Source organism: Streptomyces sp. NPDC104096, assembly GCF_055584385.1.
Map to the genome: position 1 here is coordinate 1 of NZ_JBVJMD010000043.1, position 57671 is coordinate 57671.

Genomic DNA, 57671 nt, shown 5'->3' on the forward strand with positions numbered 1-57671 from the left:
GGGGCCGGGGGGACTCCGCGGGGCCGGGGGGCGGGGCGGCCCTCGGTCGTCCGGCCCCCGGGCCCAGGCGGACTCCGGCCGTCCGGCCCCCGGGCCCAGGCGGACTCCGGCCGTCCGGCCCCCGGGCCCAGGCGGACTCCGGCCGTCCGGCCTACCCTTGACCGGTGAACGAGATGCCCCGGGACCACCGTCCCGCGAAGTCCATCAGGGTTCTGCTCGCGGAGGACCAGGGAATGATGCGCGGGGCGCTGGCCCTGCTGCTGGGCATGGAGGCGGACATCGAGGTGGTGGCCCAGGTGTCCGCCGGGGACGCCATCGTGGACGCGGTGCTGACGCACCGTCCGGACGTCGCCCTCCTCGACATCGAGCTGCCGGGGCGGAGCGGTCTGGACGCCGCCGCCCAGCTGCGCGAGGAGGCGCCCGACTGCCGGGTGCTGATCCTGACCACCTTCGGGCGGCCCGGGTATCTGCGGCGGGCCATGGAGGCGGGAGCCGCCGGCTTCCTCGTCAAGGACGGGCCGGTGGAGGAACTGGCGGTCACCATCCGGCGGGTGCTGACCGGGGAGACGGTGATCGACCCGGCGCTCGCGGCGGCCGCGCTCAGCGCGGGGCCCAGCCCGCTGACCGCCCGCGAGTGCGACGCGCTCAAGGCGTCCGCGGACGGCGCGACCGTCGCCGACATCGCCGCCCGGCTGCACCTGTCCGAGTCCACCGTCCGCAACTACCTCTCCTCCGCCATCGGCAAGACCGGCACCCGCAACCGCATGGAGGCGATGCGGGAGGCCCGCCGCCAGGGCTGGCTCTGACCGCCGACCGGCACCGGCTCTCCTTCTCCCCCTCCCCCTCCCTCCGCTCCTCCGTGTCGCCCTGGCCCGAGTCGGCCTTCGGCTACCCGGTCACCTTCACCGAATCGAACGACGTGCCCTGGGGCGCCAGGCACACGAACCAGTCGTCCGGGGAGCCCTCCGCCGACCGGATCACGCCTTCGTCGGCCGCGATCCCTTCGCCGGAGGCGGAGCCGACGGCCGCCCTGTCGACCACCGTCGACGTCCCGTCCTTCCAGGTGCAGGTCACCTGCCGGGCGGTCCTGGCGACCCGGCCCACGACCAGCCGCTGCGGTCCCTCGGAACCGGGCTCCAGCGGCATCGCGGCGCTCTCCAGGTCGTCGCCCGCCTGGACGTCCTTCGCGTCGACCGTCTTGTGCATGCTCCAGGAGGTCCCCTCCCGGGAGTTCCGGTACACGAAGAAGGAGGTCTTGCCGACGAGGTCGGACGCCGTACGCGCGTCCACCGGCATCTCCCGGTGTTGGATCATCGTCGACAGTTGGGCCTGCGCCTGTGTCGCGTCGCGCGGTGCCGCCCAGATGTCGACGTAGACCTTCCACGGCTTGCCCCGGTCGGTGCCGTGCGCCAGCACGGTCCGGTGTCCGAAGAGGTCGGGCGGCGTCGGCGGCGACACCGTCACGGCGGGCGCCACCCGGTCGCCGCCACCCGGCGTCCCGGCCAGCGCCAGCGTCCCGGCCGTACCGGCGACGACCAGGGCGGTGGCCGTCGCGAGCGCCCAGCGGCGGGCCCGGCGGCGCCGGCCGCCCCGGACGACCGCCTCGGTGGGGGCTATACCGATCTCGACCTCGTCGGCCGCCTCGGCCAGCAGGAGGGCGATGTCGTGGTTCGTCATGTCGTGGTTCGTCTCCCGGTCCGCGCTCATCACATCCGCCCTTCGTAGGTCGGCGTCTCGGCCAGGTCCGGTATGGCGCGGAGTTTCGCGATCCCCTTGGCCGCGTTGCTCTTCACCGCGCCGACCGAACAGCCCATCGCCTCGGCCGTCTGGCTCTCGGTCAGGTCCTCCCAGTACCGCAGGACCACCGCCTGCCGCTGCCGCGGGGGCAACTGGACGAGCGCCTTCAGCAGGGCGTTGCGGTCGTCGGCCTGGGAGATGCGGTCACCGGTGTCCGCGATCTCGTGCGCGAGGCCCGAGTCGTCCCTCGGCGCCAGGAACTCCCGCAGCTTCCTGCGGTGCCTGCGCGCGTGTGCGTTGATCATCACGCGTCGCACATAGGCCTCGGGGTCGTCGGCCGAGCCGACCCTGCGCCAGGCCACGAAGGTCTTCTCCAGCGTCGACTGGACCAGATCCTCCGCCGCGTGCTGCTCCCCCGTGAGCAGGAATGCCGTACGCATCAGCCGTGGCCAGCGACCGGTGACGAAGGCCTGGAACTCCTCGTCTCGAACTGACTTGCGATCCCCCATGGGCACCTCCTAGATGTCAAAAGGAGTCCACGGGCCGCCCGAAGCGTTGCCTCGCCCGCAAAAAACACACCCCCGGCAAGTCCCGCCCCACGAAACCCGCCACTTGCCCAAGAGAAGGTCAAGGATTCGTTAGCGTCCCGAAGCATCGGAATAGTTGCCCAGGCGCACGGGTTCAAGCTGCACGTATCCGAATGGATCAACACCCGCCGATCCCCGTACGGATCCCACTCTCTACGTTCTTCCGGCCTGGAGGCCTTACTCAATGACGCACACGCCGACCGACCGGCCCGACCGGCGAGCGAGCGGGGCCGTCGTCCCGGTCCTCGCCTTCGCGGGCATCGTTGTCGCGGTGATGCAGACCCTGCTCGTCCCGGTCATCAAGGACCTGCCCCAACTGCTGGCCACCGAGCCGAGCAACGCCACCTGGGTCCTGACCTCGACGCTGCTCTCGGGAGCCGTGGCCACACCGATCATGGGACGCCTGGGCGACCTCTACGGCAAGCGGCGGATGCTCATCCTCAGCCTCGCCGTGATGGTGGCGGGCGCCCTCGTCAGCGCGCTCACCAGCGACCTGATCGTCATGATCGTCGGCCGTACGCTCCAGGGCTTCGCGATGGGCGCGATCCCGCTCGGCATCGGCCTCATGCGCGACATGCTGCCCCGCGAGAAGCTCGGCTCGGCGATGGCCCTGATGAGCTCCTCGATCGGCGTCGGCGGCGGCCTCGCGCTGCCCGCCGCGGCCCTCGTCGCCCAGCACGCGGACTGGCACGTCCTCTTCTACGGCGCCGCCGGTCTCGGTGTCGTCGCCATCGCGCTCGCCCTTCTCGTCGTGCCCGAGTCCCCGGCCCGCGCCGAGGGCTCCTTCGACCTGCCGGGCGCGCTCGGCCTGTCCACCGGTCTCGTCCTGCTCCTGCTGCCGATCACCAAGGGCAGCGACTGGGGCTGGTCCTCCGGTCTCACGCTCGGCCTGTTCGCCGCGGCGGTCGTGGTCCTGCTCCTGTGGGGCCTGATGGAGCTGCGCGTCGAGGCGCCCCTGGTGGACCTGCGCACCACCGCCCGCCGCGAGGTGCTCCTCACCAACCTCGCCTCGATCATGGTCGGCGTCAGCTTCTACGTCGTCTCGCTCGTCCTGCCCCAGCTGCTCCAGCTGCCCACCGCCACCGGTTACGGCCTCGGCCGGTCGATGGTCGAGGCCGGACTGTGCGTGGCCCCGCTGGGTCTGACGATGATGTTCACCGCACCGGTCTACGCCCGGCTCTCCGCCCGCTACGGCCCGAAGACCACCCTGATCCTCGGTCTGCTGATCATCGCGGCCGGCTACGGCGGCGGCCTCGGCCTGATGGACGCGGCCTGGCAGACCGTCGTCACCTCCGTGGTCCTCGGCGCCGGAATCGGCCTCGCCTACTCCTCGCTGCCCGCGCTGATCGTCGGCGCGGTGCCGGCCTCGGAGACGGGCGCGGCCAACGGCCTCAACACGCTGATGCGCTCCATCGGCACGTCCGTGTCCAGCGCCGTCATCGGCATGGTGCTGGCGAACACGGCGAACCACGTCGGGGGCACGGCGTTCCCGAGCCTGCACGGCTTCCACGTCTCCTTCCTGATCGCGACCGGCGCCGTCGCCGTCGGTCTGCTGCTGGCCCTGTTCCTGCCGGGTCAGCGCCCGTCGGGCACCCCTCAGCTGCGCGCGAGCAGCGAGGAGGACGCCAACCTGGAGCGCGCCGAGGAGGTGCTGCGCGGCTTCCGCGGCCGGGTCCTGGACGCCGGCGGCTCCCCGGTCGCCCGTGCGAAGGTCACGCTGATCGACCGCAGGGGCCGTCAGGCGGGCGCCACCGTCTCCGCGGAGGACGGCAGCTACGCGCTCGCGGTCCCCGCCGAGGGCGCCTACGTGCTGGCCGCCAAGGCCACGGGCCACGCCCCGCTCGCCTCGTCGGCGACGCATCCGGGTGCCGACCGCCCGGTGGACCTGGACCTGTCCCTGCCGGGCGAGTCCGTCCCGGCCTGACCACCGGGGTCCGCTCCCGCTCCCACCGCCCCCCGTCGCCACCGCGTCGGGGGGCGGTGGCAGCATGAGCGGCCGGCGACCCGAGCCGCGCAGACCTCGGGGCCGCCCGGTGCCCCGAGACGTCGAGCCCCGGGCCCCGCGCACCCGTACGACCGAAAAGGACCGCCATGCCCGCAGCACCCAAGCCCGAGATCCTGGCCGCGTTCGAGGCCGCGAAGGGGTTCATGCCCGTGCACGAGGGGCTGGCGCTGTACGCGGCGGCCGTCGAGGCGGGCGCGCTGGGGCTGCCCCTGCTGGAGGTCGGCACCTACTGCGGCCGCTCCACCGTCCTGCTCGCCGACGCGGCCCGCGCGTCCGGGGTCACCGCGATCACGGTCGACCACCACCGGGGCAGCGAGGAGCAGCAGCCGGGCTGGGACTACCACGACCCGCAGACGGTCGACCCGGAGATCGGCCTGATGGACACCCTGCCCACCTTCCGGCGCACCCTGCACCGGGCCGGTCTCGAGGACCACGTGGTGGCGGTGGTCGGGCGTTCCCCGCAGGTCGCGGCCTTCTGGAACACGCCCCTCGGTCTTGTCTTCATCGACGGCGGCCACACCGACGAGCACGCGACCGCCGACTACGAGGGCTGGGCGCCGCACGTCGCCGAGGGCGGCCTGCTGCTCATCCACGACGTCTTCCCCGAGCCGGCCGACGAGTTCACCGGCCAGGCGCCGTACCGCGTCTACCTGCGGGCGCTGGAGTCCGGCGCGTTCACCGAGGTGTCGGCGACGGACTCGCTGCGTGTGCTGCGGCGCACGGGCGCGGGGAGCTGAGGCCGCCGGACCCGGCGGTTAGGGTGGGCGTCGTGTCGTATTCAGGCCCGGAGTTCGAACCCGTCCCGCCCCGCCGCTCCCCGCTGCGCCGTCCGCTGGTCGTGGCGCTCGCCGCGCTGGCGCCGGGAGCGCTGCTCGGCTGGGGGGTGTACGCGGCGGTCGGCGGCCCCGCCGATCCGGGTGGTCCGGCGAGCGCGGCGGCAGGGACCCCGACGGCCGGATCCGGCTCCGCCGACCCCACCGCGGGCGGTGACGGGAAGCCGGCCGCCTCGTCGGGCTCCGTCGTACCGGGCAGCCTGAAGGGCAAGGTCGTCGTCATCGACCCGGGCCACAATCCGAACAACTTCCGGCACACCGCCGAGATCGCCCACAAGGTGGACATCGGCACGAACCGGAAGGAGTGCGACACGACGGGGACGTCCACCAACTCCGGTTACCCGGAGGCCCGGTTCACGCTGGACGTCGCCCATCGGCTGCGCGCGCTCCTCCAGGCGCAGGGCGCCACGGTGAAGCTGACCCAGGACGGCGAGCGCGCGTTCGGGCCGTGCGTGGACGAGCGGGCCCGGATCGGGAACGCCGCGCACGCGGACGCGGTGATCTCGATCCACGCGGACGGCTCGGCGGCCGGCGACCGCGGCTTCCACGTGATCCTTCCGGCGGCCGTGCACGCGGGGGCCGCCGACACCCGCCCCATCGCCGCCCGTTCGCACGATCTGGGGGTGCGCGTGGCGGACGGCTTCCGCCGGGTCACGGGCAGCTCGCCCTCCAACTACCTGGGCGAGGGCACCGGTCTCGTCACGCGTGAGGACCTCGGCGGTCTCAATCTGTCAACGGTTCCCAAGGTGTTCATCGAGTGCGGCAACATGCGCGACGGCAAGGACGCGGCGCTGCTGACCAGCGGCGCGTGGCGGCAGAAGGCGGCGCTGGGGATCTCTGAGGGAATCGTGAGTTTCCTGCGCGGGTGACGATCAGTGCGCCGGTCCCTGCGGACAGCCCGATCGTATGGACGATAATGTCGTTCTTACGATGAGGGGTCACCCCCGCGCTTCACACCAGGGCCCGACGACGGCATGGTGACAGCGACACCTCTACCGACGACGTGACGACTGACGAAGGACCTGAAGTGAATATCCGCTCCCTCACTCGAGGCGACGGCGTGGTGATCGGAGCAGCGGTACTGCTGTTCATCGCGTCGTTCTTCGATCTGTACTCGATCGACGGGATCCCCGACAGCTACGACCTGCCGAGCCTGTGGAGCAGCGGCGGGGTCGTGCTGGGGGTCGTGCTGGCGGGCATCATCGGCGCCGCGCTCGTCGTCGTCTCGCGCGCGCTTCCGCAGCCGCCCAAGGTCGTCGGCCTCGACCTCGCCCCGTTCGGTGTCGCCTTCACGGTGTTCGCCGCGTGGAGCGCGCTCGGCAACGTCTTCGACCCGGTCAGCGGCAGCGACAACGTCTCCGGCGCCGGTTCCGTCGGCGCCGGCGCGGGCCTGATCCTGGCCCTGCTGGCCACGCTGGTCATGGCCGGGGCGGCCGTGGCCACCCCGCTGGTCGCCGCGCTCCAGGCTCCGCTGATCCCGGCCGCCCGGCCGCCGGCCCCGCAGCCCTACGGCGCCCAGCCGTCCGGTGGTTACGGCTACCCGGGCGCGCAGCAGCCGCAGTACGGCGGCCAGCCCCCGTACGCCGGCCAGCCGCAGCAGCCGCAGGCCCAGGCCCCGGCGCCGCAGCCGGCGCAGCCCGCCGGGGACTTCTCCCCGTTCTGGTTCGCCGTGCCGGTGCCGCGTCCGCTGTTCGCCGAGGACGGCTCCCCGGCGCCGATCGCCGAACTCGCCCCGGGCACCTGGTACCTGGCGGTCGAGCAGAACGGTCCGGCCCTGGTCGCGCAGACCCAGGACGGCCGCCGTGGCGTGCTGCGGGACACCTCCGGGATCCAGCGCGGCTGACGTCAGCCGTCCGGCCGGCCCCTCGCCCTTCCGGGCGGGGGGCCGTTGTCGTACAGTCGCAACCCCTGGCTGACACACCGTCAGAAAGCGGGAGGCGCCATGCGACTCGGTCTCGCACTCGGCTACTGGGGGCGCGGCCCCGACCCGGACCACGTCGCGCTGGCCCGGGAGGCGGAGCGGCTCGGCTACGACTCCGTGTGGACGGCGGAGTCCTGGGGCTCGGACGCCTTCACCCCGCTGGCCTGGATCGCCGCGCAGACCTCGAGGATCAGACTGGGTACGGCGGTTGCGCAGATGGCGGCCCGGCCGCCGACGACGACCGCGATGCACGCGCTGACGCTGGATCATCTCAGCGGCGGGCGGCTGCTGCTGGGCCTGGGCCTGTCCGGTCCGCAGGTCGTCGAGGGCTGGTACGGGCGCCCGTTCCCGAAGTCGCCGCTGACCGCGACCCGGGAGTACGTCGACGTCGTACGGCAGGTGCTGCGGCGCGCGGGGCCGGTGGAGCTGGCCGGCCGCTTCCACTCCCATCCCTACCGCGGCCCGGACGGTACGGGCCTGGGCCGGGCCCTGAAGCCGATCACCCATCCCCTGCGCCCCGATCTGCCCGTCCTGCTCGGCGCCGAGGGGCCGAAGAACGTGGCGCAGACGCTCCGGATCGCGGACGGCTGGCTGCCGCTGTACTGGGCGCCGAACCGGCCCGAGGTGTACGGGTCCGGGGTCGTCGGCCTGTCCGCCGCCCAAGGGGCCCCGGGACGGGGCGAGTTCCTGGTCGCGCCGATGGCGCAGGTGCGGATCTGCGACGACGTCGCCGAGGGGCTGCTGCCCGTCAAGGCCATGCTCGGCTTCTACATCGGCGGGATGGGCCACGCGGCCCGCAACTTCCACGCCGACCTCATGGCACGCATGGGGTACGAGAAGGAGGCGCGGCGGATCCAGGAGCTGTTCCTGGCCGGGCGGCGGCAGGAGGCCGTGCTCGCCGTGCCGGACGCCTTCGCCGACGAGATCTCGCTGGTCGGGCCGCGCGAACGGGTCGCCGAGCGGCTTCAGGCCTGGCGCGCGGGCCCGGTCACCGACCTGCTGGCCCTGGTACGCGACCCGCACACCCTGCGCGTCCTCGCCGAACTCAACGCCTAGGGCGTGTCGGCTTCGGCTTTTCCGGTCGTTCGTCCGCCGGGGAGGACGCGAAGCGGCGGCCCCGGGAATTCCCGGGGCCGCTTCCGGCCGACCGTCCGCCGACGAGTCGGGCGGAATCACGCGATGGCGTGATGGCGCGGTGTTCCGAGCGGCTGAACGGCGAAGCTTCAGCCGCCGGACAGCTGGGCGGCCGTCGGCATCTGGTCCTGCACCTCGGCGCCCGCGCTCCGGCCGGCGTCCTTGACCTGGCCGACCAGGCTTTCGAAGGTGCCCGCGACCGCGTCGGTCGAGTCGCCGCTGCGCAGCTTGGCCGGCAGGTCCTTCAGGGCGCCGACACCCGCGGCGAGCGGGGCGACGGCCTTCGCCAGCAGCGGGTCGCCCTGGGCGTTGCGCAGCGCGGCCCTGAGCCGGTTGTACGCGAACACGCCCGCGACACCCGCCTTCACCAGGGCCAGCTTGCGGCCCGAGGCGCCCTTCTCGAACTTGCCCGCCCTCCAGGGGCCGACGATCCACTGGTAGGTCGCACCGGCCGCGAGGCCCGCGTTGGCCACGAACCGGGTCTTGGCGAACTTCTGCTGTTCGGCGGAGGTGCTGGGACTGGCCGTGGGGACGGTTGCGGTGTTCGTGTTCTGTGCGGAGTCCCCGGCGCCGCCGCAGGCGGTGCCGCCGACGAGCAGTGCACAGCAGAGGGTGAGCGCCACGGCGAGGTGGCGTATCGGCACACGCACGAAGTCCTCCCGACGTGAGGGGGTCTCCCAGCAGGTTCACCCCGCGCCGTCGGCTACGCCACTCGGGGGACACGGCCGCATACTCCCCCGGGCACGTCCGGGGCCCGCTGTTTCTCCGGGTTTCAGCCGGGAATCCGGGGCCAGACGGTAGTCATGTCTCGATATCGCACTGGTTCCAACTCCGCCGGGACGGTCATAGCGGTGGTCGCCGACATCATGGCCGTCATTCTCGGACTGTGGATCCTCATGTATCTGTTGGACGCCAACCGGGGCAACGACCTGGTGCAGTTCGTCCACCACGTCGCCAACTGGCTGGCCGGCTGGTCCCGTGACCTGTTCACGTTCGACGAGGCCTGGGCGCGGGTCGTCGCCGGCTACGGCCTGGCCGCCGTGGTGTACCTGTTCATCGGCCACGCCATCGCCAACCGCGCCCACCGTCACTGACCCGGCGGGCGCCGGTCCGCCGGGGCCCGTGCGGCAGGCCCTACCCGCAGCAGTCCGGATCCAGCCCCTTCGGCAGGAACTCGCCGCCGAAGACGGCACAGGTGGCCTCGTCGCCGCCCAGGGCCGCCACGGCCAGCAGCAGCGAGCCGGCCGTCCAGGTGGTCAGTTCCCGCGGCCAGACGGCCTCGTCGTCGAAGACGTAGCCCGTCCAGTACAGGCCGCTGTCCGCGTCCCGCAGGTGCTGGATGGACTGGAGTATCTCCAGCGCCCGGTCGGACTCGCCCATCGCCCAGAGCGCGAGGGCGAGTTCGGCCGACTCACCGCCGGTCACCCACGGGTTGGGGACCACACAGCGCACCCCGAGGCCGGGCACGACGAAGCGGTCCCAGGACTCCTCGATACGGGACTTGGCCTCGACTCCGGTCAGCGCGCCGCCGAGGACCGGGTAGTACCAGTCCATCGAGTAGCGGTTCTTGTCGAGGAACCGCTCCGGGTGGCACCGGATGGCGTGCCGCAGCGCGCCCGCCGCCAACTCCCAGTCCGGCTGCGGCTCTTCGCGCTGCTCGGCGATGGCGAGCGCGCAGCGCAGGGCGTGGTGGATCGACGAACTGCCGGTCAGCAGCGCGTCCGTGGTGTCCGTGCCGTCGTCGTCGCGCCGCCAGCCGATCTGCCCGCCGGACTGCTGGAGGGCGAGGACGAACTCGACCGCTGCGACGACCGTCGGCCACATGCGGTCCAGGAACGTGTCGTCGCCGGTGGCGAGATAGTGGTGCCAGACGCCGACGGCCACGTAGGCGACGAAGTTCGTCTCGCGGGAGCGGTCGGTGACGTCGTCGAACTCCCCGTCCGCGTACGCCGCGTACCAGGAGCCGTCCGGGTTCTGGTGCCGGGCCAGCCAGGCGTACGCCCGCTCGGCGGCCGCGTGCTCGCCGGCCGCGTCCAGCGCCATCGCGGCCTCGGTGTGGTCCCACGGGTCGAGGTGGTGGCCCCGGAACCACGGGATCGCACCGTCCTCCCGCTGCACGTCGAGGATGCCGCGTACGGTCGCGGCGGCCTGCTCGGCGGTGAGGACCCCGGGCAGGACGAGGTGTTCTGTCCGGGGGGTGGTCACGTGGCGTCCGCCTCGGACGTACCGGACGTGGCGGGCTCGGCGGACAGCCGGGGCAGGTGCGGCTTGGTCGCGTACGCCACGAAGCTCTTGCCGATGAGCGGGTTCAGCGCCTGCTCGGCGACCCGGGTGGCCAGCGGCTTCTTCATGATGTCCCAGACCAGGAGCTTGTGGTACGCCCGCACCGGCAGCGCCTTGTCGTTGTCGACGCCGAACGCGCACTTCAGCCACCAGTACGGCGAGTGCAGGGCGTGCGCGTGGTGGGTGCCGTACGGACGCAGTCCGGCCTGCCGGATCTTCGCGAGGAGTTCGTCCGCCTTGTAGATGCGGATGTGGCCGCCCTCGACCTCGTGGTAGGCGTCGGACAGGGCCCAGCAGACCTTCTCCGGGCCGTAGCGCGGGACGGTGATCGCGATGCGGCCGCCGGGCTTGAGCACCCGGACCATCTCAGCGAGGACGCCCTTGTCGTCCGGGATGTGCTCCATGACCTCGGAGATGATCACGACGTCGAAGGACTCGTCGGGGAACGGCAGCGCGAGCGCGTCGCCCTCCATGGCGGTGGCGGTGGCGCCGGCCGGGGCCTCGCCGGCCTCCTTCATCGCCGCGAACCACTTCGCGACCTCGCGGATCTCGTCGCCGTTCTGGTCCAGTGCCACGACCTGCGCGCCGCGCCGGTAGCACTCGAACGCGTGCCGGCCCGCCCCGCAGCCGAGGTCCAGGACTCGGTCGCCCGGCGCGAGCGGGAACCGGGAGAAGTCGACGGTCAGCACGTGGCCCTGCTTTCGGGATAGACGCCGGTAACGCTGGTCGAGGTCGAGGTCGTGGTCGTGGTTCCGGGGGCGGGGGCGGCCCCGGCGGGGGCCCCGCCGCGCGGGTGCGACCGGGTGCGGGCGATGGCCTCGCGGTAGTGGGCCACCGTGCCCTCGGCGGCCCGGGCCCAGGTGAAGCGGGCCAGGACCCGCTCGCGGCCCGCGCGGCCGAGCCGGGCCCGCAGCCCCGGGTCGCCGAACAGTCTGCTCAGCGCGGCGGCCAGCGCGCCCGCGTCGCCGGGCGGCACCGCCAGACAGGTCTCGCCGTCGGGGCCGGCGACCTCGGGGATGGCCCCGCCGGTCGTGGCGACCAGCGGGGTGCCCGTGGCCATGGCCTCGGCGGCCGGGAGGGAGAAGCCTTCGTAGAGGGAGGGCACACAGGCGACCTGGGCCGAGCGGACCAGGTCGACGAGTTCCGCGTCGGAGATGCCCTTGACGAACTCGACGCAGCCCTCGAGGCCGTACCGCTCGATGGCCTGGGCGACGGGCCCGTCCTCGGCGCGCTTGCCGACGACGACCAGATGGGCGTCCGGGTGCTCGGTGCGCACCTTCGCCAGCGCCTCGACGAGGAACACCAGCCCCTTCAGCGGCACGTCCGCGCTGGAGGTGGTCACGATGCGGCCCGGCACCTGCGCCACCGACGGGTCGGGGCGGAACAGGTCGGTGTCGGCGCCGATGTGGACGACGTGGACGCGGTCCCGGCGCACCCCGAGGTGGTCGACGATCTCCTGCTGGGAGGAGCCGGAGACGGTGAGCACGGACGGCAGGCGGCGCGCCACGCGCTTCTGCATCCGGGTGAAGCCGTACCAGCGGCGCACCGAGAAGCGGCGCTGACGGCTGTCCGCCGCGTCCAGCTCCAGCTGCCGGTCCACGGTGATCGGGTGGTGGATGGTGGTGACCAGGGGCGCGCCGATGTCGCCCAGCAGCCCGTAGCCGAGGGTCTGGTTGTCGTGGACGACGTCGAAGTCGCCGCGCCGGGCCCGCAGCAGGCGGCGGGCGCGCAGCGAGAACGTCAGCGGCTCCGGGAAGCCGCCGGTCCACATGGTGGCGACCTCCAGCGCGTCGACCCAGTCGCGGTACTCCCCGCGGCCGGGGGTGCGGAAGGGGTCGGGCTGGCGGTAGAGGTCGAGGCTGGGCAGCTCGGTCAGGCTCAGCCGGCCGTGCGTCTCGCCCTCGACCGCGTCGAGGACGGGGTACGGCTGCGCGCCGATGACCTCGACGCGGTGGCCGAGGCGGGCCAGCTCACGGGAGAGGTGGCGGACGTAGACGCCCTGACCGCCGCAGAACGGGTTTCCCTTGTACGTCAGGAGCGCGATGTCGAGCGGTCGCCCGCCGTCCGCGGCAACGCCCTGCCCAGGGCCCGCCTGACTGGCCTCAGCGGTCACTCCGGGCCCCCTTCTGCCTGCACTGTCCCGCGAGGTTACGCCGGGACGCTAATCTAGAACAAGTTTCAGACTTGATCGTTCGGGAGGCTCTGAATCTACCGGCAGGTAGGGGGGCTGTGAGCAGTGGATCAGGTGATTCACGCCACGGCGGACCGCCTCTGCCATGCTGTCCGATCACCAGCCCTCACCGACTGTCACGGAACGGGATCCATGCCTGCGGAAGCCAAGGTGGTCAAGGTGGAAGCCAGCACCGACAGACCGGCCCTCCCGCCCCTCACCGAACGGCAGGCGGCGCGCCGGCGCCGCATTCTGCACGCGAGCGCGCAGCTCGCCAGCCGGGGCGGTTTCGACGCGGTGCAGATGCGCGAGGTCGCGGAGTCCTCGCAGGTCGCGCTCGGCACCCTGTACCGGTATTTCCCGTCCAAGGTGCATCTGCTGGTCGCCACCATGCAGGACCAGCTGGAGCACATGCACGGCACGCTGCGCAAGAAACCGCCGACCGGTGACACCCCGGCCGAGCGGGTCGCGGAGACGCTGATGCGCGCCTTCCGCGCCCTGCAGCGCGAGCCGCACCTGGCCGACGCGATGGTGCGCGCCCTGACCTTCGCGGACCGCAGCGTCTCCCCCGAGGTCGACCAGGTCTCCCGCCAGACCACGCTGATCATCCTGGACGCGATGGGCCTGGCGGACCCCGGCCCCGCACAGCTGTCCGCGGTCCGCGTCATCGAGCACACCTGGCACTCGGCCCTCATCACCTGGCTCTCGGGCCGCGCCTCCATCGCGCAGGTGAAGATAGACATCGAGACGGTGTGCCGGCTGATCGACCTCACGTCGCAGGAGGAGCCGCGCGAGCCGCGCGCATGAGGGAACCCGCGCGCGGCGGAACAGGCGCATGCGGACATCCGCGCATGAAAAAACCTACGAGACGGGTTCCCTTCGCCGGCATGGTCCGGATCAGGTACTGGAGGTCGCCTTCCGGTGAAACCGCCACCTTCGGGCCTCTCAGCTACACCGTCGACGTCGGCCCCGGCGGATGCCTCTGCGTACTGCCTGGGCGTCTCGCGGAAGTCGGCTACTCCGGTGGAACTCCCTCACTCGCCTCGTAGGCCACTTACCAGAGTAGCCCCCCAGAGCGGGATGCAATAGCCCAAAAGGGACTTTTTTTGCCTCACTCGCAGAACCCCCGGGCGGAGCTCAGTCCTCCGGCGGGAACACGGGCTCCCCGCTCCCGAGCAGGGTGATCGTGATGGCCTCCACCGGGCAGCCCTCGGCCGCCGCCAGCACCCGCTCGTTGGCGGCCGTGTCCGGGTCGACCGGACAGGACTGGCGTCCGGCGTCGAGCCGGAAGCCGGCCGGGGCGTGGTGGAGGCACTGGGCCGAGCCGATGCACAGGGCGCGGTCGACCTCGACGTGCCAGCGGTCTCCCGTCCCCGCACCCGACTCCGCTCGCGCGGAAGGCACCCCCATCGCTCACCCCTCCCAGCCGGCCGGCAGGTGGATCATCTTGTGCTCGAGGAACTCGCCGTACCCCTCCGGGCCGAACTCCCGCCCCAGACCGGAGTTCTTGTAGCCGCCGAACGGGCCGAGCATGTCGAGGCTGAAGGTGTTGACGGAGTACGTGCCCGTACGGACCCGGCGCGCGACCTCGATGCCGTGCTCGACGTCGGCCGTCCACACGCTGCCGCTCAGCCCGTACTCGGAGTCGTTCGCGATCTTCACGGCCTCGGACTCGTCGCCGTAGGGCAGCAGACAGACCACCGGGCCGAAGATCTCCTCGCGGGCGATGCGCATGGTGTTGTCCACGTCGCCGAAGAGGGTCGGCTCGACGTACCAGCCGCGGTCCAGGCCCGGCGGGCGGCCGCCGCCGGTGAGGATCTTCGCGCCCTCCTCCTGGCCGATGCGGATGTAGTCGAGGTTGCGCTGCTGCTGACGGCGCGCCACCAGCGGGCCGACCTGGGTCGCCGGGTCCAGCGGGTCGCCGACCACCAGCGCGCCCGCCGCCGCCGCGAAGGCGTCCGCGAACTCGTCGTAGCGCGAGCGCGGCACCAGGATGCGGGTCTGGGCCACGCAGGCCTGCCCGTTGTTCATCCAGGCCGCCGAGACGATGCCGGGGACGGCCGTCGCGAGGTCCGCGTCGGGCAGGACCACCGCCGCCGACTTGCCGCCCAGTTCCAGCGTCACCCGGCTGAGGTTGCGCGCGGCCACCTCCATCACCCGCCGGCCGGCCGCGACCGACCCGGTGAAGGAGACCTTGTCCACGCCGGGGTGCCCGACCAGGTACTCGCTGGCCTCGCGGTCCGCGGGCAGGATCGACAGGACGCCCTCGGGCAGCCCGGCCTCCCGCGCGATCTCGCCGAGGATGTAGGCGTCCAGCGGCGACTCCGGCGACGGCTTGAGCACCACGGTGCAGCCGGTGAGCAGCGCGGGCGCGAGCTTGGCGGCGGCCACGAACTGCGGGACGTTCCAGGGGACGACGGCCGCGACGACGCCGACGGGCTCGCGGCGCACCAGGATCGGCCCGAGCACGCCGGCCCGCCGCTCCTCGTACGCGAAGTCCCGGGCGACGGTGATCGCCGCGTCCCAGACCATCATCGCGCCGAGCGCCTGCGCGAGGACGCTCCAGGAGTACGGCGACCCGTTCTCGGACGAGATGACGCGGGCGATCTCCTCGTGCCGCACGGCGATCGCGTCCTTGATCCTGGTGACCACCTCGATCCGCTCGTCGGTCGTCATCCGTGGCCAGGGCCCCTGGTCGAACGCCGTGCGGGCGGCGGCGACGGCCCGGTCCACGTCGGCCCTCGAGGCGTGCGGCACCCGTCCGATGACCTCCTCGGTGTGCGGGGAGATCACCTCGATGACCTCCTCGCCCAGCGGGTCGGTCAACTCCCCGCCGATGAACAGCTGTCCGTGTTCCACGAGTTCGGTCATGGCGACTGCCTCCCCGGCCCTGTTCTGACGACTCATCAGATACGGAACTGATAGCAGCTCCGTGCCGAGGAGTCCACGGCCCGGACGCCCACCGGGACGGTCGACTCGGGCTCCCATCGAAACCTGTTCTAGTTATAGTGACCGGGACGCGGCGATTGGGGAGCCCATGACGCAGGTGCACGACCACGGCGGCGGCGTACGGTCCATCGAGGTCCCCATCCCGGACAACCCCCTCGGCCACACCCTCGTGTACGTCGTCGACACCGACCGCGGCCCGGTCCTGGTCGACACCGGCTGGGACGACCCCGCGTCCTGGGACACGCTCGCCGAGGGGCTCGCGGCGTGCGGCGCCTCGGTCGCCGACGTCCACGGTGTGGTGATCACCCATCACCATCCCGACCACCACGGACTGTCCGGCCGGGTCCGCGAGGCCTCCGGCGCCTGGGTCGCGATGCACGCGGCGGACATCGCCATCGTCCGCCGCACCCGGGAGACCCGGCCCGGCCGCTGGTACGCGTACATGGCGGACAAGCTCACCGCCGCGGGCGCCCCCGAGGCGCACGTCGCCCCGCTGCGCGCCGACCGGCCCCGGCGCGCCCTGCCCGGCCTCGCCCCCGCCCTGCCCAACCGGGAGATCGTCCCCGGCGAGCTCCTCGACCTCCCGGGCCGCCGGCTGCGCGCCGTCTGGACCCCCGGCCACACCCCGGGGCACGTCTGCCTGCACCTGGAGGAGCGGCACCCCGCCGGGCTCACGGGCGGCGGACGGCTGTTCTCCGGCGACCATCTGCTGCCCGAGATCACCCCGCACATCGGCCTGTACGAGGATCCGGACGACGCCACGGTCACCGACCCGCTCGGCGACTACCTCGACTCCCTCGAACGCGTCGGCCGGCTCGACCCCGCCGAGGTGCTCCCGGCCCACCAGCACGCCTTCACCGACGCGCCCTCGCGCGTACGGGAGTTGCTGGCCCACCACGAGGAGCGCCTGGACGGCCTGCTGACCCTGCTGGCCGACCCGCTCACCCCCTGGCAGCTCGCCGAACGCATGGAGTGGAACCGCCCCTGGGACCAGATCCCCTACGGCTCCCGGAACATCGCGGTCTCGGAGGCCGAGGCCCATCTGCGGCGCCTGGTGAAGCTGGGCCGGGCGGAGGCGGTGACGGGGAGCGAGCCGGTGACGTACGTGGCGGTGTGAGCGGCGTGAACGGTGTGTCCCGTCGGCGGACGGCACCCGCGCACCGGGCCGCCGCACAGCCGCCCCTCGGCGCGTTTCCACGGGCCGGTAGAGTGGCGCCGTCGTCATCACACCCGTACGGGGGAAAGCCGGTGCAATTCCGGCGCTGACCCGCAGCCGTGAGCCACCGCCAGGTGGCGAGCCGGATCGCCCCGCACGGTACGTGACCGGCTCACGCGCACCGGCGGCCCGCCGGTGCACGGCACCGTCGAGGTCTACGGAGCCGAGCCGCCCGGGGGTGCCCCGTGCTGTCCGGCTCCCCGCAGGGAGAGGCATCCGCCGATCATGAACGTCCGCCGCAGCGCCGCGGTCCTGGCCGCCGCCGCCGTGATCGGCGGTGCCACGCCCGCCGTCGCCGCCGACTCGTCCCCGTCGCCCTCGGTGGCGATACCCTCCGGCCTCTACGGCCGTACCGACCCCACCTACGACGGTGTGTGGCGGCAGTCCCTCGCCCTGCTCGCGCAGAACACCGTGGGCGTACGACCCGCCTCCTCGGCCATCGGCTGGCTGACCGGGCAGCAGTGCGCGAACGGCGCCTTCGCCGCCTTCCGCGCCGACACCGCCAAGCCCTGCGACGCCAAGCTGATGGTCGACACCAACAGCACGGCCGCCGCCGTCCAGGCCCTCGCCGCGCTCGGCAACCACACCCCCGTCACCGCCAAGTCCGTCGCGTGGCTGAAGTCCGTGCAGAACGCCGACGGCGGCTGGGGCTACTCCCCGGGCGGTGCCAGCGACGCCAACTCCACCGCCGTCGTGGTCGGCGCGCTGACCGCGACGGGCGAACAGCCCCAGAACGTCGTCAAGGGCGGCAAGTCCCCCTACGACGCCCTGCTGAAGCTCGCCCTGCCCTGCACCGGCGAAGGCGCGGGCGCCTTCGCCTACCAGCCCGACAAGAAGGGCGCCCTCCTCGCCAACGCGGACGCCACCGCGGCCGCCGTGGTCGCCGCCCTCGGCAAGGGGCTCGGGGGCGCCGCCGCGAACCCGGACTCCGAGGGCCTCACCTGCAAGGGCCCGGCCACAGACGCCGCACAGGCGGCCCGCAACGGCACCACGTACCTCGCCAGGGAACTGACCGGCACCGGCCATCTGACCTCGTCGCTGCCCGGCGCCGAGGACCAGCCCGACTACGGCAACACCGCCGACGCGGTCGTCGCCCTCGCGACCGCCGGCCAGAGCGAGATGGCCGCCCCCGCCCTGCACTGGCTCCAGGCCAACTCCGCCAAGTGGGCGCAGCAGGCCGGACCGGCCGCGTACGCGCAGCTGATCCTCGCCGCGACCGCCGTCTCCGCCGACCCGCGCCACTTCGGTTCCCAGGACCTGGTGGCGCTCCTGAACGCGACCGGCCCCGGGCCCGTGTACGTGCCCACCGCCGCCCCGTCGTCCCCGGACGGCACGCCGAGCGCGACGGCCTCGGCCGCCGAAGACCCCAGCGGCAGCGGCAGCACCGTGTGGATCACCGGCGGCATCCTGCTCGTCGTCGTCGCCGCCGTCGGCTTCCTGCTCTTCGGGCGCGGCAGGAACAAGCAGTCGTGAGCCGTCGCCGCGCCGTCGCCGCACTGCTCCTGGCCGTGCTGCTCCCGCTGCTGGGAGCGGCCGGCCAGGCGCGGGCCACCGGCTACCGCTACTGGTCCTTCTGGGACCGCACGGGCACCGGCTGGACCTACGCCACCCAGGGCCCGGCGACCGCCCGCCCCGCCGACGGGGACGTGCAGGGTTTCCGGTTCGCGGTCAGCGCGGACTCCCAGGACGCCAGCCGTCCGCGCGGCGCGGCCGACTTCACGACGATCTGCGCGAGGACGCCCGCGCGGGACGGCTCGAAGCGGGTCGCCCTGGTCATCGACTTCGGCACGCCGGCCGACGCCCCCTCGGGCGAGCGGCCGCCCGCGACGCGGACCGCCTGTGCCCAGGTGCCCTCCGACGCCAGCACGGCGGAGGCGCTGGCCGCGGTGGCCAAGCCGCTGCGGTACGACACCAACGCGCTGCTGTGCGCGATCGCCGGATACCCCCGACAGGGTTGCGGGGAACAGGTGTCGGCACCGAAGGAGCCCTCGAAGGTGACGGGCAGGACGTCGACGGCGACGCACACCGCGGACGGCGGCCCGTCGGTGGGCCTGATCGCGGGCTGCGCTGCCGTGGCCGTCCTGGCGGCGGCGGCGCTCCGGCAGGCCCGGCGGCGCGGGCGTGGCTGAGCGGGTCCGGCGGCGTCCGACGCGCTCCCCGCTGCGGGGGGCCGCGCGACCGGCCGGGGACGGACCGCCGGCCGGGCACGCCGCCCGGCGGCCGTCCCACCCCGCCGTCCACCCGGGCGCCTGGTGGCTGTGGTCGATCTCCCTCGGCGTGGCGGCCACCCGCACCACCAACCCGCTCCTGCTCGCCCTGCTCGTCGCGGTCTCCGCCTACGTCGTCGCGACCTGCCGTCCGGCCGCCGCCCTCTGGGCCCGCTCCTACGGCGCCTTCGTACGGCTCGCGCTCGCCGTGCTGGTCATCCGGCTGGTCTTCGCCGTCGCGCTCGGCTCACCGATCCCGGGCACGCACGTCCTCGTCACCCTTCCCGAGGTCCCGCTCCCCGACTGGGCCCAGGGCATCCGGCTCGGCGGCCGGGTCACCGCCGAGGCCCTCGTCTTCGCCCTCTACGACGGCCTCAAGCTCGGTGCGCTCCTGATCTGCGTGGGCGCCGCGAACGCGCTCGCCGGTCCCACCCGACTCCTCAAGTCCCTGCCCGGCGCCCTCTACGAGACCGGGGTGGCCGTGGTCGTGGCGCTCACCTTCGCCCCGAACCTGATCGCCGACGTCCAGCGGCTGCGCGCCGCCCGCCGGCTGCGCGGCCGCCCGGACCGCGGCGTACGCGGTCTGCTCCAGGTGGGACTGCCGGTCCTGGAGGGCGCGTTGGAGCGGTCCGTCGCGCTGGCCGCCGCGATGGACGCCCGCGGCTACGGCCGTACCGCCGCCGTGCCCGCCCGCGTCCGCCGCACCACCGCCGCCCTCACCCTCGGCGGGCTGCTCGGCGTCTGCGCGGGAACGTACGGCCTGCTCACGGCGGACGGCGGCAGTTACGGCGTCCCGGTCCTGCTCGCCGGGCTCGCCGCCGCGCTGGGCGGTCTGTGGCTCGGCGGCCGCCGTACCCCGCGGACCCGCTACCGCCCGGACCGCTGGGACCCGCGCGCCTGTCTGGTGGCGGCCTCCGGGGTCGCCGTCGCCGCGCTGCTCGGCGTCGCGGACCAGGCGGCCCTGCACCCCGGCGTCGTCCCGCTCGTGGCCCCCGCCCTCCCGTTGCTGCCCGCCGCGGCCGTACTCCTGGGCCTGCTCCCCGCCTTCCTCGCCCCCGCCCCTGCCTTCAAGGAGACGTCGTGATCCGCTTCGAGAACGTCTCCGTGACGTACGACGGAGCCGCCGGACCCAGCGTGCGGGGCGTGGACTTCGAGGTTCCCGAGGGTGAACTCGCGCTGCTGGTCGGCCCGTCGGGGGTCGGCAAGTCCACCGTGCTCGGCGCGGTCAACGGGCTCGTCCCGCACTTCACCGGCGGCACCCTGCGCGGCCGGGTCACGGTGGCCGGACGCGACACCCGCACCCACAAGCCCCGCGAACTCGCCGATGTCGTCGGCACGGTGGGCCAGGATCCGCTCTCCCACTTCGTGACGGACACCGTGGAGGACGAACTCGCCTACGGCATGGAGTCGCTGGGCCTCGCCCCGGACGTGATGCGCCGCCGGGTCGAGGAGACCCTCGACCTGCTCGGCCTGGCCGCCCTGCGCGACCGTCCGATCGCCACCCTGTCCGGCGGCCAGCAGCAGCGCGTGGCGATCGGTTCGGTCCTCACCCCGCACCCCCGGGTGCTGGTCCTGGACGAGCCGACCTCCGCGCTGGACCCGGCCGCCGCCGAGGAGGTCCTCGCCGTCCTCCAGCGCCTGGTGCACGACCTGGGCACCACGGTCCTGATGGCCGAGCACCGTCTGGAACGGGTCGTGCAGTACGCCGACCGGGTCGTCCTGCTGCCGGAACCGGGCGCCGCTCCGGTGCTGGGCACCCCCGCGGAGGTGATGGCGGTGTCGCCGGTGTACCCGCCGGTCGTCGGTCTCGGCCGGCTGGCGGGCTGGTCCCCGCTGCCGCTGACGGTGCGCGACGCCCGCCGCCGGGCGACCGCCCTCCGGGAGGAGCTGACGGGGCGCGACGAGCCGGCCCCCGCGCCGGCCCCGGGACCCGTACCGGTATCGGCGCCGGCCGTCGTACCCGCGCCCCGTCCGGCGCCCTCCCGGCCGCGCCGGCCGTATCTGCCGCACCTGCCGCGCCTGACCGGACGACACGCGGAGGCCGGGGTGGCGTCCGGGGCGGTGGCCTCCGTCGCTCCGACGCCCGCCCCGCCCGTCGCCGAGGTCCGTTCCCTCGCCGTGCGCCGCGCCCAGGTCCAGGCCCTGCGGGGCGTCGACCTCACGGTGGCGCCCGGCGAGACCGTCGCCCTCATGGGCCGCAACGGCGCCGGCAAGTCCACCCTGCTCGGCACGCTGGTCGGGCTGGTCGAGCCGACCGCTGGCACGGTCCGGGTCGGCGGTGCGGTACCGCACCGCACCCGGCCCCGCGACCTCGTCCGCCGGGTCGGTCTGGTCCCCCAGGAACCGCGCGATCTGCTGTACGCCGACACGGTCGCCGCCGAGTGCGCCGCCGCCGACGGGGACGCCCGGGCCACGCCCGGCACCTGCCGCGGCCTCGTCGGCGAACTGCTGCCCGGCGTGACCGACGACATGCATCCCCGCGATCTCTCCGAGGGCCAACGGCTGGCGCTCGCGCTCGCCGTGGTCCTGACCGCCCGTCCGCCCCTGCTGCTGCTGGACGAGCCGACCCGCGGGCTGGACTACGCGGCGAAGGGCCGCCTGGTCGGTGTGCTGCGCGCGCTCGCCGCCGAGGGCCACGCGATCGTGCTCGCCACCCATGACGTGGAACTGGCCGCCGATCTCGCCCACCGGGTCGTGCTGCTGGCCGAGGGCGAGGTGATCGCCGACGGCCCGACCGCCGAGGTGGTCGTCTCCTCCCCTTCCTACGCGCCGCAGGTCACGAAGATCCTGGCCCCGCAGCGCTGGCTCACCGTCGCCCAGGTGCGGCAGGCCCTGCGATGACGCGCCAGGCACGGGCCGTGCGCCTCGGCCCCCGCTCCCTCGCCGCCCTCGCCCTGGTCAGCGCCGTCGGGGTGGTCGCCTTCACCTGGCCGTTCCTGGCCCCGCCCGCCTCGCAGCTCAGCGCCCACGCCCAGGACGCGCCGTGGCTCTTCGCCGGTCTGCTGGTGCTGCTGGTGCCGGTGCTGGCGGCGACGATCTCCGAGTCGGGGCTCGGTCCGAAGGCGGTCGCCATGCTCGGCGTGCTGGCCGCGACCGGCGCCGCGCTGCGCCCGATCGGCGCCGGTACGGCCGGTCTGGAGCCGATGTTCTTCCTGATGGTGCTCAGCGGCCGGGTCCTCGGGCCGGGCTTCGGGTTCGTGCTGGGCTCGGTCACCATGTTCGCGTCGGCGCTGCTCACCGGCGGGGTGGGGCCCTGGATGCCGTTCCAGATGCTCGCCATGGGCTGGTTCACGATGGGCGCGGGTCTGCTGCCGGGCCCGGACCGGCTGCGCGGCCGCGCCGAGCTGGCCCTGCTCTGCGCCTACGGCTTCGTGGCCGCGTTCGCCTACGGCACGGTGATGAACCTGGCGGGCTGGACCTTCATGGACGGCAACGCCTCGGACATCGCCTTCGACCCGCACGGGACGGTGGCCGCGAATCTGGCCCGCTTCGTCGCCTACTGTCTGGCCACCTCGCTCGGCTGGGACCTCGGCCGTGCGCTGGTGACGGTCGCGCTGACCCTGTTCGTCGGTCCCGCGGCGCTGAAGGCGCTGCGTCGCGCCACGCGCCGGGCCGCCTTCGAGACCGCGGTCACGTTCACCCCACCCGCACCGTGAACGCCCGTGCGCGCGGTGTTGCGGAACCGGTGAAGCACCCCACATGACCCACGTCACCCACTACCCGCGATAGTGGACGGAAAGGGGCATGTTTGGACACCCATCCGTGCTTTGACCTGCGGATTGAGAGCCAGCTCACACAGGGCGCCGGTATCTCGAATGCGGCCACAACTAGTAAAAGGGGTCATTGCGGACACCGGTCCGGGCTGGTTGTCTTGAGGACGTCGCCAGGCACCACGGCCCCCACCGGGTCACGGTGCCTCCGCATGCCAGGACCGACCAGCACCACACGGTCCCCGGCGAGCGAGCGGCCTTCCTGTCCCCGAAGAAAGCGAGTCTCCGTGTCCTTCGCCGCCATCCGCCGCATCGCCAGCCCGAAGAAGGCCCTCGCCGTGACCGCCGTCGTCGCCTCCACCGCGGGCATCGCCCTCGCCGCGGCCCCCGCGCAGGCCGCCACCACGTCCGCCTCCTCCGCCCAGGCGATCGCCCGGCAGATGATCCCGGACACGGCCCAGTACAACGCCTTCAACCAGATCGTCACCCACGAGAGCGGCTGGAACCACACCGCCACCAACTCCTCCTCCGGCGCCTACGGCCTCGTCCAGGCCCTGCCCGGCTCGAAGATGGCCACCGCCGGTTCCGACTGGAAGACCAACCCCGCCACCCAGATCAAGTGGGGCCTGGACTACATGAACTCCCGCTACGGCAGCCCCGTCCAGGCCTGGGACTTCTGGCAGACCCACCACTGGTACTAAACCCACCAGTACCGGGCACACCCAGCCGCCCCCGCAACAGGGCATCACACGCGACACCGACCGCTGCTTCACACGAAGCAGCGGCCTTGTCGTGTCCTTCATCCTGGTGGTCGCGGGACTACGGCGCCCAGGGCTGGCCGACGGCCCAGCTCACGTCGTCCGTCCAGGAGGTGGCGCTGTCCCAGGCGTTCGAGCCGCCGTTGCTCGCTATGTAGACGTTGAGGTTGTAGTGCCGGATGAAGCGGGTCGGGTAGTTGTACGACGCGAGGGAGCTGCCCGTGCCGCTCTTGCCGGTCGTCGGACAGAAGGTCGCGTCGGCCCTGAACTGGGCGGTGCCGTCCATGGGTTGGCGGTAGAGCCGGAAGTTGGAGTGCCGCAGGAAGTCTCCCGGATAGTTGCGTGACTCGAAGGAGACGCAGGAACTGCTGGCCAGACCCCGGCGGACTATCCAGGTCGCGTCGCTCTTGTCGAGCGCCGCACTGCTGGAGGTGACCGAGGAGACGACCGCCGCGTTGTTCTGGTGGCGGATGTAGTCGGTCGTGCAGCACGAGGTGGTGGCGCGCAGCGAGATCTCCGAACCCGGGGTGAGCGAGCCGGCGCTGCCGGTGGCGCCGCCGTAGCCGACGGAGACGATGTTGGCCTGCACGGAGTCGTCCGCCGCGTCCGTCGGGATGCCGGACGTCATGACCCCTTCGAAGAAGGATCCGATGGAGCCGTTGCTGTTGTCGCCGCCGGTGCCGAGGACGATCGCGCCCTCCTGATGCATGGGCGAGTATCCGCTGGTGGTGGGCTCCGCGCCGGAATATGTCGTGGTCAGTCCGCCGGATTGCGCATTTCCGTATTTCAGCGCGAAATGGTTCTGTCCATTGTTCTTCAGTAGTGCGGTCACGAACGGCAGCGGACCCGTCCCGGTATTGGACGTGTTCTTGCTGTAGCCGGAGTCGGACTGGAACAGACCGTTCTCCAGGTCGGCCTGCACCCACGGGCCCTGGCCGTAGCAGGGCGAGAACCAGCACTCGGTGCCGAAGTTGATCGCGTCCATGTGGCCGTTGCCGGTGTCCATGTTGTTCGTCTCGGCGTTGCCGTAGTCGAAGCAGCAACTGCCGTTCACGTGGGTTCCGGAGGTCACCATGTACATCCCCTCGGCCTGCCCGTTGACGGCGACGCCCGAGGTGGAGTTGTCCCGGTAGCCCATGCCGGCCGAGATCTCCAGGCCGTAGACCTGGTGTCCGCCGACGGTCACCGGCAGCGCGTCCGCGGGCGCGCCGACATCGGCCGCTCCGGCCCCGCCGGCCCCCTCGACGGTGAGGTCGTTGTGGCGCGACGACTGGTCGTAGATCTGGGTGATGATGCAGGTCGTGCCGGAACAGAAGGAGTCCTGGGCAGCCGCGTCGGCATAGCCGCCGGCGGCCAGCAGACCGATGTTGGCGGTGGCGCTGTCGGAGGCCCGCTGCACCTGGTAGAGCGAGCCGTTGTACGAGGAGTAGAGCGCCCTGACGAGACTGTGCGCGGCGACGCACGGGGTGCCCGCGGCGGCATAGATGTCACAGGGCAGCGAGCTCGCGGCCTGGGCCTGGGGCAGGCCGACGGCGAGCGCGAGGACGGTGACGAGCGCCGACAGGGCTGCCAGGGTCGCGGTTCTCAGTCTTGATAACACGGTTGACCTCTTCGTTTTCCGGTGGGGGGATGCGGGTGCCTTACGTTCGATATGTCGGACGATGTTCGATCGAAATGCCGAACCTGTTTCAGCGGTCGAAATGTCGAACATTTACGGAAGGGCGCGCGGCGGAGAAATCGCGATGGCGAAAGGCCAATGCAGAGGCGATTGTTGGGCCGAAGTCATGGGCCGTCAAGACTCACGGAACCGAACAGTGCCCAGTCTTTGATGTGGGTGCTGTGCCCGCCCGCGGACGGTCAGCGGTGGTGCACGGTGATCGTGTGCTCCGCGCTGACGCCGTTCACGGTGACCCGCAGCACCGCGGTGCCGGCCCGCCGTGCGACGAGGGTTTCGGTGCCCGGGTCGTAGGAGACGACGGGTGTGCCGTGGCCGCGGTAGCCGCCCGGCAGGTCTACGCGGGTCCCGGTCCAGTCGGCGCCGACCGGCCAGGCGACCGGGACGGTGCGAGTGGTGTCCTGTGTGAGCGTGGCCGACGCAGCGGCCCGCTCGCCGACCTCGAGGGTGTCCGGCGCGTCGAGGGTCAGCGAATCGACGCGGGCGTGGACCTCCGCGCGCAGCCACCTCTGGGAGTCGTCGGACGGGACGTGGAAGGCGTCGGTGACGCGGCCTTCCGCCGGGTCGATGCCCAGCATCGTCCAGCCGGTGAAGCCACCGCCGTCGGGCGTGCCGGCCGGGCTCTTGCCGGAGTTGCCGTTGACCAGGTACGGGATGCCGTCGACCGAGGCCGCGGAGAAGACACCGGCGTGGGCGCCGACGAACCCCGCGGACTTGTGGCTGCGGGCCCGGAAGCCGGCGAGCCACCGCTCGACCAGGGCGGCTTCCTTGCGGTCACCGAGTTGACCGGCTCTGTCCGGCAGCGGGTCCTCGGTGGGGTGGTGCTCGAACACCACGACACCGCTGACGGACGGGTCGACGGCCGCCGCCGCGAGCTGGTCGTGCAGCAGCTGGAGCTGGGCGAAGCCGCCGCCGCGCAGGGTGCCGCCGGAGGAGTCGAGGGTGATGAAGCGGGTCCCCCCGGTGTCGAAGACCGACGTGGTGTCCCCGAACTCCGCGCTGAAGTTCACCGTCGACCCGGGGCCCATGACCTCGTGGTTGCCGGGGACGTAGTGCCACGGGACGCTGTGGCCGGTGCGGGCGTCGAACTCGTCGAGCAGCTCGCGGGCGAGCGCGAAGTCCGCGGGCGAGCCCTCGTCGACGAAGTCGCCGTCGACGACCAGCAGGTCCGGTTCGGCGTCCGCGATCTCCGCGAGGGTGCGGCGGGCCGCCTCGACCTGGGGGCTGTCCGGGTCCCGGGCGACGAACTGGGCGTCGGACATGACGGCGACACGCAGGGGTCGGTCGTCGACGGTTCCGTCGGTGACCACGACCGGGTCGGTGACCTTCGGCGGGACGGGCGACCGCACGTCGGGCGCGACCTCGACCCGCAGGTCGCTGACGGTGACGGCGCCGGTGTAGGAGCGGGCGGCGCTGGTCTCCAGCAGCCGCACCCGCTGGAAGGTCAGCGGGTGGACGGTGCCCGTGGGCACGGGGAACTCGGCCTTGCGCCAGCCGGTCCAGGTGATCGGGGGGCCGTCGAGGTTGGCGGTGACGCCGGAGCCGGAGCGGTACTGCAACCGCGGCCACTCGCCGTTGCCGTCACCGTTGATCCACAGGGTGACGGCCTGGGGCCGGCCGGGCAGCGGGATCGGCTGCGGGGGCACGGCGTACTGACCGCGGGTGGCCGTCGACCTGGTGAAGTCGTAGGTCAGGGTGAGACCGGGGGCGCCGTCGTGGCCGGGGGCGGGGCCGACCGAACCGCCGGGGGCGCGGTCGTGCGCCGAGGTCCAGGACGCGGCGTCGGACAGATCCGCGAACGTGGTCTCGGCCAGACCGACGGTGACCGCCACGTCCGCGGTCAGCTTCCCCACCGTCAGGTGCAGGGTGGCGGAGGCTCCGTCGGCAAGGCCCCGCACGGTGAAGGTGGCGTCGCCCGTGGGCCGCACCGACACCACGTCCTCGCCTCCGGTGACCTCGACATCGGACGCGTCGAGCGGCGCGGAGTCGCCGAGGGCGTCGTACCCCCGTACGGTCAGACTCGTTTCGCCGCCGACGCCGTTCAGGGCCAGCAGAGTGCTGTCCGGGGCGATCCGCACGGCGGGGGCGAGCACGGTCAGGACCGCCGTGCCCGTGGCCCGGTGGCCGGACGACACCACGACGCGAGCACGGCCGGAGCGCCGGCCGGTGACGAGGGCGGTGCCCTGCTCGCGGGCGTCGACCGACACCCGGCCGTCCGCGCCGCGCCACCGGACCGGGCCGACGGGCAGGGGTGCGTACGTCTCGTCGTGGGCGAGGGCGCGTACGGTGCGGTGCAGTCCCGGGAAGACCCGGTCGGCGCCGTCGGCGGACAGGGCGGGCAGCACGCGCAGGCCGTGCACGGTGCCCGAGCCGGGGGCCGCGAACAGTCCGAGTCCGTTGGCGACCGGCCGCTCCGAGCCGTCGGACGGGCTGTTGACCAGGCCGGTCACGCTCTCGCCCGGCAGCCGGGCGGCCATCGTGGTCGAGCCGCCGCCGTCCATGTTCAGGGCGTCGACGGCGCCCAGGCCCTTCATGAAGGTGCCGAGTTCGTTGAGGTCCATGCCACGGCTGTCGGTCTGTCTGCCGTCGATCGCCACCAGGTACATGGTGCGGCCGTCGGCGGAGAAGCCCACGCCGGTCCGGGAGGTGGCGGTGACCGTGTCGCCGTCGGTGAAGCGCTGCACCACGCCGTCGGAGACCAGGGCCTGCCCGCCGCCGACGGCGACCGCGACCTCGCCGAAGTCGGCGCGCGGACGGTAGGCGACGTCGACGGCCTCGCCCGGCACGAGCGCGGCGAGCGCGTCGGCTCCCGTATCCCGGCCGATGAGCACACTGGCGCCCGCGGGGATCGGATCGGCGCCGACGAAGGTGCGTACGTCGGTGACCTTGCCGTCGCGCAGCCATACCTCGGCGACCCGGTCGGCGCCGTGCACGGGCTTGGTGCGCGGCGACGGGCCCCACCGGTCGGTGAACAGGCCGATGCCACCGGCCGCCAGAGCCGGCGAGTTGACGCCGGACAGCTTCAGGTTCCGGGTGCCGTCGACCGTGACCTGGCCCTCCAGGAACACCTGGGCCAGTCTGCCGATTCCGTCCGTGCCGATGGCGACCGCCTGGTTGCGGCCCGCGGTGGGCGAGTTGACGAGGCCGTCCGCGCGGGAGACGGCCGCGCCCACGGGAGCTTCGGTGTCGTTGATGTCGAAGTAGTCACCGTTGATCGCGGCGACGGCCCCGGTGCGCCTGGCCTGCTCGGTGACCCGGGATCTGCCCGTGACCGTGCCGGAGGAGATGTGGTCCACGCTCAGCCGGTCGTCGGCGAGGTCCGCGACCAGCACCTGCCCCCGGACCCACCCGCCGGCGCCGAACCGGTCGAAGCGGATGAGGCTCAGGCCGGGCGCGATCGGCGTCCGCTGCTCGTCGGTGACGATGGACTGCCCGGGGACGCCGGGTATCAGCCCGTGGGCTCGGCCGTCCGCTCCCGGCGCGCCGCGGAAGGTCGCGTCGTAGGACCCCGTGTCGTAGGACCCCGCGCCGTCGGTGACTGCGCCGTCGGTGACTGCGCCGTCGGTGACTGCGCCGTCGGTGACTGCGCCGTCGGCGACCGCGTCGTCGGCGACCGCGTCGTAGGAGGTCGCGGCCGGTCTCTCGGACGTGAGCGCCTGAGCGGTCGTCACCGTTGCCCCACCGACGCCGAACGCGGTGGCGAGCGCGATGACGACGGCACCGCGCCGCGCCGCGGCACCCGGCCACCGGAGGGCGGAGTCAAGTGGCAGCGGCACCGGCGGGCCTCTTTCCGTCAGCGTGCGGAGACGCGTGGTCCGCACTCAGTGCACGCGCCCAGGGTGTTGAAGCGCCCAGAGGTACGTGACGGTCGGTGATGCAAAGGGTGAACATCGGTCCGTACGACGGTTTCCCGAAGCGTGCTCGACGGCGGCCGCGGACGGGAGGGTCCCGACCGCGGTCGTACGGTCGGCCCGCATGTTATCGGCGTGCCGCCTTGAGCGGTTCTCGTTAATGCGTACGTCCCGGGTCCGAATCCCGAAAGCGACTCGCTTCCGACCTCGGTCAAATAGCATCTGACTTGGGTTCTTTCCCTGCTCATTACGAATTGCGGTTCACGGGTGGAGGGTGGCGACCTGCCTGAAGCCGCCCCGCCGGGGGGCGACCGGGGCTCGCCCGGCCGACCTGCATGGATTCGGCCAACTGTGGCCGGCGGCCCGAGGCACGCGTCGTTTGAGCCGGTCTGGAAATGCGCACTTCGGCGGGGTATCCGCCCGGTTGAAATCGCGCCACGCGGGAGCTGCGACTGCCGGGGCGGGGATTTATGGTGCCTATGTGTCTCTCCGCCACCGACCGGGGGGACACCAACGGGGATGGGGGAGACAGTGATCCGCTTCTCGGCGACGGTGGACGACATGGCGAGGGTGAGATTCTCGCTCTCTCCGCTGGGCGAGACGGTCTACAGCATTCGGATGCTGGCCTCGGCAGAACGCAGAAAGCGGCACCAGCCGTGGGCCGACGACGTGCGCGCGAGGCTCAGGACGGTCGATCTGTTGTCGCTACGCGCGTTGATCCCGCCCACCGGTTACATCCCGGACTTCCTCACCCCGCCGCCGGACGGCTCCGGGCCGCGCAAGATCACCGAAGAGCTGGAGATGGTGCGCTCGACCCCGAGCGAGCACTTCGTCGCCGAGGTGTCCTGGATGGCCGCCGACCCCGGCACGCCCGCGGCCTGGCGGCAGGAGGCGGCGCCCCTGCACCGGCAGATGCTGGCCCGGCCGGAACCGGCCGTCGCCCGGATCGCCGAGCAGCTCCACACGTACTGGCGCCTCACGCTGGAGCCGCACTGGCGGCGGCTCCAGGGCGGCCTCCACTCCGACATCCGCTCCCGCATGCAGGTGATCGAGAACTCCGGGGCGGCCCCCGTGTTCTCCTCGCTGCACCCCCGGATCGCCTGGCGGGACCAGAAGCTCACCGTGCGCAGCGCCTACGACTACCAGGAGGACCTGGGCGGCCGGGGCATCGTGCTCGTACCGAGCGTGTTCTGCGGCCCCGAGGTGCTCACCATGACGCCGCCGCAGCAGTCGATGATCGTCTATCCCAGGCCGGGCGTCGAGGAGTTGTGGAGCCGCGGCGCCTCGGACCAGCCGAGCCCGCTGGCCGCGCTGCTCGGCGGCGTCCGCTCCGCGGTGCTCGAAGCCCTGCTGGTGCCCGCCTCCACCGGCGACCTCGCCGGGGACATCGACGTCACCCCCGGCGCCATCAGCCAGCACGTCGCCGTGCTGCGCGAGTGCGACCTGGTGACCAGCCGGCGCGAGGGCCGGCGCGTCATCCACTCGCTCACCGAGACGGGCGAGGCGCTGGTACGGGGTGCCGTGGCACCGGGCGGCCGTCGCCTCTCGGCCTGAGCGAAGCCCGCGGGACCGGCCGGCCGTACCGCCGAGGGGCGGGTGTCCTGGATCGGTTTTAGCGGGGGCTAAAAGCGTTGGGGACGCCGTCACTCGTGTGTTTGGCTCACGGTGCGACGTCGACCGAGACGAACTCGGGCCCTCGGCCGCCCTCATGACAGAAGGCGGGCGGCCGGGGCCCGGCCGCCGGACATCCGGCTGCCCCGAGCCCGCCTCCCCCACGACTTCCACGCGTTCCTCCATGCAACCCTCCCGGACCGACCCGAAGGGAACTTCCTGGTGCCCGCAACCATGTCCGAGGACAACCGCCTCCACGACGTCGTCGTGGTCGGAAACGGCTCGCTCGGTCTGTCCCTCGGCCTCACCCTGGCCCGCCGCGACCTGCGGGTGGCCGTGCTCGGCCGCCCGCACCGGCCCGGGGCCGCGTCCTCGGCCGCGGGAGCGATGCTCGGCACGTTCGGTGAGATCACGACCACCCTGCTCAAGAGCGACTACGGCCGCACCAAGCTCGACTGGGCCTATCAGGCCGCCAAGCTGTGGCCCGAGTGGCTGGCCGGTCTGTCGCCCGACTCGGACGGCACCGACCTGCTGACCGCCGACGGCACCGTCGTCATGCTGAACACCGTCGGCGTGCCCGACATCGACACGCAGAACTTCAAGGCGATCCGCACCACCCTCATCGAGTACGGCGAGAAGTTCGAGGACATCGACCCCGAGGACATCGAGTGGCTCGACGCCGAGCCCACCGCACGTCCGCTCCAGGCGATGTTCCTGCCCAACGAGCACGCCGTGAACGCCCACGGGCTGCTGGCGCGGCTGGAGGAGGCGTTCATCGCCGCCGGCGGCACACTGATCCCGGAGCAGGCGGTGCGGGTGGACCACGCCGACGGCCGGGTGCGCGGCGTCGAGCTGGACTCCGGGACGGTCCTGGCCACCGGGCAGCTGGTGCTGGCCGCCGGGTCCGCGTCCCAGACGGTGCTGGACACAGTCCCCCACCAGGCGGCCCGTATCCCCCGGCTGATCAGCGGCTACGGCGTCTCCGCCCTGGTCGACACCGAGGACGGCACCGCCCCGCGCAGCGTCATCCGCACCCCCAACCGGGCCTTCGCGTGCGGGCTGCACGTGGTCCCGCGCGGCGCCGGACAGGTCTACGTCGGCGCCACCAACATCATCTCGCCCGAGCCCCGCGAGACCCCGCTCATCTCCGACCTGCTCTTCCTGCTGAACTGCGGCAACCGCCAGGTCCGCCGCAGCCTCGGCGAGAGCGGGGTGCGCGCGGTCCAGGTCGGCAACCGGCCCGTCGCGCTGGACGGCATGCCGCTGCTCGGCGAGACGGAGCTCACCGGCCTGTGGATGATGACCGGCACCTACCGCGACGGACTCACGCTCTCCCCGCTGCTCGCCCGGGAGATGACCGCCCTGCTGCTCGGCGAGGAGCCCGGCATCGACCTGGGTCTGTTCCGCCCGGTCCGCTCGCCCATCCAGCCGCTCGGTCGCGAGGAGGTCGTGGAGGCCACCGTCACGCACATGCTCGCCACCGGCTACGAGTCCAACTGGACCGTGCCCGTGGAGTGGCCGTTCACCATCGAGCACTACCTGCGCGTGGCCTACACCCGGATCGCCGACGAGTTCGACCCGGCCTTCACCCCGCCGCCGGAGCTGCTCGCCTCCTCGCGCATCCACCCCTCCATCGCCCGGGCGCTGCGTGAGTACTACGCGACCAGCCATGCGGCGTCCGCCAGTTGACCCGATCGACACGCATACGGGGAAAGGACCGACGGACCGTGTCCGACCAGTCACTCGCACATCACGTCGAGGACGAGGAGTACCTCGACGTCCTGCTCCGGGAAGCGGAGCGCACGCTCGCCGAGGCCCGCGTATGGAGCCCGCGCGAGGACGCGGAGGCCCTGGCGGCGCATGTGCTGGGCCTCGCGGACAGAGCCCCGGAGCCGGCGAGGGAGCCGGTGCCGGCGGCCGCCGCGAAGGAACTGCGCGCCCTCGTGGCGCGCCGCGCCGCCCGGATCCCGCTCGGCCACCTCACCGGGCGGGCCCGGCTCGGCGGCATCGAGGTCGCGGTCACCGAGGACGTGTTCGTACCGCGGTTCCCCACCGAACTGCTGCTGGCCTGGGGCCTGTCGGCGGTCCGCGCGAAGCGGGCGCCGGTGGTGGTCGACCTGTGCACGGGCTCGGGGGCGCTGGCGCTGGCCTTCGCGCACGCCAGGCCCGACGCCGAGGTGCACGCCGTCGACCTCGACGCGGCCGCGCTCGACTGCGCGCGGCACAACGCCGCCACCCGGGCGGCGCTCGGCGACACCCCGGTCACCGTGCACGCGGGGGACGTCACGGACCCGGGGCTGCTCGCCATGCTCGACGGCCGGGTGGACCTGGTGCTCGCCAACCCGCCGTACGTGCCCCTGGGTACGGAGCTGCTGCCGGAGTGGGGCGTGCACCACCCCCGCCGGGCCGTCTTCGCCGGAGCCGACGGCCTCGACGTCATCCGGGGCGTCGTCGAGTGCGCGACACGGCTGCTGCGTCAGGGCGGCGGCCTGGCGATCGAGCACGGGGACGCGCAGAGCGACGTGGTGCCCGAACTGCTCGCCGCGACCGGCGCGTTCGCGCGCGGCGAGGGCCACCGCGACCAGGAGGACCGCCCCCGCGCCACGACGACGTACCGCTCGGCTGACGACGGGAGGGGCGGCGCCATGCCGACGGCCTCGGCCGCCGAGGCCGGTCTGGCGCAACTGCGCGCCGAACTCGACCAGATCGACGTCCGGTTGCTGGACACCCTCAGGACCCGCATCGAGTGCTGTGTACGGATCGCGGAGCACAAGCGCGAGCACGCGGTGCCGATGATGCAGCCGCACCGGATCGGCATCGTCCAGGAGCGCGCCGCCCGTTACGGAGCCGAGCACGGCGTCGACCGGGCGTTCCTGCGCCGCCTGTACGACCTGGTCATCGAGGAGACCTGCCGGGTGGAGGACCTCGTCATCGACGGGGAGCCCGCCGCGCGGCGGCCGGTCGCGGGGGACGGCTCATGACCCCCCGCCCGGTGCGCACGCTCCTCATCGACAACTACGACTCCTTCACCTACAACCTCTACCAACTGCTCGGCGAGGTGAACGGTCGGCCGCCGACCGTGGTGCGCAACGACGTCGACTGGTCCGGCCTGGACCTGGCCGACCACGACAACATCGTCGTCTCGCCGGGGCCCGGACGCCCGGACCGGGAGCGGGACTTCGGGGTGAGCGCCCGCGCGATCCGCGAGGCCGGACTGCCCGTGCTCGGCGTGTGCCTCGGTCACCAGGGCATCGCCGGACTGTTCGGCGGTACGGTCGAGCACGCGCCCGAACCGATGCACGGCCGGGTCTCATCGGTGCGCCACGAGGGGCAGGACATCTTCGCCGGGCTCCCGTCGCCCTTCTCCGTGGTGCGCTACCACTCGCTGGCCGTCACCGCGCTCTCCGACGATCTGGAGGGCCTGGCCTGGACCGAGGACGGCGTGCTGATGGGGCTGCGCCACCGCACCGAGCCGGTGTGGGGCGTGCAGTTCCACCCCGAGTCCATCTCCACCGAGTACGGGCGCGAACTGCTGGCCAACTTCCGCGATCTGACCCGGGGCCGCCGCGGGCGGGTCCGAGCCACGGTGCCGCCGACGCCGTACCACCTGCTGGTGCGCCGGCTGGCCGGGGCGCCCGACACGGCGACCGTCTACGCGGAGCTGTTCGCCGGCCGGCGGCACAGCTTCTGGCTGGACAGCGGCTCGCACGCCGACGGCAACGCCCGCTTCTCCGCGCTGGGGGACGGCACGGGACCGCTCGCCGAGTACGTCACCTACCGGGTCGCCACCCGGACGGTGCGGGTGGAGCGCGCCGGACGGCCCGACGAGGAGCTGTCGCAGGGGTTCTTCGACTACCTCGGCGAGCAGCTGCGCCGCCGCGCGCTGCCCGCCGACGACTCGCTGCCGTTCGCCTTCAACCTCGGCTACGTCGGCTACCTCGGCTACGAGCTCAAGGCCGAGACCGGGGCCGCCGCCGCGCACACCTCGCCCACCTCCGACGCCGCGCTGCTCTTCGCGGACCGCGCGGTCGTCGTCGACCACGCCGAGCGGACGACGTACCTGCTGTGCCTGGGCGGTTCGCCGGACGACCCGGACGCCCTCAAGTGGCTGGACAGCACCGCGGGCCGGCTCGACGTGCTGCCCGCGGAAATCCCTCGGCAGCGGCGCCCGCTGACCGACGCGGTCCCGCTGGCCGCGGCGTCCCTGGTGCCGCGGCACGGCCGTGAGGACTACCTGGCGCGCATCGACGAGTGCCTGGAGGAGATCCGCAACGGTGAGTCGTACGAGATCTGCCTCACCAACATGGTCACCTCGCCGACGGTGCTCGACCCGCTGGACACCTACCGGCTGATGCGCGGCATCAGCCCCGTCCCCTACGGCGCCCTGTTGGACTTCCCCGGGGTGGCGGTGCTCAGTGCCTCGCCGGAGCGGTTCCTGTCGATCGGGGTCGACGGGGTCGCCGAGTCCAAGCCGATCAAGGGGACCCGGCCGCGCGGCGTCACGCCCGAGGAGGACGCCGCGCTGGCGGAGGAACTGCGCGGCAGCGCGAAGGACCGCGCCGAGAACCTGATGATCGTGGACCTGCTGCGCAACGACCTCAACACCGTGTGCGAGGTCGGCTCCGTCCATGTGCCCAAGCTGTTCGACGTCGAGACGTACCCGCCCGTGCACCAGCTCGTCAGCACCGTGCGCGGCACGCTGCGCCCGGGCACGTCCGCGGTGGACTGTGTGCGGGCCTGCTTCCCGGGCGGGTCGATGACCGGGGCGCCCAAGCTGCGCACCCTGGAGATCATCGACCGGCTGGAGGCGGGTCCGCGCGGCGTCTACTCGGGTGCGCTCGGCTGGTTCTCGCTGAGCGGCGCCGCCGATCTCAGCATCGTCATCCGGACCATCGTGGCCTCCCCGCAGGGGGCGTCCTTCGGGGTCGGCGGGGCCGTCATCGCCCTGTCCGACCCGGTGGAGGAGTACGAGGAGACGCTGGTGAAGTCCCGGGCGATGACGGCGGCGATCGCCGCCAGCGCGCCCGGCGCCGGAACGGGGGCCGCATGAACACCCGTCCGTCCGCACCGGCCGGGCCCGGGCTCCGGCGCTGCGTCGTGGCCGGCGGATCCGGCGCGGTGGGAAGCCTGTTCACCGCGCTGCTCGCCGACGCCGGTCTCGACGTCTGTGCCGTCGACCCCGAGGCACCCGCCACCACCAGGCCGGACGTCCGCCTGCTCAAGGGCGACATCACGGCGCCGGACGACGCGCTGCGCGCCGAGCTGGCCGGGTGCGACCTGCTCGTGCTCGCGGTGCCCGAGCCGGTGGCGCTGGACGCGGTGGGTGCCCTGACCGGCGTCCTGCCGCACGGCGCGCTGCTCGCGGACACGCTGTCGGTGAAGTCCCGGATCGCCGAGGCGGTCACGGCCCGGCTGCCCGAGCACCAGGCGGTCGGCCTCAACCCGATGTTCGCCCCGGCACTCGGCCTGCCCGGACGTCCGGTGGCCGCGGTCGTGCTGTGCGACGGGCCGCTCACCGAGGAACTGCTCGGCCTGGTCGCCGGCGGCGGGGGACGCGTCGTACGGATGGACGCCGAGCGGCACGACCGGCTGGCCGCCGCGTCCCAGGCCCTCACCCACGCCACGGTGCTCGCCTTCGGCCACGCCCTGGCCGAACTCGGCGCGGACATCGCGGAACTGGCCGCCGTCGCGCCCCCGCCGCACACCACGCTGCTGGCCCTGCTCGCCCGGATCGCCTCCGGCACCCCGGAGGTCTACTGGGACATCCAGTCCGCCAACCCGTACGCCGAGGGTGCCCGCGCGGCGCTCGCGCACGGTGTGGACGGGCTGCGCGACCTCGCCCGCGACGGCGACGAGCAGGACTTCGAGCGTCGACTGCACCGGCTGGCCGCTGTGTTCGGCGAGCGACTCGACCACTTCGGGGATGTGTGCGCCGGGCTGTTCACGGCACTGCCCGCCCCCTCCCCCGCCGATCCCGAGGAGAACACGTGATCACCGACGAGCCGAGCACCGCCGGGCCCGCCAACTGGGTCGCCGCCCGGATCGACAGGACCACCGACGCGCTGGACCGCGCCTTCGACGAGGGGCTCACCGGTCACGTCATCAGCGGGCGCGCGGGCAAGGAGGTCGAGTTCGCGGACGGCAGCCGTGCCGTCGAGTTCGTCTCCTGCTCCTACCTCGGCCTGGAGGAGCACCCGGAGCTGGTCGCGGCCGCGCAGGACGCGCTGGGCCGCTTCGGCGTGCACTTCTCCTCCTCGCGCAACCGGATGCGCCCCGTCTACCTGGGGCAGCTGGAAGAACTCCTGAGCGAGATCTACGGCGGCCGCCCCGTGGTGCCGTTCACCTCCGTCGGCAACGTCCACCTCGGGGTGCTGCCACTGCTGGGCAGTGGCGCGCTGCCCGGCTATCCGGTCAAGGGCGACGGCCCGGTGTTCCTGATGGAGAAGACCGCGCACGCCTCGATGCAGGTGCTGCGCGGGGTCCTGGAGCAGATCGGCCCCGTGCACCGGTTCGACCTCGCGGACCCGCGGACCCTCGGGGCACGGCTGGCCGACGCGCGGAAACAGAACCGCGTCCCCGTCGCGCTGGTCGACGGCGTCGGCTCGATGGGCGGGCTGATCGACGTCCGCTCCCTCGCCCGGTCGCTGGAGGAGGCGGGCGGGCTGCTGTACGTCGACGACGCGCACGGCATCTCCATCGACGGCCCGCACGGCGCCGGTTACGCCTACGAGGCCTTCCCCGACGGGCTGCCCGGCAACGTGGTGCTGGTCGGCTCGCTGTCCAAGGCCTTCGGCGGCGCGGGCGGCTTCGTCGTGCTGCCCGGCGAGGACGACGTGCGGGTGCTGCGCAAGTTCGCCAACCCGCTGGTCTTCGGGCACTCCATCATGCTGCCGCTGCTCGCCGCCGACGTGGCCGCGGCCAGGCTGCACCTGAACGGCGAGGTGGCCCGGCTCCAGGAGCGGCTGTGGGCGAACGCCGCCCTGTTCGACGGGCTGACCGACGGCCGGCTCGTCAGCGCCGGGCAGCGTTCGCCCGTGCGCGGGGCCCACTTCGCCACCGAGCAGGCCGCGTTCGAGGCCGCGCGGCGGCTGCGCTCGGCCGGTGTGCTGGTGCTGCCCGCCTTCTTCCCGACCGTCGCGAAGGGCACGGGGCTGATCCGCTTCGCGCTCTCCGCGCTGCACGAGCCCGCCCAGCTGACGGCCGCCGTGGAAGCGCTCGGCCCGATCACCCCCTGACCGTCTTCCCCACCGCGAAAGTGAGCCCACTGCCCGGCGGGCTCGTCCAAGGAGTCACATGAACAAGCGGAGCCTGGTCCCTCCGGCCGGACCGGCACGTACGCTCGCCCTGGCCCAGCTGATCAGCAGGACCGGTGACGGCGCGTACTACGTGACGGCGGCCCTGTTCTTCACCCAGGTCGTCGGCCTGTCCGCGGCCCAGCTCGGCCTCGGGCTGACCATCGCCTGGACGGTGGCGCTGGCCCTGGGCGTGCCGCTGGGGCATGTCACCGACCGGCGCGGGGCGCGCGGGACGGCGGTGTTCTTCTTCCTGTGCGCCTCGGTCGCTGTCGGCTCGTACCTGTTCGTGCGCTCCTTCCCGCTGTTCGTGCTGGCCGCGTGTCTGTACGCGGTGGGGCAGCGCGCCGGCTCCGCGGCCCAGCAGGCGCTGCTGGCCGGGGTGGTGCCCAAGGAGGACCTCACCAAGGTCCGCGCCGTCCTCCAGGCCAGCTACAACGCCGGGCTCTCCCTGGGTGCCGCGCTCGGCGGCGTGGTGCTGCTGTTCGACACGCGCGGGGCGTATCTGGCGGCGTTCGCGCTGAACTCGGTGGCGTTCGCCGCGGGGGCCCTGGTGCTCCGGCAGGTGCCGCCGGTCACCCCCACCCCGGCGCCCGCGGCGGGCGAGCGGACGAAGTCGGTGTTCCGGGACCGGCCCTATGTCGCCGTCAGCCTGCTCAACCTGGTCCTCGTGCTGCACATGCCGCTGATCGACGTGGCGCTGCCGCTGTGGATCGTCGGACACACCGAGGCCCCGAAGTGGGTGCTGTCGGTGATGTTCATGCTCAACACGCTCGCCGTGGTGGTCCTCCAGGTGCGGGTGGCGCGCGGGGTGACCGACCTGTCGAGCGCGGCACGGTACGTGGTGCGTGGCGCGCTGCTGCTCGGCGCGGGCTGTGTCGTCTTCGCCTTCTCCGGCAGCGGCGGCTCCGCCTGGTCGGCGGTGCTGCTGCTGGTCGCCGCCGCGGGGGTGCAGACGGTGGGCGAGATGCTGTCGATGGCCGGGAGCTGGGAGATCAGCTTCGGGCTCGCCCCGGACGGCAAGCACGGCCAGTACCAGGCGTTCTTCGGGTCGGGGCTGACGGTGGCCGAGATCGTGGGCCCGCTCGCCCTGACCGGGCTGCTCGTCTACTGGGGCGCGCCCGGCTGGATCCTGCTCGGCGCCCTCTTCGTGGCGGCGGGCCTGGCCATGGTGCCGGTCGTGCGCTGGGGCGAGCGCACGCTGGCCCGCCGGGGGGAGGCGGTACCGGATGCCGCCGAGGCCACGCACCCGGCCGACGCCGCCGACACGACGCTGCCGGCCACCGGCTGACCAGGGACCAACGGGGAGGAACGCATGGGCTCGGACACGGGTACGACCGCGGGGGCGGGCGGCGGCAGCCGTACGGTGCTGCTCATCGGCGGGCGGGTGGAGACCGTCCGCAAGGCCCGGGGGCTGGGGCTGGACGTCGTCAACGTCCAGCGCCCCGACGAGTACCGGGCCGAGCACGCCGACCTGGTCCGCGCGGCCCTGCTGGTCGACTACACCGACTGGTCCGTGCTGCGGCCCCTGGTGACGGCCGCGCACCGGGTGTTCGGCTTCTCGGGGGTGGCGACCATCACCGAACCCGGGGTGGAGCCCGTCGGCCTGATCTGCGACACGCTGGGGCTGCGCGGCAACACCCACCACTGCGCCCGACTGCTGCGCGACAAGGCCGAGATGCGGCGGCACCTGGCGGGGCGGCCCGGCGCGGTCGCCGCCGCCGTGGCCGAGGACCGGGCCGCGCTGGCGGAGTTCGGGGCCCGGCACGGACACCCCTTCGTCGTGAAGCCGGTGGACGCGGCCGCCAGCTTCGGGGTGCGTCTGGTCGAGGGCCCGGACGCGGTCGAGGACGCCTGGCAGGCGGTCACCGCGCTGCGCGGCAGCACCGAGCACCCGTTCGCCGCCTACTTCCCGGTGGGGCGCTTCCTGATGGAGGAGTACCTGGACGGCCCGGAGTACAGCGTGGAGTCGCTCAGCTTCGACGGCCGGCACCTCCTGCTCGCCGTCACCGAGAAGAGCGTCGCCGACGGCTTCGTGGAGTCCGGGCACGCGCTGCCGGCCCGTCTGCCGACCGCCGACGAGCGGTCCGTACGGGACTGTGTCACCGCCTTCCTCGACGCCGTGGGACTGCGCCACGGTCCCGCCCACACCGAGGTGAAGCTCACCTCCCGCGGTCCCCGCGTGATCGAGTCGCACGGGCGGCCGGGCGGCGACCGGATCATGGAGCTGGTCGAGGCGGCGTACGGCGTCGACATCGAGGCGTACACCGTCGGCTGGGCCGCCGGGGTGCTGCCCGCGATCGAGACGCCCCCAAGGGCCCGCGCCGCCGCCGCGACCTGTTTCCTCACCGCCCGGCCCGGCCGGGTCACCGGCGTCGAGGGCGTCGAGGAGACACGGACGCACGAGGGTGTCCTCGGGCTGGACGTCACCGTGGACGTGGGCGGCACCGTACGCCCCCTCGAGGCGAGCTGGGACCGGGTCGGCCAGGTCCTGGTCACCGGCCCCGACACCGCGGCCGCGCTCTCGCTCGCCCGACAGCTCGCCGGGAAGATCACCGTGACCACCGAGCCGGCCCCGTGAGCGCACCGGTGGAGTCCAGGCGTCAGACGGCAGCGCGCGGTCCGTGCCGGCCCCGGGCCGTCCCGGCGCGCCCGGAGGCGGACGAACCGGTGCGCACGGACGGGGGTGAGCTGCGCGCCCTGCTGGAGAACCTCGACGGGCAGATCGTCGCGATGGTGCTGCGGCGGACCGAACTCGCCCATCACTACCACGCGTTGCGGCGCTCGGCGGGGCTGCCGCAGTCGGAGCTGGCGTGGGAGAACCAGGCACTGCGCCGGTACGCCGAGCAGCTCGGCGGCCGGGGCACCGACATCGGGCGGGCGGTGCTGGCGCTGTCCCAGGCCGCCCCGCCGCGACCCGGGACGGACGAGATGAACGGAGGAACACCATGGAAGGAAGACCCATCCGCACGGACAAGGGAAACGGAAGGCGCCCGCGGAGACCCGCCGCGATAAGCGACTGAAGTCTCCTGACGGGCGCCGGTGCCGCGGTTTCACGCAGCGATCAGAACCCCATGAATTCGGGGTGCTCGGTCAGCTTGTAGAAATGCTCGGCCGGATTGTCGATCAACTTCCTCCGGTCCAGGTCGATCAGACCGGCGACGCTCGACAGTTCGGCCGCCACGACGCCGTCGGCCCGGATGATCTGCTGCTCGACGTGGAAGATTTTACCTTCGCCCCACACCCACTTACACGTAACGTCGACTTCATCACCGCCACGCAGTTCGTTCCGGAACCGCATGGTGTTCTCAAGCACGGCCGGACCAATTCGGGTGGAAATCAACTTGTCCTGGGAGATGCCCGCGGCGCGCAGGCTCTCCCACCGTGCATGCTCGCAATATTGCAGGTAGATGGCCTGGTTGAGGTGTCCCTGCGTGTCGAGCTCGTACCCGCGGACGACGATTCGTACCTGAAACGGCTCTGTCATACTCGACGGCCCTCCTCCGGTTATTTTCTCACTTCATACCCCAGTCGCGATCTCCGTGCAACCATGCCTCGGCGGACCGGGACGCCGCGAAATGCCGAAGGAACGATGTATTCCGTTCATAAAAAGCGGAACTCTTCGGTAAGAGATTCCCATGTGACCCGACTCACACCAATATTCTGGTTGACTCCGAGGGGTGCGCCAGTGTTAGCGTCGATGCCGTAACCCGGCTGAGACGAGAATTTAATTCATGGATTCCTCGGCCCGCTGGAAACAGCCGTCATGGCGCCTAATGGAAAGCGAATCTGATGGCGGACTTAATCGGCATCCTGACAAGGATGTCCCGTAGACGTCCCGACGAGCCGGCGATCTCCCACAACGGACGTGAACTGAGCTACGCGCAACTGCTGCTCCAGGTCCGTGCGACGGCGACGCGGCTCGGCCCGTCGCCCGGGGTCGTCGCGGTGCTGACCGACCGCTCGCCGGCGACCGTCGTCGCCATGCTGGGCGTGCTCGCCGCCGGGGGCACCTACTGCCCCGTCGATCCGGCCTTCCCCGCCGCCCGGCAGCGGGCGCTGCTGGAGTCCGCCGGCTGCACGACCGTGATCGCGGCGCGGCCCGGGGCCTCGGTGCCCGAGGGCACCGAGGGCGTACTGCGCGTCCTGGCCGCCGAGCCTGCCGACAACCCCGGACCGGTCGACGACGGGCCGGCCGACGCAGGAGCGGTCGACCCCGAGCGTCCGGCGTACACCCTCTTCACCTCCGGCTCCACCGGTGCGCCCAAGCCGGTCCTCACCCCCCGGCGCGCCGTCGACGCCTCGGTCGCCTCGCTGCGCGAGCTCTTCGGCCTCGCGCCCACCGACCGCGTCCTTCAGTTCGCGTCGCTCAACTGGGACACCTGCTTCGAGGAGATCCTCCCCGCCCTCACCGCCGGCGCGACCCTGGTCTTCCACGACGAGGCGTACACCGGCTCGCTGTCCCGGCTGCTGAAGACCGTCGCCGCCGAGCGCGTCACCCTGCTCGACCTGCCCACCGCCTTCTGGCACGAGCTCGTCCGCCACCTCGCGGACGACGGGGCGGCACTGCCCGACTCCGTCCGGACCGTCGTCATCGGCGGCGAGGCCGTCGGCGCGGCCCGGCTGGCGGACTGGCGCGCCCTGGACACTGGGCACATCCGGCTGATCAACACCTACGGCTGCACCGAGACCACCCTGATCACCCACGCCGTCGACCTGCACGGCCCCAAGGCCCCGGACGACGCCGCCCGTTGGGGAACGGACGGCGGCCGGGTGCCCATCGGCGCCCCGCTGCCGCATGTCCGCGACGACATCGGCGACGACGGCGAACTGCTGGTCTCCGGACCCGCGCTGGCCCTCGGCTACCGGAACCTGCCGGAGGTCACCGCCGAGCGCTTCGTCACCCGCGAGGGCCCGGACGGACCCGAGCGCTGGTTCCGCACCGGCGACCGGGTCGGCCGGCGGCCGGACGGCCTCCTCGTCCACGAGGGACGGCTCGACGCGGAGATCAAGGTCCGCGGTATCCGCGTGGACCCCGCGGAGGTCGAGGCCCACCTGACCGCCTACCCCTCGGTCGGCGCCGCCGCCGTCGTGGGCACGCAGACCGCGGGCCGCACCACCATGGCCGCCTACCTCGTGGCCGGGTACGACCACGCGAGCGACACCCTCGCCGGGGACGTCCTGGCGTATCTGCGCGAGACCGTGCCCAACCACCTCGTGCCGCACCGGGTCACCGTCGTGCCCGAACTCGTCTACACCGCCAGCGGCAAGATCGACCGCGCCGCGACCCACCACCGGCACGCCCCCGCGGCCACGCAGCCGCGCCCCACGAACTGACCGGCGGCACACGGGCGCCGACCGGCGTACGGGCATCGCCCGGCGCACGGACACCGACCGTCGTACGGACACGGGCCGACGTACGCCATCGCCCGGCATCACGGCACCGCCCCGCATCACGGCACCGCCCCGCATCACGGCACCCGCCCACACGGCGCCGCCCAGCGGCCCGGCCCCGGCCGCGCCCCGCACCACGACATCAACGGCTCCCGTGCATCAACGGCAACACAGAAGAGGACAGTCGATGAGCGCTGACGACATGGTCGAGATCTTCCGACGCGTGCTGGAGACGGACGACATCACCGCGGACTCCGACTTCTTCCTGCTGGGCGGGGACTCCCTGCTCGGCACGCGCGTCCTGAGCGCCGTCGCCCGGGAGCGGGGCGTGGAGCTGTCGTTCGAGGACCTCCTCGACGCACCCACCCCGGACGCGCTGGCCAAGAAGATCGCGGGCGTGACCCGGTGAAGGTCCTCGTCGTCGGCGCGGGCCTGGCCGGCCTGACCGCCGCCACCGACCTCGCCGCCCGGGGCGTGGACGTCCAGGTGCTGGAGGCGCGCGACCGGGTCGGCGGCCGGATGCACGGCATCGAGGTGGCGCAGGGCAGCTGGGCCGACGCGGGCGCCGCCTACCTGGGCGAGCGGCACACCGAACTGCTGGCACTGATGGCCGAGACCGACCTGAAGGCCGTACCCACCACCATGGAGGGCGCCAGCCGGTTCGCCCTCACCACCCCGGACGCGACCGCTCCGGACGCGCGGAGCGTGCCGGGCCGCTTCCCGCCGCTGAGCGGGGTCGCGCTGGGCGAGCTCTTCGACCTGCTGGACGAGGTGACGCGCACGGTCCGCGTCGACGCGCCCTGGCTGACCCCGGACGCGGAGCGACTGGACTCGACCACGGCCGCCGTCTGGGCCGAGGAGAACCTCCGTCACCCCGATGCCCGGCTGTTCTTCCCGCTGTTCCTGGGCGAGATGATGGCGGCCGCCCCGGCCGACGTCTCCGTCCTGCACATGGCGTTCTACCTGCGCTCCGGAGGCGGCCTGCGCTACCTCAACGCCTTCGCGGGCGGCGCCCAGGAGTCGCGGATCGACGGCGGCGCCCACCGGTTGTGCGAGGTGCTGGCCGCCCGCCTCGGCGACCGCGTCCGGCTCGCCGAACCGGTGCTGGCCGTGGAGCAGGACGGCGACGGCGTCACGGTACGGACCGCGGGCGGCGCGTACCCGGGCGACGCCGTGATCGTCGCCGTACCGCCGGTCCTCGCCGACCGGATCGACTTCCGGCCCGGCCTGCCCGCGCCGCGCTCCAGCGAACGCACGGCGCCCGGCTGCGCGGTGAAGGTGCACCTCGTCCACCCCTCGCCGCTGTGGCGGGAGATGGGTCTGTCCGGCTGGTCGGTCAGCTCGGACGGACCGCTGCTGTCCACCGTCGACGACTCGCCCCCCGGCGGCGTGGGCGTCCTGACCGGCTTCGTCACCGGCGAGGAGGCCAAGCGGTACGCGGTCCTGCCCCTGGCCGAGCAGCGCGCCGCCGCCGTCGCCCAGGCCGCCCGGCTCTTCCCCGGGTTGCCCGAGCCGATCGGCTTCCACGTCACCGACTGGCTGGACGAGCCCTACAGCCGCGGTTGCTACGCGGCCCTGTTCGGCCCCGGCGACTGGATCGCCCAGGGTCCCGGACTGACCCGCCCGCACGGCCGCGTCCACTGGGCCGGCACGGAGACGAGCACAGAGTTCTTCGGGCTGATGGAAGGCGCCATCCGCTCCGGCCACCGGGCTGCCGCCGAGGCCGCCCACGATCACCCGACCTCAGGGAGCGCACTGTGAGCGACCTCAGCCCCATAGCCCCGCTGTCCGTACGACAGCAGTTCATGACCGACCCCACCCTGGGCGCCGGCAACTTCCTCCAGAAGGCGCTGGAGGCGAACCCCCACAACACCGTCCCGTACGCCTACAGCCACTCGACGGACCACCGGGGCCAGGTCGTCCTGCGCGGCCACAGCCTCACCGACCTCGCCGCCCTGCGCGACCGGTACGCCCGCTGGTACCGGGCCAACGGCGTCAAGCCGGGCGAGCCGGTGGCGGTGTTCGTCGCCGAGGGTCTCGAACCGCTGCTGCACTTCCTGGCGCTGACCGCTCTCGGCGCGATCCCGGCGATGATCAACAACGCCATGCCGGAGCGCACCGCGGTCCGCTACATCGACCACGTCGGCGCGGTCGGCCTGGTCGCCGACGACCCGACGCGGCTGGTGGCGGCGTACCGTGCGGACGGCAACCGGCGCCGACCGCGCTTCGTCGTGCCGACCGCGGAGATCCGGGCGTACGACCCCGAGGACGCCGCGCTGCCGGACGCGTACCCCTACCGGCACGACGCCGACGAGGTGGTCGCGCTCATCCACTCCTCCGGCACGACCGGCACGCCGAAGTCGACGATGCTCGCCCACCGGCAGTTCTGGGAGGGCAAGCAGCCGCGCATGGAGCGGTTCCCGGCCCAGCCCGAGGACCGGCTGATGTCCCTCATGCCGCACACCCACGCGGGCGGGCTCAGCTACTTCCTGACCGCCACCCTGCTCGGGCTGCCCACCGTCGTCATGGGCGACTGGCGCAGGCGGGCCGTGGAGCCGGTCATGGAGGCCTTCCGGCCGACCATGGTCGCCTCGTTCCCGCGCACCTTCGTCGAGCTGGCGACGGGTGAGCTGCCGGTCGAGGGCGCCGCCCGGGTGCACAGCTGGTTCAACACCGGCGACGGCGCCCACCACGGCCACATCAGGCGACTGGTGCAGCTCGGCGAGCGGCCCGCGGGCCTGATCAAGCCGTGGCTGCTGCCCCGCGGCCACAGCGGCGAAGAGCCCCTGCCCGGCTCGCAGTTCATCGACGGCCTGGGCTCGTCCGAGATGGGCATGGCCCTGTTCGGGCAGGTCACCACGCCGGAGTCGGAGCGCAACGACCGCTGCGTCGGCAGGCCCACCGAGGTCGTCACCGCGGCCGCGGTCCTGGACACCGAGGGCAACGAGGTGCCCGTCGGCACCGTCGGCCTGCTGGCCGTCAAGACACCCTCGCGCACCCCCGGTTACTGGAACGACCCCGAGCTGACCCGCAGCTTCGAGCTCGACGGTTACTGGCTGACCGGCGATGTCGCCCGCAAGGACGAGGACGGCAACTTCTACCACCTCGACCGGACCGTGGACGTCATCGACACCGAGGAGGGTCCCGTCTACAGCCTCCCGATCGAGGAGGTGCTGCTCGCCGACTGCGGCGACGTGGTCCAGGACTGCGCCGTCGTCGGCGTGCCCGCGGCCGACGGCCGGGGGCAGCGCCCGATCGCCGTGGTGCGGCTCCAGCCCGGGGTGGCGGAGCCCTCCCCCGGCGAGCTGCTCGCGCGGACCGGCAAGGCGCTCGCCGCGGCCGGACTGGAGCAGCTCGCCGCGGTGATCGTCGCGCGGGACCTCGCCGACTACCCCACCGGGGTCACCGGCAAGGCCCTCAAGCGTGAGCTGCGGACCCGCTGGGCCACCCTCCTCACCGACCCCGGCTCCGCGTCCACCGACGGCTGAGGTCCCGAGCCGTCGCCGGCCCGGCCCCGATCCGTCCGAAGTCGTCACATCGAGCGAAGGTTGAACTCCCTCATGCTGGAGAGCGACGGCACAACCCTGTGCGTGATCGGGGCCGGGCCGCGAGGTCTGTCCGTCGTGGAGCGCGTCTGCGCCAACGCCGCGGCCACCGGGCAGCGGACCGTGCTGCACCTCGTGGATCCGTATCTGCGGCTGGGCAGCCGGGTCTGGCGGGTGAACCAGCCCCCGATGCTGCTGATGAACACCGTCGCCTCACAGGTGACGATGTTCACCGACGAGAGCGTGACCTGCGAGGGGCCCGTCTCGCACGGCCCGAGCCTGTACGAGTGGGCGAGGCTGCTGGAGCGGCTGGAGCCGTTCGTCCCCTACCCGCCGCACGTGTACGAGGAGGCCGCCCGGCTCGGCCCGGACTCCTACCCGACCCGGGCCCTGTACGGGCGCTATCTGGGCTGGGTGTTCGACCGACTGGTGCGCACCGTCCCCGACCACATAGCGATCGAGCCGCACGGCACGCCCGCCGTGTCGGTCCGCGACGAACCGGGCGGCACGCAGACGGTCACCCTGGCCAACGGCACCCGGTTGACCGGCCTGGACGCCGTCGTGCTGGCGGTGGGTCACGTCGACATGCCGCTGACCGGGCCGGAGCAGGAACTGGACGCCTTCGCCGCGCGGCACGGCCTCGGCTACATCCCGCCCGGCAACCCCGCCGAGGCACCGCTGGAGCGGATCGCCCCCGGCGAACGGGTCGCCCTTCGGGGTATGGGGCTGAACTTCTTCGACCACATGGCGCTGCTCACCACCGGGCGCGGCGGCTCCTTCGCCCGCGAGCGGGGGACGCTGCGCTACCGGCCGTCCGGCGACGAACCCGTGCTGGTCGCCGGGTCCCGGCGGGGCGTGCCGTACCACGCCCGTGGCGAGAACCAGAAGGGAGCCACCGGGCGCCACCACCCCCTGTTCCTCACCGAGCGGGTCATCGGCCGGCTGCGGGCGCGGCGCCGGGCGGGCGAGCCGGTCGGGTTCGCCCGGGACGTGTGGCCGTTGGTCGACCTGGAGGTCCGGGCCGTCTACTACCACGCGCTGATCGCCCAGGAGCGCGGCCGGTACGACGCGGACGTCTTCCTCGGCGAGTACGGGGCGGCCGTCGGCGCGGACCCGGACGGTCGTACCGCCATCGGCGCGGACGCGGACGCTCGTGCGGCCGTCGGCGCGGACACGGCCGGTCTCGCGGACGCGGGCGGTGTCGCTGCCGTCGGCGCGGACCCGGGCGGCGGCACGGCCGGGTCGGAGGCCGAGCGGCGGCTGCTGCGCAGGTTCGGGGTCCCCGACGCCCTGCGCTGGGACTGGGAGCGCGTCTCCCGTCCGTACGGGGAACGGGAGTTCACCGGCCCGGCGGACTTCCACGACTGGCTGCTGGAGCATCTGCGCCAGGACGTGCGGGAGGCGCACCGCGGCAACGTCCGGGGTCCGCTGAAGGCCGCCCTGGACGTGATGCGCGACCTGCGCAACGAGGTGCGGCTCGTCGTCGACCACTCCGGCATCACCGGCGCCTCCTACCGCGACGACCTGGAGTCCTGGTACACGCCGCTCAACGCGTACGTCTCCATCGGGCCGCCGCCGGCCCGCATCGAGGAGATGGCCGCGCTGATCGAGGCCGGCGTCCTGCACGTCGTCGGCCCCGGTATGACGGTGCGCCCGTCGGCCGAGGGCAAGGCGTTCGTCGTGGGCTCCCCCCGGGTCCCCGGCTCCGAGCAGGAGGTGTCGACGCTCGTCGAGGCGCGGCTGCCGCAGGTCGACGTGCGCACGACGGGGGATCCGCTGCTGCGGGACCTCATGACGCAGGGGGCCGCGCGCGCCTACGCGATCGCCGGCGCCGCCCGCGACGGCGACAGCCACCGCACGGGCGGGCTGGCGGTCACGCAGAAGCCGTACCGGCTGGTGGAGTGGTCCGGGACCGTGCATCCGCGCCGGTTCGCCTTCGGCATTCCCACCGAGTCGGTCCACTGGGCCACCGCGGCGGGCATCAGGCCCGGCTCGGACTCGGTCATCCTCGGCGACGCGGACGCCATCGCCCGGGCCTGCCTGGCGGCGGGCCCGGCGGCCCGTCTCGCCCGGCCCGTCGCCACCGTCGAAGGAGACTGACCATGGACCTGGAACACCTGTCCGGCGAGGACGCCCCCGGCCTCGACGCCGGTGTGCTGTCCCCGGTGTGGGCGGGCCACGGGGACGGCCTCTCCGACGAGGCGTGGGTGGCGGCCATGCTCGACGTGGAGGTGGCGCTCGCCCGGGCCCAGGCGCGGCTCGGGGTGGTGCCCGAGCAGGCCGTCGTCGCGATCGAGGCCGTCGTACGGTCCCGGCCCGTCGAGCCGGCCCGACTCGCCCGCCGGGCCCGGGCCTCGGCCAATCCCGTCGTCGAACTCGTCCGTGCCCTCACCGAGGCCGTCGCCGCCCAGGATCCGCAGGCCGCCGAGTTCGTGCACCGGGGCGGCACGAGCCAGGACATCCTGGACTCCGCCGCCATGCTGCTCGCGGCCCGGACCCTGACCCGGATCGACGCCGACCTCGGCAGGACCGCCGACGCGCTGGCGCGGCTGGCCGCCGAGCACGCCGCGACGCCCATGGCCGGCCGTACGCTCACCCAGCACGCGGTCCCGGTCACCTTCGGGCTGAAGGCGGCGGGCTGGCTCACCCTGGTGCTGGACGCGAGCGACCGGGTCCGCCGGGTGCGGGCGGCGCTGCCCGCCCAGCTCGGCGGCGCCGCCGGGACGCTCGCCGCCTACCAGGAGTACGCCCGGCTGGCCGGTGCCGCCCCGGCGGGTCACGCGGCCGCGCTGACCGCCGCGTTCGCCGCGGAGCTGGGACTGCGCGCGCCCGAGGCGCCCTGGCACACCGTGCGCACTCCACTCGCCGACCTCGGCTGGGCCGTGGTCGCCGTCACCGGCGGCCTCGGCAAGTTCGCGACCGACGTCCTGGGGATGGCCCGCACCGAGGTGGACGAGGTGGCGGAACCGGGCGCCGAGGGCAGCGGGGCTTCCTCCGCGATGCCGCAGAAGCGCAACCCCGTGCTCGCCACGATGATCGTGTCCGCGGCCCGGCAGGCCCCCGCCCAGGCCCTGGTCCTCGGGCAGGGTCTGCTCGCCGAGGACGAACGCTCCCCGGGCGGCTGGCAGTCGGAGTGGCAGCCGCTGCGCGAGGCGCTGCGGCTGGCCACGGGCGCCGCGCACACCGCGGCCCGGCTCGCCGAGGGGCTGGACGTCTTCCCCGACCACATGCTCCGCAATCTGCGCCTGACCGGCGGCGCCGTCGTCTCCGAGCGGCTGAACGCGGTCCTGGCGCCGCTGCTCGGCAAGGCCGCCGCGAAACGGCTGCTGGCCGATGTCGCCCGCGAGGCCGTCACCACCCGCCGCTCCTTCGAGGAGGTACTGGCGGCCGCGCCCGGCCTGTCCACCGAACTCCCCGACGGCACCAAGCTCGCCGACCTGCTCGACCCCGCCAACTATCTAGGGGCGGCCGAGGAGTTGGTGGAGCGCGTGCTCCACCGACATCGCGGCCGCCCCACATCGAACGCTGAGGACTGAGATGGAAGCCCTGAGGGACACGGTGCCGGGCACACTGGAGGCCCAGCAGCCGTACGAGTACGAGCGTCCACTCCTCGTGGAGCCCGACTGGCAACGCCTGCCGGGCTGGCGCGACATCACCCCGCAGCAGTGGCGCGACGCCCAGTGGCAGCGTGCCCACTGCGTGAAGAATCCCCGGCAACTGCGGGCCGTGATGGGCCCGTTGCTCCAGGACCGTTTCTACGAGGACCTGGAGGACGACCGTCGGCGCTTCGCCACGATGTCCATGCTGCTGACCCCGCAGATGCTCAACACCATGGCGCCGCACGCGCCGACCGAACCGGTGGCGTTCACCGAGACCTTCCTCGCCGACCCGGTCCGCCGCTACATGCTGCCGGTGGCGAGCGACCGCGACCCCGAGTGGCCCAGCCACCCCTACGCCGAGCGCGACTCGCTGCACGAGTCCGAGATGTGGGTGGTGGAGGGCCTGACCCACCGCTATCCGACCAAGGTCCTCGCCGAACTGGTCTCCACCTGCCCCCAGTACTGCGGCCACTGCACCCGCATGGACCTGGTGGGCGGTTCCACCCCGCAGGTGGACAAGCTCAAGCTCACCCTGATGCCGGCCGACCGCCAGGACCAGATCATCGACTACCTCAAGCGCACGCCCGGGGTGCGCGACGTCGTCGTCTCGGGCGGGGACGTGGCCAACGTCCCCTGGCCGCGCCTGGAGTCGTTCCTGATGCGGCTGCTGGACCTGGAGAGCGTCCGGGACATCCGGCTGGCCACCAAGGCCCTGGCCGGACTGCCCCAGCACTGGCTCCAGCGGCAGGTGGTCGAGGGCCTGGAGCGGGTGGCGCGTACCGCCGCCCGACGGTCGGTCAACCTCGCCGTGCACACCCACGTCAACCATGTCCAGTCGGTCACCCCGCTGGTGGCCGAGGCGGCCCGGACGGCCCTGGACGTCGGCGTCCGGGACATCCGCAACCAGGGCGTGCTGATGCGCGGGGTCAACACCACGCCCAAGGCGCTGCTCGACCTGAGCATGGCGCTCCAGGGCGAGGCGAACATCCTGCCCTACTACTTCTACATGTGCGACATGATCCCCAACGCCGAGCACTGGCGGGTCGCGGTGTGGGAGGCGCAGGACCTCCAGCACCGCATCATGGGCTACCTGCCGGGCTACGCCACCCCGCGGATCGTCTGCGACGTGCCCTGGGTCGGCAAGCGCTGGGTGCACCAACTCGCCGACTACGACCGCGAGCTGGGTGTCTCGCACTGGACCAAGAACTACCGCACCGGGATCGAGCTCGACGACCCGGACGCGCTCACGCGCCGCTACCCGTTCTACGACCCGATCTCCACACTGGGCGAGTCGGGCCGGCGCTGGTGGCGCGAGAACGGACACAGGAAAGAAGGCTGACGATGACCATCCGGGAGAGCATCCGTGACCTCGACCGCCGCGCGGTGCTGCGCAGTGCCGAGATCGTCGCGGAGGTGCGGGACGACCAGTGGGATGTCCCCACGCCCTGCGCGGGCTGGACGCTGCGCCGGCTGCTGGACCATATGACGGCGCAGCACCTGGGGTTCGCCGCGGCCGCCGGGGGCGAGACCACCGACGCGTCGGTGTGGGAGGAGGAGCCGCTCCAGGACCCGGGGCGCGCCTACGCCGAGGCCGTCGAGGCGGTCCTGACCGCGTTCGCCGTCGAGGGCGTGCCGGAGCGGGAGTTCTGGCTGCCGGAGATCCACCCGAAGATGCGTTTCCCCGGCGCCCGCGCGATCAGCTTCCACTTCCTCGACTACGTGGTGCACGGCTGGGACGTGGCAGCCTCGCTCGGGATCCCGGCGGCGTACGACACGGACCTTCTGGACGCCGCCGCGGAGGTGGCCCGCACGGAGGTGCCCGAGGGGCCCGCGCGGGAGCGCCCGGGTGCGGCGTTCCGGCCGGCGCTCGCCCCGAGCGGGCGGGAGAGCGCCGAGGACCGGCTGCTGCTGGTCCTCGGCCGTGACCCGCGGTGGTCGCCGAAGTGACCTGCTCAGTCCGTCTGCCGGACCGGTCGGCCGAGCATGTGGCTCTGGCCCCGGAACTCCGCTATGACCGTCCCGTCCGACCGGCGCACGGTGGCGTCGTACACACCGCTGCGGCCGAACCGGCTGCGTTCGACCGCCTCGGCGGTCAACTCGTCGCCGGGCTCGGCCGGCCGCAGGAAGGTGACCTGGGCGCCCTGCGCCACGGTCGCCGGGCCGTGGGTGTTGCAGGCGAAGGCGAAGGCCGCGTCGGCCAGCAGGAACAGAAAGCCCCCGTGGGCCGTTCCGTGGCCGTTGACCATGCCCTCGGCGACCCGCATCCGCACGGTCGCCCGGCCCGGGCCGGCGTCCTTGAGGGCGATGCCCAGCATCGCGCACGTCCGGTCCGTGGCGTACAGCTCCTCGGCCCGCTGCCGCGCGGCGCGTTCCGCGTCGACCGTGCGCGTACCGGTGGTTTCCGTCCCCGTCATCGAATTCCCCTTGTCTTTTGGCTTCGAGGAGCAGCATGACATCGTCCGGACCATGGCTCCAGGAATTGAGTGAAATCCCGCCGTCCGAGCGCAGGGCGCTGCTCGAGTCGCTCGTCGTGCCGGAGTTCAAGCGTGAACTGATGATGGACGAGACGGATGTTCTGCCGCATGACCGGAGCTATTTCGAACTCGGTCTGAGCTCGCTGGGCGCCACGGACGTCAGACAGCGCCTGGAAAAGGCTGTCGGCCGTCCGATCGACTCCGCACATCTCTTCAACCATCCGACGGTGGAACACCTGGTCGACTTTCTGGTCGCCGAGGTCATCCCCGAGTTCTTCGCCCCGGCCACGGCCGCCGAATCGGTCCCTCAGACCGCTCCCGAACAGGCAGGACCGTCCGCGAAGGATCTGGTAGACGACATGCTCAAGGAGCTGTACCGGTGACCGATAACCGCACCGACAACCTGGTCAAAGAGCTGCTCCTGGAGAAGTACGAGCCCATAGCCGTCGTCGGAATGGGTCTTCGTTTACCGGGTGGCAGCGAAACCCTCGACGAGTTCTCCGAGTTCCTTCGCGAAGGGCGTTCGGGAACGGGACCCATACCGTCCGACCGATGGGACCTGGCCGCCCTTCAGGCCGCCGAGGAATCGGCCGGAAAACGCCCCCTGGCGGCCGGTGGGGGATTCGTCTCGGGGTTTGACGAATTCGATCCGAAGTTCTTCAACATTTCCCCGAAGGAAGCGGAGTTCATCGACCCGCAGCATCGCTGGGCGCTGGAGTCGGCGTGGCGTGCGCTGGAGTCCGCGCACCTCGACCCCGACACCCTGCGCGGCGGGAACGGCGGGGTGTACCTCGGCGTCGGGCAGATGGACTTCGCGATCGAGGTCGAGGCGCTGGACCTCGCGGACCTCGACGCGCACGTGGCCGCCGGCACGGCGCACAGCGCCGCGGCCGGCCGTCTGTCGTACTTCCTGGGCTGGCGCGGCCCCTGCATGAGCGTCGACACGGCCTGTTCGTCGTCGCTGGTGGCCCTGCACCTGGCGGTGCAGGGGCTGCGCCGCCGCGAGTGCGACATCGCCCTGGCGGGCGGTGTGAACGTCAACCACCACCCGCGCAACCACGTCGTCTACTCGCGCGCCAACATGCTGTCGCCGGACGGCAGGTGCAAGACCTTCGACGACTCGGCCGACGGCTACGCGCGCAGCGAGGGCTCCGGCATGCTCGTCCTCAAACGTCTTACGGACGCCCGCCGCGACGGGGACACCGTGCTGGCGCTGGTACGCGGCTCCGCGGTCCGCCAGGACGGCGAGAGCGGCGGCCTGACCGTCCCCAACGGCACGGCGCAGATCGCGCTGATGAGGGCCGCCCTGGAGAGCGCGGCGCTCGGTCCGGAGGACATCCAGTACGTGGAGGCCCACGGCACCGGCACCTCCCTCGGCGACCCCATCGAGCTGGGCTCCATCAACAGCGTGTTCGCCGACTCGCGGGAGCAGGACTCCCCGCTGGTCGTCGGCTCGGTGAAGACGAACATCGGTCACATGGAGGCCGCCGCGGGCGTCGGCGGTGTCGCCAAGGTGGTGTGCCAGCTCCGGGAAGAGGCGATCTACCCGCACATCAACTTCGAGACGCCCTCCCGTCACATCCCGTGGGACCGCTACCGGGTGACCGTGCCGACCGGCGGGCCGCGGCCCTGGGAGGCGCGGGGCCCCCGGCGCGCTCTGGTCAACTCCTTCGGCTTCGCGGGCACCATCGCCTCGGTCGTCCTGGAGCAGGCGCCGCCCGCGCCCGAGCGGCCCGCCGCACCGGCCGACGGCCGGGACGTCTTCACCCTCTCCGCCAAGGACCGTCCCGCGCTGCGGGCGCAGGCCGAGAGCCACCGCGCGTTCCTCGCCGACCGTCCGGACGTCGCCGTGGCGGACCTGTGCTACAGCGCCAACGTCGGCCGTACCCACCTCGGCGCGCGGCTCGCGGCCCCGGTCTCCTCGCGCGAGGACCTGGACGGCCTGCTCGCCCGGTACCTGGAACGCGGCGCCGAGGACCCGGCCGCGGACGGCGGATTCCGGGACGCGCAGGTGGCGTTCCTGTTCACCGGCCAGGGCTCGCAGTACACCGGCATGGGGCGCGCGCTGTACGACCGCTACCCGGTCTTCCGCCGCCATCTCGACGAGTGCGACCGGCTCTTCGCCGACCGGCTCGGCCGCTCGGTCAAGGAGATCATGTTCGGCCTGGCGCCGGACAGCGCCGAGGCGATCGACCAGACCCTCTACACCCAGCCCGCGCTGTTCAGCCTGGAGTACGCGACCGCGCGGCTGTGGATGTCCTGGGGTGTGCGGCCGACGGTCCTGCTCGGCCACAGCGTCGGCGAGATCACCGCGGCCGCCCTCGCGGGCCTGTTCACGCTCCGGGACGCGGTCAAGCTGGTCGCCGTACGGGCCCGTCTGATGCAGTCCGTGCAGGCCCCCGGCGGCATGACCGCCGTCCTCGCCCCGGCCGATGAGGTGACGCCCCTGCTGGAGGGGCACGCCGACGTCAGTCTCGGCTCGGTCAACTCCCCGCGGCAGTGCGTCGTCTCCGGCGGCCGGGACTCCCTCGCCGAGATCACCGCGAAGCTGGCGGAGCGGGGCGTGCGCACCAAGGCCCTGCCGGTCTCGCACGCCTTCCACTCCCCGCTCATGACCGAGGTCTTCGACGCCTTCCGCGAGGCGATCGCCGACATCGACTTCCACGAGCCGCGGCTGAGCTTCGTCTCCAACCTCACCGGGCAGGTCGCCGGCCTCGACCAGGTCGGCACCCCGGACTACTGGGTGCGGCACATCGCCGAACCCGTCGACTTCGCCGCCGGAATGACCTGTGTGCAGGCCCGTGGGCGGCACGTCTTCGTCGAGGTCGGGCCCTCCGCCGCGCTCACCGGCATGGGCCGGCAGACCGGCGACCCGTCCGCGCACCTGTGGCTGACCAGCGCCGCCCGCTCCGACACCGGCGCCGACCCGATCCGCACCGCACTCGCCCAGGCCTACGAGGCCGGGCTGGACGTCTCCTGGACCGGCTACCACCAGGAGCGGCCCGGCCGTCTCGTACCGCTGCCGGGCTATGTGTTCGCCAAGAAGCGCTACCGCCTGCCCGGAGCACGCTCCCGCACGGCCCTGGCCGCCCCCGGCACGGGCCCCGCGCACCACCCGCTGCTGGGCCTTGAGGTGTCCACGGCCGCCCAACGGGCCGCCGGGGAGCGCGAGTTCGCCACGCATCTGGACCCGGGCGCTCCGGCGTACCTGGCCGACCACGTCGTCATGGACCAGGTCGTCTTCCCGGGAGCGGGCTACGTCGAGATGGTCCTCGCCCTCCAGGACGCGGTGCACGGCGAGACCGCCCGGCCCGTCCGGGACGTACGCATCCTGGAGCCGCTGTTCCTGGCGGAGGGCGAGCCGGTGGAGGTCCGCGTCCGGCTGCGCACCGAGCCCGGCCGGGACCCCGCCGACGGTCCGGCCGCGGTCGAGATCGCCAGCCGCGTCGACGGCCGCGACGGCGTCATCGAACGCGTCCACGCCACCGCGACCCTGGACGCCGCGCCCGACGGCCCGTCCGCCGCCCCGCCGGACCCCGTGCTCCAGCGGCTGCGCGCCACGGCCGAGCGGCCCGGCACCCGCCAGGTGCGCCACCGTGGCGAGGACCTGTACGAACGCTACGCGGACCTCGGTCTGCCCTACGGACCCGAGTTCCGGCGCGTCCTCGGCGTCGACCGCTACCCGGACGGCTTCGCGGCCGGCGAGCTGCGCGGCCTGGACACCCCGGCCCCCGAGCAGCTGCGCGCCTCGCTGCTGGACTGCGCGATGCAGACCCTCGGCGCGGCCGTGGACCTCGACGGCACCTATCTGCCCGTCGGCTTCGACCGCGTGGAACTCCTCAAGCGGCCCAAGGCGGACCTGCGCGTCCTCATCCAGGTGACGCTCGACGGGACGGCCGGCGAACTCACCGCCGACATCGCGGCCCTGGAGGGCGACCGCCCGGTCCTCGTCGTCGAGGGGGTACGGCTCAAGCGCGTCGCCGGCGCGACCGCCGACCCCACCGAGCGGATGCTCCTGCGGCCCCGCTGGCTCAAGCGCTCACTGCCCCCGGCGGGCCCCACCGCGCCGGGCCGCGAGGTGCTGGCCGTCCACCACGACCCGGCCGCGCTCGCCGCGACGACGCGACGGCTGGCCGAGGCGGGCGTGCGCCTGCTGCACGCCCCGGACGCGGCCGGAGCGCTGCGGCTGCTCGACGAGCACCCCGCGGTCACCGACCTGTGCTGGTTCTGGACCCCGGAGCCCGGCGCGGACGGCGAGAAGCGGCTGCGCGCCGAGACCGAACGCAACTACCGCGACCTGCTCACCCTGACCGACGCCGCCGAGCGGCTCGGCACCGGCCGTGACCTGCGCGTGGTGCTGGTGACCGAGCGGGCGCAGTGGCTGCCGGGCGACCGCACCGACACCCTGGACCCGGACCCCCTGGCCGCCGCGTCGCTGTGGGGCTTCGGGGCCGTGCTCCTCAACGAGTACCCGGCGCTGCGCACCACCCTGCTCGACCTGACCGGCACGGACCCGCAGCCGCTGGTCGACGAACTGCTGGCCGGTGACGGCGCGGGCGGGGACTTCCAACTCGCCTACCGCGACGGCATCCGCCACGTCAAACGCCTGTTGCCCGCCGCCCCGGCCGCCGCAGGGGACGCCGACGGCAACTTCGAACTGTCCGTCACCGAGTACGGGCGGTTCTCCGCGGTCCGCCCGGTGCCGGTCGAGGACCGGGAG

The 57671-nt window shown here is 73.1% G+C and carries 46 protein-coding genes (1 of these 46 running past the window's edge); 34 read left to right on the forward strand and 12 right to left on the reverse strand.

Features of this window, described 5'->3' with window-relative positions; all coding sequences use genetic code 11:
* Positions 1-173 precede the first annotated feature (173 nt).
* Positions 174-806 carry a response regulator gene (locus ACZ60B_RS31645; protein WP_469393145.1) on the forward strand — a complete coding sequence of 211 codons (633 nt, stop codon included), beginning with the start codon at positions 174-176 and terminating at the stop codon, positions 804-806.
* A gap of 82 nt (positions 807-888) precedes the next feature.
* Here ACZ60B_RS31645 and ACZ60B_RS31650 read toward each other — a convergent pair whose 3' ends face one another.
* Together ACZ60B_RS31650 and ACZ60B_RS31655 are read right to left on the reverse strand one after the other, a co-directional pair.
* A complete protein-coding gene (locus ACZ60B_RS31650) occupies positions 889-1707 on the reverse strand; it encodes a hypothetical protein (protein ID WP_469393021.1) in 819 nt (272 codons plus the stop codon).
* A complete protein-coding gene (locus ACZ60B_RS31655; protein WP_469393023.1) occupies positions 1707-2246 on the reverse strand; it encodes a SigE family RNA polymerase sigma factor in 540 nt (179 codons plus the stop codon). The genes ACZ60B_RS31650 and ACZ60B_RS31655 overlap by 1 nt, the downstream gene beginning before the upstream one ends.
* Before the next feature lie 262 nt (positions 2247-2508).
* Between ACZ60B_RS31655 and ACZ60B_RS31660 the strand changes: the two genes are divergently transcribed.
* The 5 genes from ACZ60B_RS31660 (at position 2509) to ACZ60B_RS31680 (ending at position 8139) form a co-directional block, all read left to right on the forward strand.
* Entirely contained in the window at positions 2509-4248 is a 1740-nt protein-coding gene (locus ACZ60B_RS31660; protein WP_469393025.1) for an MFS transporter, read from the forward strand.
* A 167-nt stretch (positions 4249-4415) separates the two neighbouring features.
* Positions 4416-5066 carry a class I SAM-dependent methyltransferase gene (locus ACZ60B_RS31665; protein ID WP_469393027.1) on the forward strand — a complete coding sequence of 217 codons (651 nt, stop codon included), beginning with the start codon at positions 4416-4418 and terminating at the stop codon, positions 5064-5066.
* A 32-nt stretch (positions 5067-5098) separates the two neighbouring features.
* Positions 5099-6031 carry an N-acetylmuramoyl-L-alanine amidase gene (locus ACZ60B_RS31670; protein ID WP_469393029.1) on the forward strand — a complete coding sequence of 311 codons (933 nt, stop codon included), beginning with the start codon at positions 5099-5101 and terminating at the stop codon, positions 6029-6031.
* A gap of 158 nt (positions 6032-6189) precedes the next feature.
* Positions 6190-7005 carry a hypothetical protein gene (locus ACZ60B_RS31675; RefSeq protein WP_469393031.1) on the forward strand — a complete coding sequence of 272 codons (816 nt, stop codon included), beginning with the start codon at positions 6190-6192 and terminating at the stop codon, positions 7003-7005.
* 99 nt (positions 7006-7104) lie between these two features.
* Positions 7105-8139, forward strand: coding sequence for an LLM class F420-dependent oxidoreductase (locus ACZ60B_RS31680; RefSeq protein WP_469393034.1), 1035 nt, complete (start codon positions 7105-7107; stop codon positions 8137-8139).
* A gap of 167 nt (positions 8140-8306) precedes the next feature.
* Here ACZ60B_RS31680 and ACZ60B_RS31685 read toward each other — a convergent pair whose 3' ends face one another.
* Positions 8307-8867, reverse strand: a complete 561-nt coding sequence (locus ACZ60B_RS31685; protein WP_469393036.1) for a hypothetical protein — start codon at positions 8865-8867, stop codon at positions 8307-8309.
* A 153-nt stretch (positions 8868-9020) separates the two neighbouring features.
* Between ACZ60B_RS31685 and ACZ60B_RS31690 the strand changes: the two genes are divergently transcribed.
* Positions 9021-9311 carry a hypothetical protein gene (locus ACZ60B_RS31690; protein ID WP_351616176.1) on the forward strand — a complete coding sequence of 97 codons (291 nt, stop codon included), beginning with the start codon at positions 9021-9023 and terminating at the stop codon, positions 9309-9311.
* 40 nt (positions 9312-9351) lie between these two features.
* Here the strand turns inward: ACZ60B_RS31690 and ACZ60B_RS31695 are convergent, their stop codons facing one another.
* The 3 genes from ACZ60B_RS31695 to ACZ60B_RS31705 are packed head-to-tail and all read right to left on the reverse strand — an operon-like array spanning position 9352 to position 12613.
* On the reverse strand, positions 9352-10422 hold the full coding sequence (locus ACZ60B_RS31695) for a prenyltransferase/squalene oxidase repeat-containing protein (RefSeq protein WP_469393038.1): 1071 nt from the start codon (positions 10420-10422) through the stop codon (positions 9352-9354).
* A complete protein-coding gene (locus ACZ60B_RS31700) occupies positions 10419-11189 on the reverse strand; it encodes a class I SAM-dependent methyltransferase (protein ID WP_469393040.1) in 771 nt (256 codons plus the stop codon). Before ACZ60B_RS31700 ends, ACZ60B_RS31695 begins: the two co-directional genes overlap by 4 nt.
* A complete protein-coding gene (locus ACZ60B_RS31705) occupies positions 11183-12613 on the reverse strand; it encodes a glycosyltransferase family 4 protein (protein WP_469393042.1) in 1431 nt (476 codons plus the stop codon). Before ACZ60B_RS31705 ends, ACZ60B_RS31700 begins: the two co-directional genes overlap by 7 nt.
* Positions 12614-12823: 210 nt before the next feature.
* Between ACZ60B_RS31705 and ACZ60B_RS31710 the strand changes: the two genes are divergently transcribed.
* The gene (locus tag ACZ60B_RS31710) at positions 12824-13477 is read left to right on the forward strand and encodes a TetR family transcriptional regulator (protein WP_469393044.1); all 654 of its coding nucleotides are present in this window, start codon (positions 12824-12826) and stop codon (positions 13475-13477) included.
* Between the two features lie 330 nt (positions 13478-13807).
* On the opposite strand, the gene ACZ60B_RS31715 is transcribed toward ACZ60B_RS31710, so the two are convergent.
* Positions 13808-14080 (reverse strand): ferredoxin, encoded by a 273-nt coding sequence (locus ACZ60B_RS31715; RefSeq protein ID WP_469393046.1) that lies wholly within the window; start codon positions 14078-14080, stop codon positions 13808-13810.
* Between the two features lie 3 nt (positions 14081-14083).
* Positions 14084-15541 (reverse strand): aldehyde dehydrogenase, encoded by a 1458-nt coding sequence (locus tag ACZ60B_RS31720; protein ID WP_469393048.1) that lies wholly within the window; start codon positions 15539-15541, stop codon positions 14084-14086.
* Between the two features lie 166 nt (positions 15542-15707).
* On the opposite strand from ACZ60B_RS31720, the gene ACZ60B_RS31725 reads away from it, so the two are divergent.
* The 7 genes from ACZ60B_RS31725 (at position 15708) to ACZ60B_RS31755 (ending at position 23453) form a co-directional block, all read left to right on the forward strand.
* Positions 15708-16736: an MBL fold metallo-hydrolase gene (locus ACZ60B_RS31725; protein WP_469393050.1), complete on the forward strand. Its 1029-nt coding sequence runs from the start codon at positions 15708-15710 to the stop codon at positions 16734-16736.
* Between the two features lie 324 nt (positions 16737-17060).
* The gene (locus tag ACZ60B_RS31730) at positions 17061-18308 is read left to right on the forward strand and encodes a prenyltransferase/squalene oxidase repeat-containing protein (protein ID WP_469393052.1); all 1248 of its coding nucleotides are present in this window, start codon (positions 17061-17063) and stop codon (positions 18306-18308) included.
* On the forward strand, positions 18305-18964 hold the full coding sequence (locus ACZ60B_RS31735; RefSeq protein ID WP_469393054.1) for an SCO2322 family protein: 660 nt from the start codon (positions 18305-18307) through the stop codon (positions 18962-18964). The genes ACZ60B_RS31730 and ACZ60B_RS31735 overlap by 4 nt, the downstream gene beginning before the upstream one ends.
* 127 nt (positions 18965-19091) lie before the next feature.
* Positions 19092-20126: an energy-coupling factor transporter transmembrane component T family protein gene (locus tag ACZ60B_RS31740; protein ID WP_469393147.1), complete on the forward strand. Its 1035-nt coding sequence runs from the start codon at positions 19092-19094 to the stop codon at positions 20124-20126.
* Entirely contained in the window at positions 20123-21883 is a 1761-nt protein-coding gene (locus ACZ60B_RS31745; RefSeq protein ID WP_469393056.1) for an ABC transporter ATP-binding protein, read from the forward strand. The genes ACZ60B_RS31740 and ACZ60B_RS31745 overlap by 4 nt, the downstream gene beginning before the upstream one ends.
* Complete coding sequence (locus ACZ60B_RS31750) at positions 21880-22698, forward strand: ECF transporter S component (RefSeq protein WP_469393058.1); 819 nt, start codon at positions 21880-21882, stop codon at positions 22696-22698. Before ACZ60B_RS31745 ends, ACZ60B_RS31750 begins: the two co-directional genes overlap by 4 nt.
* 341 nt (positions 22699-23039) lie before the next feature.
* Complete coding sequence (locus ACZ60B_RS31755) at positions 23040-23453, forward strand: aggregation-promoting factor C-terminal-like domain-containing protein (RefSeq protein WP_469393059.1); 414 nt, start codon at positions 23040-23042, stop codon at positions 23451-23453.
* Positions 23454-23571: 118 nt separating this feature from the next.
* On the opposite strand, the gene ACZ60B_RS31760 is transcribed toward ACZ60B_RS31755, so the two are convergent.
* Positions 23572-25110 carry an alpha-L-arabinofuranosidase B gene (locus tag ACZ60B_RS31760; RefSeq protein WP_469393061.1) on the reverse strand — a complete coding sequence of 513 codons (1539 nt, stop codon included), beginning with the start codon at positions 25108-25110 and terminating at the stop codon, positions 23572-23574.
* A gap of 257 nt (positions 25111-25367) precedes the next feature.
* Positions 25368-28961 (reverse strand): phosphodiester glycosidase family protein, encoded by a 3594-nt coding sequence (locus ACZ60B_RS31765; RefSeq protein WP_469393063.1) that lies wholly within the window; start codon positions 28959-28961, stop codon positions 25368-25370.
* A gap of 594 nt (positions 28962-29555) precedes the next feature.
* Here ACZ60B_RS31765 and ACZ60B_RS31770 point away from each other — a divergent pair.
* The 9 genes from ACZ60B_RS31770 (at position 29556) to ACZ60B_RS31810 (ending at position 40954) form a co-directional block, all read left to right on the forward strand.
* A complete protein-coding gene (locus ACZ60B_RS31770) occupies positions 29556-30590 on the forward strand; it encodes an ArsR/SmtB family transcription factor (protein ID WP_469393066.1) in 1035 nt (344 codons plus the stop codon).
* Between the two features lie 279 nt (positions 30591-30869).
* The gene (locus ACZ60B_RS31775; protein WP_469393068.1) at positions 30870-32336 is read left to right on the forward strand and encodes an NAD(P)/FAD-dependent oxidoreductase; all 1467 of its coding nucleotides are present in this window, start codon (positions 30870-30872) and stop codon (positions 32334-32336) included.
* 38 nt (positions 32337-32374) lie between these two features.
* Positions 32375-33628, forward strand: coding sequence for a HemK family protein methyltransferase (locus ACZ60B_RS31780; RefSeq protein ID WP_469393070.1), 1254 nt, complete (start codon positions 32375-32377; stop codon positions 33626-33628).
* Positions 33625-35697, forward strand: a complete 2073-nt coding sequence (pabB, locus tag ACZ60B_RS31785) for an aminodeoxychorismate synthase component I (RefSeq protein WP_469393072.1) — start codon at positions 33625-33627, stop codon at positions 35695-35697. Before ACZ60B_RS31780 ends, pabB begins: the two co-directional genes overlap by 4 nt.
* Positions 35694-36638, forward strand: a complete 945-nt coding sequence (locus ACZ60B_RS31790; protein ID WP_469393074.1) for a prephenate dehydrogenase/arogenate dehydrogenase family protein — start codon at positions 35694-35696, stop codon at positions 36636-36638. The genes pabB and ACZ60B_RS31790 overlap by 4 nt, the downstream gene beginning before the upstream one ends.
* Positions 36635-37882 carry an aminotransferase class I/II-fold pyridoxal phosphate-dependent enzyme gene (locus ACZ60B_RS31795; RefSeq protein ID WP_469393076.1) on the forward strand — a complete coding sequence of 416 codons (1248 nt, stop codon included), beginning with the start codon at positions 36635-36637 and terminating at the stop codon, positions 37880-37882. Before ACZ60B_RS31790 ends, ACZ60B_RS31795 begins: the two co-directional genes overlap by 4 nt.
* A 58-nt stretch (positions 37883-37940) precedes the next feature.
* Positions 37941-39230 (forward strand): MFS transporter, encoded by a 1290-nt coding sequence (locus ACZ60B_RS31800; protein WP_469393078.1) that lies wholly within the window; start codon positions 37941-37943, stop codon positions 39228-39230.
* Between the two features lie 24 nt (positions 39231-39254).
* Entirely contained in the window at positions 39255-40520 is a 1266-nt protein-coding gene (locus ACZ60B_RS31805; protein WP_469393080.1) for an ATP-grasp domain-containing protein, read from the forward strand.
* 89 nt (positions 40521-40609) lie between these two features.
* On the forward strand, positions 40610-40954 hold the full coding sequence (locus tag ACZ60B_RS31810) for a chorismate mutase family protein (protein WP_469393082.1): 345 nt from the start codon (positions 40610-40612) through the stop codon (positions 40952-40954).
* Between the two features lie 49 nt (positions 40955-41003).
* Here the strand turns inward: ACZ60B_RS31810 and ACZ60B_RS31815 are convergent, their stop codons facing one another.
* Positions 41004-41426, reverse strand: coding sequence for an acyl-CoA thioesterase (locus tag ACZ60B_RS31815; RefSeq protein ID WP_469393084.1), 423 nt, complete (start codon positions 41424-41426; stop codon positions 41004-41006).
* 335 nt (positions 41427-41761) lie between these two features.
* On the opposite strand from ACZ60B_RS31815, the gene ACZ60B_RS31820 reads away from it, so the two are divergent.
* From ACZ60B_RS31820 to ACZ60B_RS31855, 8 genes are all read left to right on the forward strand, one after another.
* Entirely contained in the window at positions 41762-43276 is a 1515-nt protein-coding gene (locus tag ACZ60B_RS31820) for an amino acid adenylation domain-containing protein (RefSeq protein ID WP_469393086.1), read from the forward strand.
* Positions 43277-43520: 244 nt separating this feature from the next.
* Positions 43521-43742, forward strand: coding sequence for a phosphopantetheine-binding protein (locus tag ACZ60B_RS31825; protein ID WP_469393088.1), 222 nt, complete (start codon positions 43521-43523; stop codon positions 43740-43742).
* Positions 43739-45094 (forward strand): flavin monoamine oxidase family protein, encoded by a 1356-nt coding sequence (locus ACZ60B_RS31830; RefSeq protein ID WP_469393089.1) that lies wholly within the window; start codon positions 43739-43741, stop codon positions 45092-45094. The genes ACZ60B_RS31825 and ACZ60B_RS31830 overlap by 4 nt, the downstream gene beginning before the upstream one ends.
* Positions 45091-46821 (forward strand): class I adenylate-forming enzyme family protein, encoded by a 1731-nt coding sequence (locus tag ACZ60B_RS31835; RefSeq protein WP_469393091.1) that lies wholly within the window; start codon positions 45091-45093, stop codon positions 46819-46821. The genes ACZ60B_RS31830 and ACZ60B_RS31835 overlap by 4 nt, the downstream gene beginning before the upstream one ends.
* A 72-nt stretch (positions 46822-46893) precedes the next feature.
* A complete protein-coding gene (locus tag ACZ60B_RS31840; RefSeq protein WP_469393093.1) occupies positions 46894-48978 on the forward strand; it encodes an FAD/NAD(P)-binding protein in 2085 nt (694 codons plus the stop codon).
* A gap of 2 nt (positions 48979-48980) precedes the next feature.
* Positions 48981-50414, forward strand: a complete 1434-nt coding sequence (locus ACZ60B_RS31845; protein ID WP_469393095.1) for a class-II fumarase/aspartase family protein — start codon at positions 48981-48983, stop codon at positions 50412-50414.
* Position 50415: 1 nt separating this feature from the next.
* Positions 50416-51816 carry a KamA family radical SAM protein gene (locus ACZ60B_RS31850; protein ID WP_469393097.1) on the forward strand — a complete coding sequence of 467 codons (1401 nt, stop codon included), beginning with the start codon at positions 50416-50418 and terminating at the stop codon, positions 51814-51816.
* 2 nt (positions 51817-51818) lie between these two features.
* Positions 51819-52424 (forward strand): TIGR03086 family metal-binding protein, encoded by a 606-nt coding sequence (locus ACZ60B_RS31855; protein ID WP_469393099.1) that lies wholly within the window; start codon positions 51819-51821, stop codon positions 52422-52424.
* A 5-nt stretch (positions 52425-52429) separates the two neighbouring features.
* On the opposite strand, the gene paaI is transcribed toward ACZ60B_RS31855, so the two are convergent.
* Positions 52430-52891: a hydroxyphenylacetyl-CoA thioesterase PaaI gene (paaI, locus tag ACZ60B_RS31860; RefSeq protein WP_469393101.1), complete on the reverse strand. Its 462-nt coding sequence runs from the start codon at positions 52889-52891 to the stop codon at positions 52430-52432.
* Between the two features lie 35 nt (positions 52892-52926).
* On the opposite strand from paaI, the gene ACZ60B_RS31865 reads away from it, so the two are divergent.
* Positions 52927-53334, forward strand: coding sequence for an acyl carrier protein (locus ACZ60B_RS31865; RefSeq protein ID WP_469393103.1), 408 nt, complete (start codon positions 52927-52929; stop codon positions 53332-53334).
* Positions 53331-57671, forward strand: partial view of a type I polyketide synthase gene (locus ACZ60B_RS31870; protein ID WP_469393106.1) — the 5' portion only. It continues 2130 nt past the right edge of the window; only the first 4341 of its 6471 coding nucleotides appear in the window; the start codon lies at positions 53331-53333; its stop codon lies off the right edge, out of view. Before ACZ60B_RS31865 ends, ACZ60B_RS31870 begins: the two co-directional genes overlap by 4 nt.

Excerpts from the sequence above, each read along its gene's own strand:
- ACZ60B_RS31650 (WP_469393021.1), bottom strand. The coding sequence starts at position 1,707 with ATGAGCGCGGACCGGGAGACGAACCACGACATGACGAACCACGACATC.
- ACZ60B_RS31800 (WP_469393078.1), top strand. The coding sequence starts at position 37,941 with ATGAACAAGCGGAGCCTGGTCCCTCCGGCCGGACCGGCACGTACGCTC.
- ACZ60B_RS31820 (WP_469393086.1), top strand. The coding sequence starts at position 41,762 with ATGTCCCGTAGACGTCCCGACGAGCCGGCGATCTCCCACAACGGACGT.
- ACZ60B_RS31730 (WP_469393052.1), top strand. The coding sequence starts at position 17,061 with ATGAACGTCCGCCGCAGCGCCGCGGTCCTGGCCGCCGCCGCCGTGATC.
- ACZ60B_RS31790 (WP_469393074.1), top strand. The coding sequence starts at position 35,694 with ATGAACACCCGTCCGTCCGCACCGGCCGGGCCCGGGCTCCGGCGCTGC.
- ACZ60B_RS31665 (WP_469393027.1), top strand. The coding sequence starts at position 4,416 with ATGCCCGCAGCACCCAAGCCCGAGATCCTGGCCGCGTTCGAGGCCGCG.
- ACZ60B_RS31825 (WP_469393088.1), top strand. The coding sequence starts at position 43,521 with ATGAGCGCTGACGACATGGTCGAGATCTTCCGACGCGTGCTGGAGACG.
- ACZ60B_RS31805 (WP_469393080.1), top strand. The coding sequence starts at position 39,255 with ATGGGCTCGGACACGGGTACGACCGCGGGGGCGGGCGGCGGCAGCCGT.
- ACZ60B_RS31770 (WP_469393066.1), top strand. The coding sequence starts at position 29,556 with ATGGGGGAGACAGTGATCCGCTTCTCGGCGACGGTGGACGACATGGCG.
- ACZ60B_RS31710 (WP_469393044.1), top strand. The coding sequence starts at position 12,824 with ATGCCTGCGGAAGCCAAGGTGGTCAAGGTGGAAGCCAGCACCGACAGA.
- ACZ60B_RS31655 (WP_469393023.1), bottom strand. The coding sequence starts at position 2,246 with ATGGGGGATCGCAAGTCAGTTCGAGACGAGGAGTTCCAGGCCTTCGTC.
- ACZ60B_RS31850 (WP_469393097.1), top strand. The coding sequence starts at position 50,416 with ATGGAAGCCCTGAGGGACACGGTGCCGGGCACACTGGAGGCCCAGCAG.
- ACZ60B_RS31660 (WP_469393025.1), top strand. The coding sequence starts at position 2,509 with ATGACGCACACGCCGACCGACCGGCCCGACCGGCGAGCGAGCGGGGCC.
- ACZ60B_RS31865 (WP_469393103.1), top strand. The coding sequence starts at position 52,927 with ATGACATCGTCCGGACCATGGCTCCAGGAATTGAGTGAAATCCCGCCG.
- paaI (WP_469393101.1), bottom strand. The coding sequence starts at position 52,891 with ATGACGGGGACGGAAACCACCGGTACGCGCACGGTCGACGCGGAACGC.
- ACZ60B_RS31720 (WP_469393048.1), bottom strand. The coding sequence starts at position 15,541 with ATGACCGAACTCGTGGAACACGGACAGCTGTTCATCGGCGGGGAGTTG.
- ACZ60B_RS31815 (WP_469393084.1), bottom strand. The coding sequence starts at position 41,426 with ATGACAGAGCCGTTTCAGGTACGAATCGTCGTCCGCGGGTACGAGCTC.
- ACZ60B_RS31715 (WP_469393046.1), bottom strand. The coding sequence starts at position 14,080 with ATGGGGGTGCCTTCCGCGCGAGCGGAGTCGGGTGCGGGGACGGGAGAC.
- ACZ60B_RS31855 (WP_469393099.1), top strand. The coding sequence starts at position 51,819 with ATGACCATCCGGGAGAGCATCCGTGACCTCGACCGCCGCGCGGTGCTG.
- ACZ60B_RS31845 (WP_469393095.1), top strand. The coding sequence starts at position 48,981 with ATGGACCTGGAACACCTGTCCGGCGAGGACGCCCCCGGCCTCGACGCC.
- ACZ60B_RS31680 (WP_469393034.1), top strand. The coding sequence starts at position 7,105 with ATGCGACTCGGTCTCGCACTCGGCTACTGGGGGCGCGGCCCCGACCCG.
- pabB (WP_469393072.1), top strand. The coding sequence starts at position 33,625 with ATGACCCCCCGCCCGGTGCGCACGCTCCTCATCGACAACTACGACTCC.
- ACZ60B_RS31645 (WP_469393145.1), top strand. The coding sequence starts at position 174 with ATGCCCCGGGACCACCGTCCCGCGAAGTCCATCAGGGTTCTGCTCGCG.
- ACZ60B_RS31750 (WP_469393058.1), top strand. The coding sequence starts at position 21,880 with ATGACGCGCCAGGCACGGGCCGTGCGCCTCGGCCCCCGCTCCCTCGCC.
- ACZ60B_RS31840 (WP_469393093.1), top strand. The coding sequence starts at position 46,894 with ATGCTGGAGAGCGACGGCACAACCCTGTGCGTGATCGGGGCCGGGCCG.
- ACZ60B_RS31725 (WP_469393050.1), top strand. The coding sequence starts at position 15,708 with ATGACGCAGGTGCACGACCACGGCGGCGGCGTACGGTCCATCGAGGTC.
- ACZ60B_RS31690 (WP_351616176.1), top strand. The coding sequence starts at position 9,021 with ATGTCTCGATATCGCACTGGTTCCAACTCCGCCGGGACGGTCATAGCG.